Source organism: Mycobacterium sp. NGS33, assembly GCF_059812885.1.
Genome location: NZ_JCALDN010000004.1, coordinates 225,798 through 282,414, shown reverse-complemented (window position 1 = coordinate 282,414; position 56,617 = coordinate 225,798). Strand labels below are relative to the sequence as shown.

Annotated in this window: 52 protein-coding genes and 2 pseudogenes (2 of these 54 only partly in view); 28 read left to right on the top strand and 26 right to left on the bottom strand. The window is 67.6% G+C overall.

The window, feature by feature from the left end; all coding sequences use genetic code 11:
• The 6 genes in view from AC5Y5B_RS11580 to AC5Y5B_RS11555 are tightly spaced (at most 40 nt apart) and all read left to right on the top strand, a layout consistent with a single transcriptional unit that may run on beyond the window.
• A protein-coding gene (locus AC5Y5B_RS11580; protein WP_112633992.1) for a ferredoxin--NADP reductase crosses the window boundary here: on the top strand, positions 1 to 684 show its 3' portion. It extends 405 nt beyond the left edge of the window; 684 of the gene's 1,089 nt are visible here — the last part of the coding sequence; its start codon lies off the left edge, out of view; it ends in the stop codon at positions 682 to 684.
• Positions 685 to 718: 34 nt separating this feature from the next.
• Positions 719 to 1,462 (top strand): SDR family NAD(P)-dependent oxidoreductase, encoded by a 744-nt coding sequence (locus tag AC5Y5B_RS11575; RefSeq protein ID WP_112633993.1) that lies wholly within the window; start codon positions 719 to 721, stop codon positions 1,460 to 1,462.
• A gap of 13 nt (positions 1,463 to 1,475) precedes the next feature.
• Entirely contained in the window at positions 1,476 to 2,738 is a 1,263-nt protein-coding gene (locus AC5Y5B_RS11570) for an aromatic ring-hydroxylating oxygenase subunit alpha (protein ID WP_112633994.1), read from the top strand.
• Entirely contained in the window at positions 2,735 to 3,073 is a 339-nt protein-coding gene (locus AC5Y5B_RS11565; protein ID WP_165821828.1) for a hypothetical protein, read from the top strand. The genes AC5Y5B_RS11570 and AC5Y5B_RS11565 overlap by 4 nt, the downstream gene beginning before the upstream one ends.
• 40 nt (positions 3,074 to 3,113) lie before the next feature.
• A complete protein-coding gene (locus tag AC5Y5B_RS11560; RefSeq protein WP_112633995.1) occupies positions 3,114 to 3,959 on the top strand; it encodes a TauD/TfdA dioxygenase family protein in 846 nt (281 codons plus the stop codon).
• Between the two features lies 1 nt (position 3,960).
• Positions 3,961 to 4,512, top strand: coding sequence for a carboxymuconolactone decarboxylase family protein (locus AC5Y5B_RS11555; protein WP_112633996.1), 552 nt, complete (start codon positions 3,961 to 3,963; stop codon positions 4,510 to 4,512).
• 17 nt (positions 4,513 to 4,529) lie between these two features.
• On the opposite strand, the gene AC5Y5B_RS11550 is transcribed toward AC5Y5B_RS11555, so the two are convergent.
• On the bottom strand, positions 4,530 to 4,721 hold the full coding sequence (locus tag AC5Y5B_RS11550) for a ferredoxin (RefSeq protein ID WP_112633997.1): 192 nt from the start codon (positions 4,719 to 4,721) through the stop codon (positions 4,530 to 4,532).
• A gap of 173 nt (positions 4,722 to 4,894) precedes the next feature.
• On the opposite strand from AC5Y5B_RS11550, the gene eno reads away from it, so the two are divergent.
• Entirely contained in the window at positions 4,895 to 6,175 is a 1,281-nt protein-coding gene (gene eno / locus AC5Y5B_RS11545; RefSeq protein ID WP_112633998.1) for a phosphopyruvate hydratase, read from the top strand.
• Positions 6,176 to 6,180: 5 nt separating this feature from the next.
• On the opposite strand, the gene AC5Y5B_RS11540 is transcribed toward eno, so the two are convergent.
• From AC5Y5B_RS11540 to AC5Y5B_RS11505, 8 genes are all read right to left on the bottom strand, one after another.
• On the bottom strand, positions 6,181 to 9,063 hold the full coding sequence (locus AC5Y5B_RS11540) for an ATP-binding cassette domain-containing protein (protein ID WP_112633999.1): 2,883 nt from the start codon (positions 9,061 to 9,063) through the stop codon (positions 6,181 to 6,183).
• Positions 9,064 to 9,108: 45 nt separating this feature from the next.
• Positions 9,109 to 9,936 (bottom strand): mycofactocin-coupled SDR family oxidoreductase, encoded by an 828-nt coding sequence (locus AC5Y5B_RS11535; protein WP_112634000.1) that lies wholly within the window; start codon positions 9,934 to 9,936, stop codon positions 9,109 to 9,111.
• Positions 9,933 to 12,776, bottom strand: a complete 2,844-nt coding sequence (locus AC5Y5B_RS11530; protein WP_112634001.1) for an MMPL/RND family transporter — start codon at positions 12,774 to 12,776, stop codon at positions 9,933 to 9,935. Before AC5Y5B_RS11530 ends, AC5Y5B_RS11535 begins: the two co-directional genes overlap by 4 nt.
• Entirely contained in the window at positions 12,773 to 13,171 is a 399-nt protein-coding gene (locus tag AC5Y5B_RS11525; protein WP_165821830.1) for an MmpS family transport accessory protein, read from the bottom strand. Before AC5Y5B_RS11525 ends, AC5Y5B_RS11530 begins: the two co-directional genes overlap by 4 nt.
• Before the next feature lie 256 nt (positions 13,172 to 13,427).
• Complete coding sequence (locus tag AC5Y5B_RS11520) at positions 13,428 to 13,853, bottom strand: hypothetical protein (protein ID WP_112634003.1); 426 nt, start codon at positions 13,851 to 13,853, stop codon at positions 13,428 to 13,430.
• A gap of 86 nt (positions 13,854 to 13,939) precedes the next feature.
• The gene (locus AC5Y5B_RS11515) at positions 13,940 to 14,113 is read right to left on the bottom strand and encodes a hypothetical protein (RefSeq protein WP_165821829.1); all 174 of its coding nucleotides are present in this window, start codon (positions 14,111 to 14,113) and stop codon (positions 13,940 to 13,942) included.
• A gap of 32 nt (positions 14,114 to 14,145) precedes the next feature.
• The gene (locus AC5Y5B_RS11510; protein ID WP_112634004.1) at positions 14,146 to 15,636 is read right to left on the bottom strand and encodes a tetratricopeptide repeat protein; all 1,491 of its coding nucleotides are present in this window, start codon (positions 15,634 to 15,636) and stop codon (positions 14,146 to 14,148) included.
• A 135-nt stretch (positions 15,637 to 15,771) separates the two neighbouring features.
• The gene (locus tag AC5Y5B_RS11505; RefSeq protein ID WP_500005396.1) at positions 15,772 to 18,207 is read right to left on the bottom strand and encodes a glycogen/starch/alpha-glucan phosphorylase; all 2,436 of its coding nucleotides are present in this window, start codon (positions 18,205 to 18,207) and stop codon (positions 15,772 to 15,774) included.
• 293 nt (positions 18,208 to 18,500) lie between these two features.
• On the opposite strand from AC5Y5B_RS11505, the pseudogene AC5Y5B_RS11500 reads away from it, so the two are divergent.
• Positions 18,501 to 19,704 (top strand): annotated as a pseudogene (locus AC5Y5B_RS11500) (DHA2 family efflux MFS transporter permease subunit); the annotation flags it as partial.
• 11 nt (positions 19,705 to 19,715) lie between these two features.
• A pseudogene (locus AC5Y5B_RS11495) lies at positions 19,716 to 20,109 on the top strand (MFS transporter); the annotation flags it as partial.
• 52 nt (positions 20,110 to 20,161) lie between these two features.
• On the opposite strand, the gene AC5Y5B_RS11490 reads toward AC5Y5B_RS11495, so the two are convergent.
• Entirely contained in the window at positions 20,162 to 20,485 is a 324-nt protein-coding gene (locus AC5Y5B_RS11490; RefSeq protein WP_112634021.1) for a DMT family transporter, read from the bottom strand.
• Positions 20,486 to 20,551: 66 nt separating this feature from the next.
• Between AC5Y5B_RS11490 and AC5Y5B_RS11485 the strand changes: the two genes are divergently transcribed.
• The 3 genes from AC5Y5B_RS11485 to AC5Y5B_RS11475 are packed head-to-tail and all read left to right on the top strand — an operon-like array spanning position 20,552 to position 22,817.
• Positions 20,552 to 20,989 (top strand): DoxX family protein, encoded by a 438-nt coding sequence (locus tag AC5Y5B_RS11485; protein ID WP_500005373.1) that lies wholly within the window; start codon positions 20,552 to 20,554, stop codon positions 20,987 to 20,989.
• A gap of 60 nt (positions 20,990 to 21,049) precedes the next feature.
• On the top strand, positions 21,050 to 21,847 hold the full coding sequence (locus AC5Y5B_RS11480; RefSeq protein WP_112634006.1) for an SDR family NAD(P)-dependent oxidoreductase: 798 nt from the start codon (positions 21,050 to 21,052) through the stop codon (positions 21,845 to 21,847).
• Positions 21,848 to 21,851: 4 nt separating this feature from the next.
• A complete protein-coding gene (locus AC5Y5B_RS11475; protein WP_500005372.1) occupies positions 21,852 to 22,817 on the top strand; it encodes a phosphotransferase family protein in 966 nt (321 codons plus the stop codon).
• A gap of 8 nt (positions 22,818 to 22,825) precedes the next feature.
• Here AC5Y5B_RS11475 and AC5Y5B_RS11470 read toward each other — a convergent pair whose 3' ends face one another.
• Entirely contained in the window at positions 22,826 to 23,071 is a 246-nt protein-coding gene (locus AC5Y5B_RS11470; protein ID WP_112634008.1) for a hypothetical protein, read from the bottom strand.
• Positions 23,072 to 23,237: 166 nt separating this feature from the next.
• On the opposite strand from AC5Y5B_RS11470, the gene AC5Y5B_RS11465 reads away from it, so the two are divergent.
• The gene (locus AC5Y5B_RS11465; RefSeq protein ID WP_430919519.1) at positions 23,238 to 23,936 is read left to right on the top strand and encodes an MspA family porin; all 699 of its coding nucleotides are present in this window, start codon (positions 23,238 to 23,240) and stop codon (positions 23,934 to 23,936) included.
• Between the two features lie 13 nt (positions 23,937 to 23,949).
• On the opposite strand, the gene AC5Y5B_RS11460 is transcribed toward AC5Y5B_RS11465, so the two are convergent.
• The 4 genes from AC5Y5B_RS11460 to AC5Y5B_RS11445 are packed head-to-tail and all read right to left on the bottom strand — an operon-like array spanning position 23,950 to position 28,393.
• Positions 23,950 to 25,245 (bottom strand): acyl-CoA dehydrogenase family protein, encoded by a 1,296-nt coding sequence (locus AC5Y5B_RS11460; protein ID WP_112634009.1) that lies wholly within the window; start codon positions 25,243 to 25,245, stop codon positions 23,950 to 23,952.
• Between the two features lie 21 nt (positions 25,246 to 25,266).
• Positions 25,267 to 26,409, bottom strand: a complete 1,143-nt coding sequence (locus tag AC5Y5B_RS11455; protein ID WP_500005371.1) for a CaiB/BaiF CoA transferase family protein — start codon at positions 26,407 to 26,409, stop codon at positions 25,267 to 25,269.
• Entirely contained in the window at positions 26,406 to 27,182 is a 777-nt protein-coding gene (locus AC5Y5B_RS11450; protein WP_112634011.1) for an enoyl-CoA hydratase/isomerase family protein, read from the bottom strand. Before AC5Y5B_RS11450 ends, AC5Y5B_RS11455 begins: the two co-directional genes overlap by 4 nt.
• A gap of 2 nt (positions 27,183 to 27,184) precedes the next feature.
• A complete protein-coding gene (locus AC5Y5B_RS11445; protein ID WP_500005395.1) occupies positions 27,185 to 28,393 on the bottom strand; it encodes an acetyl-CoA C-acetyltransferase in 1,209 nt (402 codons plus the stop codon).
• A 306-nt stretch (positions 28,394 to 28,699) separates the two neighbouring features.
• Between AC5Y5B_RS11445 and AC5Y5B_RS11440 the strand changes: the two genes are divergently transcribed.
• The gene (locus AC5Y5B_RS11440; protein ID WP_500005370.1) at positions 28,700 to 29,656 is read left to right on the top strand and encodes an LLM class F420-dependent oxidoreductase; all 957 of its coding nucleotides are present in this window, start codon (positions 28,700 to 28,702) and stop codon (positions 29,654 to 29,656) included.
• Positions 29,657 to 29,659: 3 nt separating this feature from the next.
• Here AC5Y5B_RS11440 and AC5Y5B_RS11435 read toward each other — a convergent pair whose 3' ends face one another.
• Genes AC5Y5B_RS11435 through AC5Y5B_RS11415 form a run of 5 tightly spaced genes read right to left on the bottom strand, consistent with a single transcriptional unit; the run spans position 29,660 to position 36,578 of the window.
• Positions 29,660 to 30,487, bottom strand: coding sequence for an oxidoreductase (locus tag AC5Y5B_RS11435; RefSeq protein ID WP_112634013.1), 828 nt, complete (start codon positions 30,485 to 30,487; stop codon positions 29,660 to 29,662).
• Positions 30,488 to 30,495: 8 nt separating this feature from the next.
• Positions 30,496 to 31,167 (bottom strand): nitroreductase family protein, encoded by a 672-nt coding sequence (locus AC5Y5B_RS11430; RefSeq protein WP_112634014.1) that lies wholly within the window; start codon positions 31,165 to 31,167, stop codon positions 30,496 to 30,498.
• A 14-nt stretch (positions 31,168 to 31,181) separates the two neighbouring features.
• Positions 31,182 to 32,699 carry an Hsp70 family protein gene (locus AC5Y5B_RS11425; RefSeq protein ID WP_112634015.1) on the bottom strand — a complete coding sequence of 506 codons (1,518 nt, stop codon included), beginning with the start codon at positions 32,697 to 32,699 and terminating at the stop codon, positions 31,182 to 31,184.
• 9 nt (positions 32,700 to 32,708) lie between these two features.
• Positions 32,709 to 34,994 (bottom strand): carbon starvation CstA family protein, encoded by a 2,286-nt coding sequence (locus tag AC5Y5B_RS11420; protein WP_112634016.1) that lies wholly within the window; start codon positions 34,992 to 34,994, stop codon positions 32,709 to 32,711.
• A 54-nt stretch (positions 34,995 to 35,048) separates the two neighbouring features.
• Positions 35,049 to 36,578, bottom strand: a complete 1,530-nt coding sequence (locus AC5Y5B_RS11415; protein WP_289176504.1) for an ATP-dependent DNA ligase — start codon at positions 36,576 to 36,578, stop codon at positions 35,049 to 35,051.
• Positions 36,579 to 36,690: 112 nt separating this feature from the next.
• Between AC5Y5B_RS11415 and AC5Y5B_RS11410 the strand changes: the two genes are divergently transcribed.
• A complete protein-coding gene (locus AC5Y5B_RS11410) occupies positions 36,691 to 37,458 on the top strand; it encodes an SDR family NAD(P)-dependent oxidoreductase (RefSeq protein WP_066864782.1) in 768 nt (255 codons plus the stop codon).
• Positions 37,459 to 37,588: 130 nt separating this feature from the next.
• On the top strand, positions 37,589 to 39,754 hold the full coding sequence (locus tag AC5Y5B_RS11405; protein WP_112634656.1) for an acyl-CoA dehydrogenase family protein: 2,166 nt from the start codon (positions 37,589 to 37,591) through the stop codon (positions 39,752 to 39,754).
• Between the two features lie 3 nt (positions 39,755 to 39,757).
• Here the strand turns inward: AC5Y5B_RS11405 and AC5Y5B_RS11400 are convergent, their stop codons facing one another.
• The gene (locus AC5Y5B_RS11400) at positions 39,758 to 40,093 is read right to left on the bottom strand and encodes a Zn-ribbon domain-containing OB-fold protein (RefSeq protein WP_112634655.1); all 336 of its coding nucleotides are present in this window, start codon (positions 40,091 to 40,093) and stop codon (positions 39,758 to 39,760) included.
• Positions 40,094 to 40,149: 56 nt separating this feature from the next.
• Here AC5Y5B_RS11400 and AC5Y5B_RS11395 point away from each other — a divergent pair, with 56 nt between their 5' ends.
• From AC5Y5B_RS11395 to AC5Y5B_RS11385, 3 genes are all read left to right on the top strand, one after another.
• Positions 40,150 to 41,343, top strand: a complete 1,194-nt coding sequence (locus AC5Y5B_RS11395; RefSeq protein WP_112634654.1) for a thiolase family protein — start codon at positions 40,150 to 40,152, stop codon at positions 41,341 to 41,343.
• 22 nt (positions 41,344 to 41,365) lie between these two features.
• Positions 41,366 to 42,823: a FadR/GntR family transcriptional regulator gene (locus AC5Y5B_RS11390; RefSeq protein WP_112634653.1), complete on the top strand. Its 1,458-nt coding sequence runs from the start codon at positions 41,366 to 41,368 to the stop codon at positions 42,821 to 42,823.
• A 142-nt stretch (positions 42,824 to 42,965) separates the two neighbouring features.
• Positions 42,966 to 43,958: a sensor histidine kinase gene (locus AC5Y5B_RS11385; protein ID WP_112634652.1), complete on the top strand. Its 993-nt coding sequence runs from the start codon at positions 42,966 to 42,968 to the stop codon at positions 43,956 to 43,958.
• Between the two features lie 64 nt (positions 43,959 to 44,022).
• On the opposite strand, the gene AC5Y5B_RS11380 is transcribed toward AC5Y5B_RS11385, so the two are convergent.
• Together AC5Y5B_RS11380 and AC5Y5B_RS11375 are read right to left on the bottom strand one after the other, a co-directional pair.
• Positions 44,023 to 44,244, bottom strand: a complete 222-nt coding sequence (locus AC5Y5B_RS11380) for a hypothetical protein (protein WP_133259282.1) — start codon at positions 44,242 to 44,244, stop codon at positions 44,023 to 44,025.
• Between the two features lie 353 nt (positions 44,245 to 44,597).
• The gene (locus tag AC5Y5B_RS11375; protein ID WP_240631836.1) at positions 44,598 to 44,963 is read right to left on the bottom strand and encodes a hypothetical protein; all 366 of its coding nucleotides are present in this window, start codon (positions 44,961 to 44,963) and stop codon (positions 44,598 to 44,600) included.
• Between the two features lie 131 nt (positions 44,964 to 45,094).
• On the opposite strand from AC5Y5B_RS11375, the gene AC5Y5B_RS11370 reads away from it, so the two are divergent.
• Positions 45,095 to 45,601 (top strand): 2-isopropylmalate synthase, encoded by a 507-nt coding sequence (locus AC5Y5B_RS11370; protein WP_112634650.1) that lies wholly within the window; start codon positions 45,095 to 45,097, stop codon positions 45,599 to 45,601.
• A 70-nt stretch (positions 45,602 to 45,671) separates the two neighbouring features.
• On the opposite strand, the gene AC5Y5B_RS11365 is transcribed toward AC5Y5B_RS11370, so the two are convergent.
• Complete coding sequence (locus tag AC5Y5B_RS11365) at positions 45,672 to 47,150, bottom strand: cytochrome P450 (protein WP_112634649.1); 1,479 nt, start codon at positions 47,148 to 47,150, stop codon at positions 45,672 to 45,674.
• Between the two features lie 114 nt (positions 47,151 to 47,264).
• Between AC5Y5B_RS11365 and AC5Y5B_RS11360 the strand changes: the two genes are divergently transcribed.
• Complete coding sequence (locus AC5Y5B_RS11360) at positions 47,265 to 47,900, top strand: TetR/AcrR family transcriptional regulator (RefSeq protein ID WP_112634648.1); 636 nt, start codon at positions 47,265 to 47,267, stop codon at positions 47,898 to 47,900.
• A 29-nt stretch (positions 47,901 to 47,929) separates the two neighbouring features.
• On the top strand, positions 47,930 to 48,859 hold the full coding sequence (locus tag AC5Y5B_RS11355; RefSeq protein ID WP_500005369.1) for an SDR family oxidoreductase: 930 nt from the start codon (positions 47,930 to 47,932) through the stop codon (positions 48,857 to 48,859).
• Here the strand turns inward: AC5Y5B_RS11355 and AC5Y5B_RS11350 are convergent.
• Together AC5Y5B_RS11350 and AC5Y5B_RS11345 are read right to left on the bottom strand one after the other, a co-directional pair.
• On the bottom strand, positions 48,794 to 49,831 hold the full coding sequence (locus tag AC5Y5B_RS11350) for a DNA polymerase IV (RefSeq protein ID WP_500005368.1): 1,038 nt from the start codon (positions 49,829 to 49,831) through the stop codon (positions 48,794 to 48,796). The two genes, AC5Y5B_RS11355 and AC5Y5B_RS11350, sit on opposite strands and share 66 nt — an antisense overlap.
• Positions 49,828 to 50,436, bottom strand: a complete 609-nt coding sequence (locus tag AC5Y5B_RS11345; RefSeq protein ID WP_500005367.1) for a TetR/AcrR family transcriptional regulator — start codon at positions 50,434 to 50,436, stop codon at positions 49,828 to 49,830. The genes AC5Y5B_RS11350 and AC5Y5B_RS11345 overlap by 4 nt, the downstream gene beginning before the upstream one ends.
• A gap of 91 nt (positions 50,437 to 50,527) precedes the next feature.
• Here AC5Y5B_RS11345 and AC5Y5B_RS11340 point away from each other — a divergent pair, with 91 nt between their 5' ends.
• The 6 genes from AC5Y5B_RS11340 to AC5Y5B_RS11315 all read left to right on the top strand — a co-directional run.
• Positions 50,528 to 51,082: an NAD(P)H-dependent oxidoreductase gene (locus AC5Y5B_RS11340; RefSeq protein WP_500005366.1), complete on the top strand. Its 555-nt coding sequence runs from the start codon at positions 50,528 to 50,530 to the stop codon at positions 51,080 to 51,082.
• Between the two features lie 505 nt (positions 51,083 to 51,587).
• Entirely contained in the window at positions 51,588 to 51,827 is a 240-nt protein-coding gene (locus AC5Y5B_RS11335; protein ID WP_044484637.1) for a redoxin NrdH, read from the top strand.
• Between the two features lie 32 nt (positions 51,828 to 51,859).
• Positions 51,860 to 52,369 carry a class Ib ribonucleoside-diphosphate reductase assembly flavoprotein NrdI gene (gene nrdI / locus AC5Y5B_RS11330; protein ID WP_500005365.1) on the top strand — a complete coding sequence of 170 codons (510 nt, stop codon included), beginning with the start codon at positions 51,860 to 51,862 and terminating at the stop codon, positions 52,367 to 52,369.
• A complete protein-coding gene (gene nrdE / locus AC5Y5B_RS11325) occupies positions 52,339 to 54,504 on the top strand; it encodes a class 1b ribonucleoside-diphosphate reductase subunit alpha (RefSeq protein ID WP_500005364.1) in 2,166 nt (721 codons plus the stop codon). Before nrdI ends, nrdE begins: the two co-directional genes overlap by 31 nt.
• 61 nt (positions 54,505 to 54,565) lie before the next feature.
• Positions 54,566 to 55,303, top strand: coding sequence for a TetR/AcrR family transcriptional regulator (locus AC5Y5B_RS11320; RefSeq protein ID WP_500005363.1), 738 nt, complete (start codon positions 54,566 to 54,568; stop codon positions 55,301 to 55,303).
• A 147-nt stretch (positions 55,304 to 55,450) separates the two neighbouring features.
• Positions 55,451 to 56,617: the 5' portion of a flavin-containing monooxygenase gene (locus AC5Y5B_RS11315; protein ID WP_500005362.1), read on the top strand. It continues 375 nt past the right edge of the window; 1,167 of the gene's 1,542 nt are visible here — the first part of the coding sequence; its start codon is at positions 55,451 to 55,453; its stop codon lies off the right edge, out of view.

Genomic DNA, 56,617 nt, shown 5'->3' with positions numbered 1-56,617 from the left:
GATCGCGCGCTGGTCGCCTTCGCCGGCGGAAGCGGTATCACGCCGGTGTTTTCGCTGCTGCGCACGGCGTTGCAGTCCGGCACTCGCGCGACGCGGCTGTTCTACGCCAACCGCAGCCGCGACGCGGTGATCTTCGACCAGGCCTTGGCGTCGCTGAACGCGAGGCACCCGGACCGCTTCGTCCTGCACCATCATCTCGACGACACCAGCGGCTACATCACCTCGGCGGACGTGGAGGCGTTCGTCCGGGACGTCGGGGACGCCGACGTTTACCTGTGCGGGCCCAACGAGTTCATGGAGACCGTGCGAAATGCGCTGTGCGCGGCGGGCATTCCGGACGATCGGCTGCACGTCGAGCACTTCGACGTCAACGACGTCACCGCGGCGGCGCCAGCCGGCGCTGAGGTGGTCACCGACGAGGTCACCATCGTGCTGGACGGGGCCACGACCACCGCGCGGTATGACTCGGGCAACACGCTCCTGCAGACGGCGCGGATGGCCGGCCTGCGGGCGCCGTCCTCCTGTGAGATCGGTTCGTGCGGAACGTGTATGGCCCGCCTGACGCAGGGTAGCGCCCGAATGATCAACAACGACGCGCTCGACCCGGATGAGGTCGACGAGGGCTGGGTGTTGACGTGTCAGGCCCTGCCCACCAGTCCCACCGTGCGGGTGGTCTACGAGTGAGCCAGAGAAGGCGGTCGAACGTGGAGCGGAGCCGATGAACAGGGTTGCGGTGGTGACCGGCGGCGCCTCGGGCATGGGCGAGGCGACGTGCCATGAATTGGGCCGGCGCGGACTCAAGGTCGCGGTCCTGGATGTCAATGAGGGTGCGGCGCAACGTGTCACCGACGACCTGCGCACCGACGGAGTCACCGCGCTCGGGGTGGGCGCCGACGTGACCGATCGGTCCGCCGTGGAGCAGGCCTTCGCGAAGATCCGCAGCGAGCTGGGCCCGGTGACGGTCCTGGTGACCAGCGCAGGCATGTTCGACTTCTCGCCGTTCCTGGACATCACCGCCGAAACCTGGTCGCGGGTCATCGATGTCAATCTCACCGGCACCTTTCACTGTTGCCAGGTCGCACTGCCGGACATGGTGGAGGCGCACTGGGGACGGATCGTGATGATCTCGTCGTCGAGCGCCCAGCGCGGCTCGCCGTTCGCCGCCCACTATGCGGCATCCAAGGGGGCGGTGATCACTTTGACCAAGTCGCTGGCCCGCGAATACGCGCCGCACGGGATCACGGTGAACAACATTCCGCCCTCGGGCATCGAGACCCCGATGCAACACCAGGGGCAGGCCGCCGGGTATCTGCCGTCCAACGAGCAGATGGCCAGCAACATCCCCTTGGGCTACCTCGGTACCGGGGCCGATATCGCCGCGGCCGTGGGATTTCTGTGTTCGGAAGAGGCAAGGTATATCACCGGCCAGGTCTTGGGCGTCAACGGCGGGGCGGTGATGTGAAGGTGAGGATCCGATGACGAGACAAGGCAGGCCCCCGGAGGGCTCCTGGACCGAGCACTATCCCGAATTGGGCACGGGGCCCGTGTCTTTCAAGGACTCGACGTCGCGGGAGTTCTACGAACTCGAGCGCGAGGCGATCTTCAAACGGGCGTGGCTCAACCTCGCGCGGGTGGAGGAGTTGCCGCGGGTCGGCAGCTACCTGACCAAGGAGATCGAAGTCGTCGGCGTTTCGGTGATCCTGGTCAAGGGCAAGGATGAGCGCATCCGGGCGTTCTACAACGTGTGCCGTCACCGCGGAAACAAGCTGGTGTGGAACGATTTTCCCGGCGAGGAGACCCGCGGGACGTGTCGGCAGTTCACCTGCAAGTATCACGGCTGGCGCTATGACCTGCAGGGCGCGCTGAAGTTCGTCCAGCAGGAATCGGAGTTCTTCGATCTCGACCTCGCGCAGTACGGATTGCGTCCGGTGCACTGCGACGTATGGAACGGGTTTGTGTTCGTCAACTTCGACCCCGAACCGCGCCAAACCCTGCGGGAGTTCCTCGGTCCGATGATCACCGGCCTCGACGGTTATCCGTTCGAGAAGCTGACCGAACGCTACGACTGGGTGGCCCACAACAACAGCAACTGGAAGATCTTCGCCGACGCCTTCCAGGAGTACTACCACGTGCCCTCGCTGCATTCACAGCAAGTGCCCTCCGAGGTGCGCGACCCCAACGCCGGATTCACGTGCGGGCATTTCCAGCTCGACGGCCCGCACCGGCTGGTCTCTACGGCCGGGCGGCGCCGGTGGCTGCTGCCACCGGAATACATGTATCCGATCGAGCGGGCCACCCGCAGCGGACTGGTGGGACCGTGGCGAACCCCCGACATCGGCGAACTGCCGGCCGGACTCAACCCCGGGGGGATCGAGCCCTGGGGCATCAGCAATTTCCAGATCTTCCCCAACATCGAGATCCTGATCTATGGCGGGTGGTATCTGCTGTACCGGTACTGGCCCACCTCGCACAACACGCACCGATTCGAGGCGTACACCTACTTCCATCCGGCGCGCACGGTGCGGGAGCGCATCGAGCACGAGGTCGCCTCGGTGGTGCTCAAAGAGTTCGCGCTGCAAGACGCCGGAATGCTCGGCGGGACGCAGGCGGCGCTGGAATACGGCATCGTCGATGACTTTCCCCTCAACGACCAAGAGATCCTGGTGCGCCACCTGCACAAGGTCGCCGTCGATTGGGTGGACGCCTATCGCCGCGAACGGGATTCGGTGGGAGTGTGACCATGAACCCGATGCTGCCCAGCGCGTTCGCCGAGCTGGAGGACTATGCCGAAACCTGGTGCCTGGCAACCGAAACGGAACGCTGGAACGCCCGGGTCAACTCGTCGATGCCCGAACTGCGCGACTTTTACGACGCGTTCTTCCCCCGGCTCGAAGAGGCGATCGACTACTGCGACAAGTTTCCCCTCGATAACGTGCCCGACGATGCGCTGAACCTGTTGCACATGATCTATTCGCTGATCATGGTCGCGATGGCGGTGGAGATCATGCATCAACCCGCCCCGGTCGACGCCGCCGACGCGGTGATGATCCGCACCGGCGGCCCGGTGCCCTGACCTTTCCGCTACCAGACATCGCTTTTTCGAAAGGAGCACGATGAGTCTGCTCACCATCACCAAGCTCACCGAATCCGTCGGCGCCGAAGTCGCCGGACTGGACCCGGCCGCCCTCGCGGGCGACGACTCGGTAGGTGAAGCCGTCCTGGATGCGTTGGAGGACAACGGCGTCCTGGTCTTCCGCGGTCTGCAGCTCGACCCGGCGGCGCAGGTCGACTTCTGCCGGCGCCTCGGCGAGATCGACCACTCCTCCGACGGTCACCACCCGGTGCCCGGCATCTATCCGATCACCCTGGACAAGTCCAAGAACGCCTCGGCCGCCTTTTTGAAGGCCACCTTCGACTGGCACATCGACGGCTGCACGCCGCTGGGCGACGAATGCCCGCAGAAGGCCACCGTGTTGTCGGCGGTACAGGTCGCCGAATGGGGCGGCGAAACCGAATTCGCCAACTCTTACGCCGCCTACGACGCCCTGACCGACGACGAGAAGGAGCGGTTCGCCACGCTGCGCGTGGTGCACTCGCTGGAGGCGTCCCAGCGCCGCGTCTACCCCGACCCCTCCCCGGAACAGGTGCAGCGCTGGCGATCCCGGCGCACGCACGAACACCCGCTGGTGTGGACCCACCGCAGCGGCCGCAAGTCGCTGGTGCTGGGCGCCTCCGCGGATTACGTCGTCGGCATGGAGCTCGATGAGGGACGCGCCCTGCTGGACGGGCTGCTCGAGCGCGCCACGGTGCCCGACAAGGTCTACAGCCACAGCTGGTCGGTCGGCGACACCGTCATCTGGGACAACCGCGGGGTGCTGCACCGCGCGGCCCCGTACGATCCGGACTCACAGCGCGAGATGCTGCGCACCACCGTGCTCGGCGACGAACCGATCCAATAGCATGACCGCGTCCGACGGACATCCGCTTCGCCTGTCACCGTTGCCCGCCGACGAGTGGGACGAGGGCGCGCGTGCGGCGCTGGCGTCCCTGATTCCGGCCGGGCGGGCGAATCCCGTTGGCGCGGGCAATGTTTTGTCGACCATGGTCCGCCATCCCGAGCTGACCGCGGCCTACCTGCCGTTCAACGCCTACCTGCTGACCCGGTCGACCCTGTCACCCCGGGTGCGAGAAGTCGCGCTGCTGCGCGTGGTGCACCGCAGCAATTGCGGCTACCTGTGGTCACACCACATCCCGATCGCCCTGCGCGCCGGCCTGACCGAATCCGAGATCGACGACATCCGGGTCGGGCGCTGCGCCGATCAGACCGATCAGGCCGTGATCCGGGCCGTCGACGATCTCACCTCCGACAGCACGATCAGCCAAGCAAGCTGGGACCTGCTGGGCGAGTTGTTCACCCACCAGCAGTGCATGGACCTGACCTTCACCATCGGCGGCTACCTCTTGCTGGCCTTGGCGGTCAACACGTTCGGCGTCCAGGAGGAGCACGGGTAGACGCGCTCCGCGGTGCGCTAGTCCTCGCGGGATAGGGCGGCGCGCGGGCACTCGGCGATCGCTCGCTCGACCAGCGCCTCCTGCTCGACGGGCACCGGATCGGCGATGACCACCGCGTAGTCGTCATCGTCGAGCCGGAAGACATCTGGCGCGATGTTCACGCAGTAGGCATTGCCTTCGCACCGATCAAGATTCACTACCGGCCGCATGAAGATCCTCCTTCTCCGATCCCCCTGGCCGAGAGCCCGGAGTTTTTACAGTCCAGATTGTGTAAACGCTAGTTTAGAGCGCCCGGGCGGGAAACGACGCACTGGGCGCCACTTCTCAGTGACCTCTCAGTGCCACGGTCATACGCTGGAGCCCTGGGTCCTGGAGGTCGACGATGAAGATCGCATCCGTCATCGCCCGCCAGTTGCTGGACTGCAAAGCCCGGCCTCTTCTGGAAGTCGAAATCACCACGGACACGGGCATTGTTGCCCGCGGCGCGTCCCCGACCGGCAGCTCGGTGGGTTCGCACGAGGCGTACGTCCTGCGGGACGGGGACCCGACGCGATACAACGGCCTGAGCGTGCACCGCGCGATCGCCGCCGTGGACGACGAAATCGCTCCGGCCCTGATCGGCGCGGGGCTCGACGATCCGCGGTCCCTGGACCGGGTGCTGATCGCGCTCGACGGCACGCCGGACAAGCACCGGCTCGGCGGCAACGCGATCTACTCCACGTCGATCGCGCTGTGGCGCGCGGCCGCCGCCGCGGCGGGCACGCCCACCTACGCCTACGTCGGCGCGCTGCTCGGGCTCCAACCGCCCACCACCGTCCCGGTGCCCAGCTTCAACATGATCAATGGCGGGCACTACGGCGATGTCCGCCAGACGTTCAGCGAGTTCCTCGTCGTGCCGTACCGCGCGGACTCGATCGAAGCCGCGGTCGAAAAAGGGGTGAGCCTGTTCGAGACGCTCGGCGAGGTCCTCGCGCGGCGGCTGGGTCGCGCACCGATGCTAGCGTCCTCGTACGGATACATCGCGCCGTCCAGTGACCCGCACGCCGTCATGGAGGTGCTCGCCGAGGCCGTCGAGCGGGCCGGCTGCGCCGACATCATGGCGTTCGCGCTGGACTGCGCGTCCAGTGAGGTATACGACAGTGACTCTGCCACATACGCTTTCAACGGTGAGCGGGTGACCGCGGAGGAGCTGATCGACTACGCCCGCGGACTGTCGCAGGAGTTCCCGATGCTGTTCATCGAGGACCTGCTGGAGGGCGACGACTGGGCCGGATTCGCCAAGGCCGTGCAGACGGTGAACCGATCGATCATCCTGGGCGACGACCTGATCGTCACCAACCGGGCCCGCCTGCAGCGGGCGGTCGAAACGTCCGCCGTGGACGGTTTCGTCTTGAAGCCCAACCAGGTGGGAACCATCGCCGAGGCGCTGGACTGTTTCGAATACGCCACGCGCAACGCCGTTTTGGCGATACCTTCGGGCCGCTCGGGCGGCGTCGTCGACGATGTCGTGATGGACCTGGCGGTGGGCCTGGCGGCACCGTTTCAGAAGAACGGTGCACCGCGCTCCGGCGAGCGCGTCGCGAAGCTCAACTTCCTGCTGCGCGCGGCCGAAGGCATTCCGGACTGTGCGTTGGCGGACGTGCCGGCGCTGGCGAGGTTCTAAATGCGTCAGTGGCCGGCGACCAACGCGAGCTCGGCCGCCACCGCGCCACCACAGACCATCAATACGATCGAAAGCGCCAGCCAGTCGGCCGGTTTCGGCCGCGACGGCGCGGCCGAGATCTGGCCGGTGCCGCCGCGGGCGGTGATCGCATCGCCCATCTCGTCGGCGCGTCGCAGCGTCACCGTGATGACCGCGACGACAACGTCGATCACGTCCGCCGCCGGACGCCGCAGCCGGGCCCGGCGGGTCCGCGGGGGGCGCTTGGGCCGCAACCGGCGGGCGGCGAAGAGGACCCGGAATTCGTCGATGAGCATCGGGAAGGTGCGCAGCGCGAGCGCCAACGCCACAGACCAGTCGTCGACCGGGATCCGCAGTGGGCGCAGGAAACGGCCCAAAGTGGCCACCGCCGGGGCGACTTGGGCGACATTGGTCGTCCACGACACCAGCGCGCCCAGGCCGAGCAGCACCACCGACAGGACGGTGATGCGGAGAAAGTCCAGCAGGCCGCCGAGCCCGAGCGAGACGGCGCCCAGTCGGACGTACGGACTCCCGCCGGCGAATGTCGCGTTGGCGGCGACGATCACCAGCACGATCAACAGCCAGCGCGGCACGGACGGCAGCACCCCCCGTGGGATGCGGGCGAGCCAGATTCCCGTCACCGCCAGTGCGCCGGTGAGCCCGATCGCCACCCATCCCGGAAAGAACGTCAACAGCAACGAAACACCAAATACCACAAGCAGTTTCGTTCCGGCCCACAGCTCGTGAATGGGTGAGGTGCCCGGCACCGGCCGCAGCAGCACGAAGGGACGACGGCGGCGGGCCGGGCGCGTCGCCGGCGGGGCGGTGGCCACCGCACGGTGCGGGGCCGCGGCCGGTGGCGGTTCCAGCGAACCGTCACGCAGGTGCAGGGTGCGCGGGCACAGCTCCTGAAGCCCGGCGAAGTCATGCGAAATGACCACCACCGTCAGGCCGGTGTCACGGCGTCGCTGGGCCAGGAGCTGGACCAGGCCGCGCTGGCTGGCGGCGTCCAGCCCCGCCAGCGGCTCGTCGAGGATCAACACCCGCGGCGACCGCGCCAGCAGTCCGGCGAGGACCACGCGACGCATCTGGCCGCCGCTGAGCTGGTCGATGCGCCGCGTGGCCAGACCGGCGTCCAGGCCGACGGCGGCCAGCGCCGCGGTCACCCGCGCGCGATCGGCGGGCGAAAACCCTGCGGCCGAAGCCACTTCCAGGTCGACCCGGCTCCGCATCAGCTGCAGCCGGGCCGCTTGGAATTGGAGCGCGACCGCTCCGACCTGTTCGGCGGTCGGGCGCCCGTCGAGCAGGCAGGCGCCGGTGGCCGGCGCGGTCAGGCCGGCCATGATCCACGCCAGCGTCGACTTGCCGGAACCGTTGCCGCCGTGGATCAACAGCCCGTCGCCCTCGTGCACCGCGAAGCTGACATCGCGCAGCGCGGTCTGGGCCCAGGGGGTGCCGCTGGCGTATTCGTGTCCGACACCGACGAGTTCGAGCACCGGCGGGCTGGCGGGGCGTCCGTTCGTCACCGTCGGAGCCGGCGCGGTCGCGCTCCGTACCAGGTCGGCGTCCATCGATGTGTCGCCGAGATTGATTGCGCGGTCGGCGTATTCGGCCTCGTCGTTGTAGTGGGTGATGTGCACCAGGGCCGTTTGATGGCGCTCGGTGAGTCCGGACAGGACGGCGAGCAGTTGCTCCCGGCCCTGCCGGTCGACCATGCTGGTGACCTCGTCGGCGATCAGCAGCGCCGGCTCGCGCGCCAGCGCCGCGGCCACGGCTAGGCGCTGCAGCTCCCCGCCGGACAGGCTGCCCGTGTCGCGATCGGCCAGCGCGGCCAACCCGACCTCGCCGAGCAGCCGGGGGATGTCGGTGCTCTTGCCGGGCGGCAGGCCCCAGACCACGTCGTCGGCGACGCGCGTGCCCAGCACCTGGCTCTCCGGATGCTGCATGATGACGGCGGTGCCACCGAGTTCACCGAGCCCCACCGCGCCCGGACGCTCGACGATCCCCGACGTCGGCTCGCGCCCGGCCAGGATCAACATCAGGGTGGTTTTCCCGGAACCGTTGGCCCCGGTGACCGCGATGTGTTCGCCCGTCCGCACGTCCAGGCTGACCGCACGCAGGGCGTCGTGGTCGGCGTGCGCATAGCGCAGCCGCACCTGCTCGAGGCGTACCGGGACGGGCCGGATCGGACCGCTGCTCGCCGGCGCGTCCAGCTTGTGCACGTCGGGAATGCCGCGCAGTCGCTCCAGCACGCGGGACAGCGCCCACCAACCGACCAGCGACGCGCCCATGATGACGAACACGGCGTAACCGAGGACGAGCCACTGCCAGTAGTGCAGGGCCTCGGCGAAGAACGCCTTGAACTGTTGCGCCGGGGCGCGCAGCGGGCCGGCCCGCGATACGACCGTCACGGCGCCGTCCACGGTGGCGCTGGCGGCGTGGAAGGCGAGTTGGCGGAAGCGGGTCAGGACGGTCAGCGCGGCGACCATCCCGGCACCGACGACGACGCCCGCGCCAAACGAGACCGCGATCACGGTCGGTGTGCCGCGCCGGTGGCGCTTGACGGTTCCGGCCAGCCCACCGACATAGGCGCAGAGCGCGATCGCTCCCAGGCCGCTCAGTCCGACGACCAGGAATCCGATCACGCCGGCGGCGACCGTACAGGCGATCAGCACGCGGATTCGGTAGCGGTAGGCCAACAGTCCGGTCGGCACGCTGCCGAGCAGGCCCAGCCCCCCGCCGTGCGGAAGGACGACCGCGATGATGGCGATCGCCGCGCACAAGGCGCCCATCACCGATGCCTGCGCCAGCTCGCCGGGTCGCAGCGATCCGGCCCGCGTTTTCGGCATCGCAGCGCCGGGCGCCTTCACGACACGATTATGCCCGTCGCCGGCGGCCGGCCTTTTGCTCTCTTATCAGATCTTCAGGTAGCCCTTGTCGGCGGGAATTTGCGCGGCCGTCACGAGCGAGGAGGCGTCGCTGGCGAGCCACAACACGATGTCGGAGACCAGGTTCGGGTCGGCCAGCGCGTCGGTCGGTAGCGCGCCGGGAGAGAAGCTGTGGATGTAGGTCTGGTTGTCGGCGAAGAGCTGCCACATCGAGGGGTCGTTGCCCATGGGCGTGTCGGTGCCGTACGGGTGCACCGAGTTGACCCGGATGCCGTACCCGCCCAGCTCCACCGCGAGCGAGTTCGTCAGCCCGACCACACCGAACTTGCTGGCGCAGTAGTGCCCGCACCCGGGGACGGCCTTGATGCCCGCCGCCGAGCTGATGGTGATGATCGAGCCGCCGTTGCCCGCCTGAATCATCGCGGGCACAGTGGCTTTGATCGTGTTCCAGACCCCGGTCAGGTTGGTGTCGAGGACGTCTTGCCATTGCTGCGCCGAAATCTCCCAGAGCCGGCCCCAATTGAGCACGCCGGCGTTGGCGACGACGATGTCCAGGCGGCCGAATTGGGTGATCGCTTCGTCGACGAGCCGCTGTTGCCCCGCGGCGTCGCGGACATCGACCTGCGCGGCCAGCATTTTGCGACCTTCGCTTTCCACCAGGCTCGCCGTTTCGGCCAGGTCCTCCGGCGTCGATGCCGGATAGCCGTTGTTCGCCGCCACCGGGCCGCACACGTCGATGGCGACGACGTCGGCACCGGCCCGGGCCAGCCGCACGCAATGCGAGCGGCCCTGTCCGCGCGCGGCGCCGGTGACGAACGCGACCCGGCCGGCCAGGGGTTTGTCGTTGTCGCTCATACGATCTCGGCCTTCTGTGTCTGGGGCAGCGGGCGGGTACGCACCAGCGTGGGCCACCAGAACCACGGCCCGAGGATGCGCAGGATGCACGGCACGACGAACGAACGCACGATCAGCGTGTCCAGCAGCAGGCCGATGCACACCGTCGAACCCACCTGGCCGACGGTACGCAGATCGCTGGTCAGCATTGCCAGCATGGTGAAGGCGAACACCAAACCGGCCGACGTCACCACGCCGCCGGTGCTGCCGAGCGCGCGGATCAGCCCGGTATGGATTCCGGCGTGCAGCTCCTCTTTGACACGAAGGATCAACAACAGGTTGTAGTCCGAACCCACCGCCACCAGGATGATGAACGTCAGCGGCAACACCAACCAGTGCAACGGCAGGCCGATGAGGTGTTGCCATACGAGGATGGAGAGCCCGAACGCCCCGGCGTAGGAGAAGGCCACCGTGCCGGGGATGACAATCGCCGCCATCAGACTTCTGGTGAGGAACAACATGATCAAGAAGATCAGCACGAAGGCGGCGATCGCCACGATGAGCAGATCGGACGCCGCGTATTGCTTGATGTCCTTGTTGGTTGATCCCGAACCGCCGATGTAGACCTTCGAGCCGGCCAGCGAAGTCTCTTTGAGCGCAACGGTTATCGCCGTGGGGAACTGCTCAACGTGCTGCACGCCCTCGGGGCCGTTGGCGTCCCCCTCATGGGTGATGATGAGCCGGGCCGCCTTGCCGTCGGGCGACATCAGCAGTTGCATACCCGTTTTGACGTCGTCGTTGTCGAAACCCTCGTGTGGGATGTAAAAGAAGTCATCACTGCGGGATTGATCGAAGTCGAGCCCCACATTGATCTGGTCTTCGAATGTCTGGTCGGTCTGAGTGGACTGCAGAGAAGACTGGCCGTAGGTGCTGACCAAAAGAGAGGCCAAAGCCTCCGAGTCGTCGGCCGTGAGTTTGAGCTGCGTGATGATTTGCGGCAAGGTCTTGTCGATGACCTCGAGAGACGTTACGGCGTCCTTGATGTCGTCGGCCATCTTGTCGAGGCCGTCGATCGACTCGAACAGCGACCTGAACGCGTAGCAGATGGGAATGTCGAAACAGTGCTTCTCCCAATAGAAATAGCTGCGAATAGGCCGGAAGAAGTCTTCGAGGTTGGCAAGGTTCGACCGTAACTCGTCGGTGACCTTTTGCATGTCCTCCATGGTGAGGACCGTCTTGTGCATCTCATCCGACATCGTTTGGAAGAAGCCGATCTCTTTGCGCAAGACCGCGACCGTGTGCTGTGTGATCTGTGCCTGCTCGTTCGTATTGGCGTTCTGCTGCAAGGTGAACGGGAGCTGTTGACCGCTGCCGCTGCCTTGCGTGGTGAACAAGTAGGGGATGGTGGCATGTTCCAGCGCCCTGCCCATGGGCCTGGTGATGCTTTGCACCATCGCGACGCCGGGGAGGCGTTGCAGGGCCTTGGCTGCGCGGTCCAATGAGATGAAGTCACCCGAGTTTCGCATGTCGTGATCTGACTCGATCATCAGCATCTCGGAAAACAGCTTGCTCTTCGGGAAGTGCCGGTCGGCGGCCTGGAAACCCAGGTTGGCGGGCGAATCGTGCGGCTGGTACTGGCGGTCATCGTAGTTCTGCCGGTACGTCGGCACGAAGATCGCCCCGAGCAGAACGGCGGTGGCGCTGGCGAAGAGGATCGGCACCGGCCACCGGACCACGCTCGTCCCGAAGCGCCGATACAGATGCGCCTTGGCCTTGCTTCTCGGGTCGAAGAGCCCGAAAAGGCTGCCCACGGTCAGGAACGCCGGGCCGAGCGTCAGCGCTGCCGCGATGGTGAACAGCATGCTGATCGCGACGGCCGGCCCCATCGTGTGGAAGTAGTTGAGCCGCGCGAAAGTCAAGCAGTAACACGCCCCCGCGATCGTCAGCCCCGAGCCGAGGATGACGGGCGTGACGCTCTTGTACGCGGTGTAGAACGCCTCCTCCCGGCTCTCGCCGTCGTGTCGGGCCTCGTGATAGCGGCCCATCAAGAAGATGCCGTAGTCCGTCCCCGCCCCCAAGGTCAGCGCGACGACGATGTTCACGGCGAACGACGAGAGCTCGATGTACCCGAGATGCCCGAGGGTCGCGATAACCCCCTTCGCCACCAGCATCTCGAACAGAACTCCGGCCAACGGCACAAATAGGGTGACGATCGAGCGATACACCAGCAGCAACATCGCGATGATCAGGAAGATCGTCACGATCGTGATGTTGTTCAAGCTCGAATTCGCAATAGCCACAGTGTCTTTGGCGAGGGGGGCCGCGCCACTGACATAGACCCTGAGCCCGGGCGGTGGCGCGTCCTTGGCGACGATATCCCGAACGGCGGCCACGGATTCGTTCGCTTGCATCTGGCCGATATCGCCCGCGAGACGCAGCAGCACGTACGCGCACTTGCCGTCGAGGCTCTGCGCCCCCGCCGCGGTGATCGGCTTGCCCCACAGATCCATGGCGTACTGCACATGCTTGGGGTCCTGCTTGAACCTGCGCATCAGATCGTCGTAGTACCGATGATCCGCGTCGCCCAGCGGCCGGTTGGCTTCGAGCACGATCATGGCCAGGCTGGTCGAATCGGACTCGCGGAACTTCGCGCCGATGGAAAGCAACGACCGCTGCGACGGCGCGTAGTGCGGAACCAGCGGCCCCGCCAACTCTTCGGCGACCCTCTCTACCTGCGGCATGAAGGTGTTCGTCGACACGGCGAGCAGGCCCCAGAAGGCGATGATCGGTATCGCGAGGACGCGGACCATCCTGGGGAAGAACGGCCGCTTCGCCCGAGGCTGGGCCTGGTGCTCGCTCATGCGGATTTGACCAGGCAATAGACGTGTGCGTCCTGGTGGGCATCGGACTGTTCGGCGCGGACGATGCCGTTCACCCGCAGCCGGCATCCGACTTGACCGCCGTGAACCTGCGCCGAGATGCTGCCGGACACCACGGTGAGTGTCGTCGCCTCGGTGTGCGACCAGGGCAAGGTCGTGAGATCGACCTGATGTGGATGCCCGTTGATGTCCACCCAGACGAGCATCCCGCCATCACCGACCGAGCCGAACAACTCATAGGTGAGCCGTTTGATGCTGAACTCCGGAGGCGCTGCCGGTTCATTGACGGTGATGACGGGCGGGGGATTGGAGAACTCGTGCACCTTCACCATCGCCACCCCGCCCACGCCGACGGCGATGACCGCGACCAACGGCATCCAGACTCGCGCCAACACGGTCCTGCCGACCGAACGAGGGCTCACTGGATCACCCCTCGGAGTCCGGTCCCAGACATCGTCTTCACGCCCCTTGCTCTGCCTTCAGGCCACTGCAGATAGTAGACGGCCGTGTACTCAAAGGACAGCTGATCGTGCAAACGATAGCGGTAACGCCTCCAGCGCGCGACCAGAAGGGCCCGCGGGCATACCTGGCGGCGACACCGACAGCGCCAGATGCCTTAGGCTGCTGCGTCCGTCAGGAGATCTTCCGTAGTCGCCGTTTCAACCTGGCGCTCCGCAGGATCTGAACAGTGAGGTTCATAGCGGCCAACATGGGGAAGACCCCCAGAAATGTACGTTCGGAGGGCGTCGCTCCGTGCAGGTGGTAGAGGCTGCCGAACACGTAGAAACAGCCCAAACCGAACAACGTAGCGGGGAGGCATAACGCCAGCACGGAGCCACGACCCGCAAGGAGTTGTTTCGCATAATTCAACTCGTCCTGCGACATGGGTTGGCGTTTACGCACTTTGGTGACTACCGCCTTGGCGCTGCCCACCTCTTCACCGACCGGGGTGGTCGTTCGATCGCCCAAACGTTTAATGAAGACGGCGGCAATGGTCGCGAACACCAGCGCAAGCGCGAGGCCTATCACGGTCAGCAGGCCATACAAAAACGAACTCATGCTCCAGTCCTTGCTCCGCCGTGGGGTTTACGAAGGCTCGCGGTGAACGCTACCCCAACGAGTGCGGCCGGGCGTCAGCGTTTTCTTCAGTCGCGGTCCCTGATCACGTCGCGGACGATCAGTCCGAGCAGGGCGATCAGGCCGAGGGGTACGAGGAGCTTGAAGACGATCGAGGCGTGGCTGTAGAGCAAGCCGTACGCGAGCGTTCCGATCACCACCATGGTGAGCAGGATGGCGCGATTGATCTTGTCCGTACTCATTGCAGGCAACCTAACTTCCCGGCGGCGAGACCTCAAAACCCGAAGTCGCCACCACCGCCGGAATCGGAACCACCGCCGCCGAAGTCCGATCCGCCGCCGAAATCGGAGCCGCTGGAGTCCCAGCCGCCCCCGGAGTCCCAGCCGCCGCCGAAGCCCACGTCACCGCCGCCGGAGTAGGCGGCGTCGTTGCCGGCGAATCCGACGTCGGCGCCACCCGAGTCCTGGTAGCCGCCGGTGAACCCGACGTCGGCCGGCGCGCTGTCGTAACCGGCCGCCTGTCCGCCGTCGTCGCCGTAGCTGTTGGCATCCGCGAACGCGGAGTCGCGGCCGGCCTCGAAGCCCCGCTCGTAGCTGCCGCCCCAGTGGTCGTCGAGCAGCGCGTCCATCAGCAGCACGTCGGTCAGCGCCCATGTCCAGCCGGGCCCCCAGAACGCGTACGGGTAATAGCCGGGGTAGAAGAACATCCCGTTGTGGTAGCCGCCGCCGTAGTAGTACGGGTAACCCGGCTGGGCGGTGGTGCTGTAGTTATTGTTGTTGATCGTCACCGTTTCGCCCGTGTCAGGGTTCTTGGTGCGCACCGTGGCCTGCTTGCGGTCGTCGGCCGGGACCGACGTCACCGCCGCGACGTCCGGTTGCCGCGGGTCGAGCTTGCGGTTAGCCTTGGCAACCGTGGATTCCACCACCCGCAGGTGCGCCCGCGCGGAGCCGTAATCGCCTTTCTCATAGGCTTTTCGGGCGTCGTACAGGCTGGCGTTGGCTTTCAACGATTCGGCGCTGACGTCGACGCCGCCCGCGCTCAGTACCGCGTTGTCGAGGTCGCTGACGTTCGACGTGGCCGCGATCAGTTCCTGCTTGATCTCCTCGCGCGCCTCGGTGTCCTTGCGGTGCTTGCGATTTCGGCCGACGGCGAACCAGAACAGGCCGGCCATGGCCAGCGCGATGCCGGAGATGACCAGCGTCACCTTCAACCACGCCCACTCGTCGTGCTTTTGGTGGGCGACCGGTGAGGTGGTCGCGGGTCCGACGGGGGCCGCATTGGCGCTCGCCAGCCGGCCGACGAAGGCGCTGGTAGCGCCGTAGGGGTCGTTGCGGTGATCCCGTGCCGACTGATTCATGAATTGGTCGACGTTGTCCGCAATGGCCTTGGGCACGTTGTAGGCGCGCACGTGGTAGCCGCGAGCGTCGATGACGAGAATGACGCCGCTGAATCCGGCGTTGCGGGCCAGCATGGCGGTGTGTACGGCGTCGGCGGTGGTCACACCGCTCTGGGCGGGCGACACCGCCGCCACCCAGACCGGTGGGCCCGCGCTCCACCGCCACGAGCTGGTGAGGATCTGCTGGTTCAGCTTGTCGGGGTTCTGCAGCGGCGGTCTGGCACCCGGGTCGACCACCACATGCGTCTGGGCGTCGAACCTGCTCACCAGCTGGTCGGTGTAGGCGTCGGCCGAAGCGGTCGGCGCGAGCAGCACGGCCAGTATCACGGTCAACGGGACCAGGACAAGGCTGCGCAAGCGTACGGTCACATCTCTCCTGCCACGAGTCGTTGCGTGAGCGCCCACCCTAGTCCGTTTCGGACGGCTCTGCCGCGCGGCCGGCTTGCGCTGGTTACCGGGGCGGCCGGCCAACCGCGGGCGCGTGCCGGGGCTCCCCGGCGACCACTAGATCTTGACCGTCAGCGGCCAGACGTTCCAGATCTCGTCGCAATACTCGGTAATGGCGCGATCCGACGAGAACTTGCCGCTGCGCGCGGTATTGAGGATCGACATCTTGGTCCATGCCTCGCGGTCCTGCCACGCGGCGCTGACCCGCTCCTGACAGTCCACGTATGACGCGTAGTCGGCGCACACCAGAAAGGGGTCGTCATAACGCAGGTTATCCACGACGGGCTTGAACACCTCGGTGTCCCCGCGCGAAAACGTCCCTGACGCAATGAGATCCAGCACCACGCGCAGCTCGTCGTTGCCGTCGATGTAATCGTTCGGTCGATACCCGTCGGCCTTGACCGCCCCGACCTGCTGCTCGGTGAGTCCGAACAGGAAGAAGTTCTCGGGGCCCACCTCGTCGCGCATCTCGACGTTCGCCCCGTCCAGGGTGCCGATGGTCAGCGCCCCGTTGATCATGAACTTCATGTTCCCGGTCCCGGAGGCTTCCTTGCCCGCGGTGGAGATCTGTTCGGACAGATCGGCGGCCGGGTAGATCAGGTGGGCGTTTTGCACGTTGAAGTTCGGCACGAAGGCCACCTTGAGGAACCGGTTCACGTCGGGGTCGGCGTTGACGGTTTCGCCGACCGCGTTGATGAGCTTGATGATCCGCTTGGCCAGGAAGTATCCGGGCGCGGCCTTGCCGCCGAAGATGAAGGCCCGCGGCGGGATCGACAGGCCGGGGTTGCACTTCAGCCGGTGATACAGCGCAACGACGTGCAGGACGTTGAGGTGCTGCCGCTTGTACTCGTGGATGCGCTTGACCTGAACATCGAACAGCCAGTCCGGGTTCAGTTCCACACCGGCCACCGAGTGGATGTATCTGGCCAGGCGTGACTTGTTGGTGCGCTTGATGTCGCGCCACTCGCGCCGGAAGGCCGCGTCGTCGACGAACGGCTCGAGCCCGCGCAGGCGACCCAGGTCGGTCAACCAGCCGTCGCCGACAGTGCGGTCCAGTAGTTCGCGCAGCCCCGGGTTGGCCAGTGCGAGGAAGCGGCGCGGCGTCACCCCGTTCGTCTTGTTGCTGAACCGTTCCGGCCACATCTCGTAAAAGTCTTTCAGGACACTGCTTTTCAGCAACTCCGAATGGAGGGCGGCGACGCCGTTGATGGCATGGCTGCCGACGGTGGCCAAGTGCGCCATCCGGACGAACTTGCCGCCGTTCTCACCGATCAACGACATCCGGGCGACCCGGTCCTCGTCGCCGGGGAAGTGGGCGCGCACCTCGTCGAGGAACCGGCGGTTGATCTCGTAGATGATCTCGAGGTGGCGCGGCAGCGACTCGGCGAACATCTGCAGCGGCCAGGTTTCCAGCGCTTCGGGCAGCAGCGTGTGGTTGGTGTACCCGAACGTCGCGACGGTGATGTCCCACGCCGCGTCCCAATCCAGCTCGCGCTCGTCGACTAGCAGCCGCATCAACTCGGCGACCCCGATGGACGGGTGAGTGTCGTTGAGCTGCAGCGCAAACCGCTGAGGCAGTTCCTTGACGGAAACATCCGCGAGATCGTCCATGATGTGCAACACGTGCTGCAGCGAGCAGGACACGAAGAAGTACTGCTGCAGCAGGCGCAGCCGCTTGCCGGCCTCGGGCTCGTCGTTGGGGTAGAGCACCTTGGTGACGGTTTCGGACGTCACCTCGTCCTCGACGGCCTTGTAGTAGTCGCCGGTGTTGAAGGCCTCCAACGCAAATGACTTGACGGCGCGCGCGCTCCACAACGTCAGCACGTTGCAGGTGTTGACGCCGTAGCCCTGGATGGGTGTGTCGTAGGCGGTGCCTTTGAGCAACCGTCCCGGCACCCAGCGGACGCGATCGCGGCCGGACTCGTCGGTGTAGTGCTCGGCGTAGCCGCCCCACTTCACCAGGAAGCTGACGTCGGGTTTGGCGATCTCCCAAGGGTTTCCGTTGTCCAGCCAGTTGTCGGTCTGCTCGACCTGCCAGCCGTCGTGGATTTCCTGGTCGAAGATGCCGAATTCGTAGCGGATGCCGTAGCCGATCGCCGGTCGTTCCAGGGTGGCCAGCGAGTCCAAATAGCACGCGGCGAGCCTGCCCAGGCCCCCGTTGCCCAGCCCGGGTTCCTCCTCGCAGGCCAGCACGGTGTCGAGATTCTGGCCCATCGCCGCCAGCGCCTCGCGAGCCGCCCGCTCCATCTGGAGATTCAGCAGGTTGTTGCCCAATTGCGGGCCCATCAAAAACTCGGCCGACAGGTAGCAGGTCACCTTGCGGCCGAGGTCCAGCGAGGTCTGCGTTGAGGCCACCCGGCGATCCTGCATGCGATCCCGCACCGCCAGGGCGAGCGCGCGGTAGTAGTGCTCGGGGCGCAGGGCCGCCGCCGGACGCCCGATCGAGTAGCGCAGGTGGTCGTTGATCGCCCGCTGCAGCGCGGCCGCGCTCATCCCGGTGCGCGAGTGCTCGATCAGGTCGGCCCGGGTGGGGCTGCCGGGGTCGAGCCCATCGGAGGGCGTCTGATCGACATCGGTCATGGTGGGTCCTACTCGCTAGAGAGGGTGTCAGCACGGCGTGGCCTACCCAGCGGTGTGCAGGCCGTCAGTCTCGCACGGGCGTTTGCACACCAAGAGCGGAATGGACGTCTGTCATGTGAACGGAAGCTCACGTGCTCGCGACGAGAGAGCGTTGCTATCGGGGTCGGTGGTTGCGGCGGCGACCCCACAGCGCAGAATCCTCATCCGTGGGCCGGCCTGATGGCGGTGAATCGACGGAGCCACGTCAACTGCCGTTGGCGTCGGCCGGCGCGCGCTGGCTCATCGCCGCGGCTGTCCTCGGTTCGGGAATTGCGCTGCTTGACGCGACCGTGGTCGACGTCGCGCTGCCTACCATCGGCAGGCAGCTTGGTGGGGGTCTGACCGGGCAACAGTGGGTCCTCGATGGGTACCTGTTGACGCTGAGCGCCTTGCTCCTCTGCGGAGGCGCTGCAGGCGACCGGTACGGCCGGCGGCGCGTCTTTCTTGCGGGACTGGTGGTTTTCAGTGTGGCTTCTCTCGGCTGCGGTTTGGCGCCAACGATCGGATGGCTGATCGGAACTCGGCTGCTGCAGGGTGTCGGCGCGGCGGCGTTGGTCCCCGGCAGTCTTGCACTGATCGACGCCGGCATCACCGACAGCGACCGCGGCCGTGCCGTCGGTCTGTGGGCGGGCATGTCTGGCGTCACGACGGCGCTGGGTCCGTTCATCGGCGGCTGGCTGGTCGACGCGGCGTCGTGGCGCTGGGTTTTCCTCTTGAACCTTCCGTTGGCCGTCGTGGTGGCATGGATCGCGACGCGGCATATCTCGGAATCTCACGATCAAACCGCACGGGGCGGCCCCGACATACCCGGGACTGCCGCCGTCACGGTCGGCCTGGCGGGGGCGATCTTCGCGCTGATCGAGGCCCCTTCGCGCGGTTGGACATTCGTGACTGTCACCCCCGCATTTGTGGGGCTGACGGCGTTGGTCGCTTTTCCCCTGATTGAACGGCGCGCACGGTCACCGCTGTTGCCCCCGAAGCTTTTCCGCTCAACGCAATTCGTCGGCGCCAACCTCACCACCTTGGCTGTGTACACGGCGATCGGCGGTGCGTTGTTTCTGTTGACGCTGCAGCTGCAACAAAGCCTGCACTACTCTGCCCTCGCGGCCGGGCTGGCGACGTTGCCGATGACGATCATCATGATGATCGGCTCCCCGTTCGCCGGTGCGTTAGGGGAGCGGACCGGCCCCAGGCTGCCCATGACGGTCGGCCCGTTCGTCGCTGCGGGCGGTCTGACGTTGATGGCGCGTATCGTGCCCGGGGCAACGTACCTGGCTGTAGTCCTGCCCGCTGTGGTCATCTTCAGCGTCGGCCTGGCGATCACTGTGGCGCCTCTGACTGCAGCCGTTCTCTCCGCCGTTCCCGACAGCTATGCCGGGACTGGCTGTAGTCCTGCCCGCTGTGGTCATCTTCAGCGTCGGCCTGGCGATCACTGTGGCGCCTCTGACTGCAGCCGTTCTCTCCGCCGTTCCCGACAGCTATGCCGGGACGGCTTCGGGTGTCAACAACGCGGTTTCGAGGATCGCGAATCTTCTCGCAATCGCCGTGTTACCTGTCGCAGCCGGGATCGACGCGGCCCCCGGGACGCCGCTGGGCCCCGGCTTCTCGCTGGCGATGATCATCGCCGCGGCCGTGTGTGTGGTTGGCGGAAGCGTCGCGCTGGTGACCATTCGCACCGGCGCCGACATTGCGCATCAGTTGGTGCCGGGCATCAACCACGCCTGTCAAGATCCGTGCACCCGACGGCCGGGCAGCCGCGCGCCGGACGCAGCGTAGTTCTGCGACAGGAGGGCAAGGATTCGTTGCCACAGCGGACGAAGCCAGGCGGTCAGTGCGCGCCGGTCAGATTCAGCGTCACCACCCCGGCGATGATCAGCCCCACACCGACGACCTTCGACAGCGAGATCGGCGAGCCCAGGAACAGCACCGCGATCAACACGATCAGGGCCGTGCCGATGGCCGACCACAGCGCATAGGCGACGTCGGTCTGCATACCGCGCGAGATCGACACCGCCAGCAGCGCAAAGGAGACGGCATAGCCGATCAGGCACACGACGGTCGGCCACAGCCGGCTGAAGCCTTCGGTGCTCTTGAGCAAGCTGGTCGCTACCACCTCTGTGAAGATCGCGCCGAGGAGAAAGAGATAGGTCAAAACGCCTCCTTGCATACGGGTAGTACACGTACGTATTTACCGGACTGATTACGTAGCCTGGCCCTCGTGAGGAATGGTCTCGATGCTCGCCTGGCCCGTCACACCCCGGCCGTGCTCAGCCTGTTTCGCCTCGTCTACGGTTTACTCTTCGCCGCGTACGGTTCGAGAAGCCTGTTCAATTGGCCGGTCCGCTCGCCGGTGGCGGTTGAGTTCGGATCCTGGCCCGGCTGGTACGCCGGACTGATCGAGATCGTCGCGGGCCTGCTCGTCGCCGCCGGGCTGTGCACCCGCGCCGCCGCGTTCGTCGCGTCGGGGCAGATGGCGGTCGCCTACTTCTCGGTCCACCAGCCCCAGGCGCTGTGGCCGGTCGCCGATCCGCCGGCCGGCAACGGCGGCGCGCTGGCGATCCTCTTCTGCTTCGCGTTTTTCCTGCTGGTCTTCACCGGCGGCGGCAGCTACGCCCTGGACGCGCGACGCAGAATGCTTCCCGTCCGCCGGCGATAATGGCATTCTCTGATGCGGAGAAGCCATTTCCGCATGGCCGGGAGGCCGAGGAGGTCGACGATGAGCGCGCAGCGGTGCGACGGGACGGTGGCCCTCGTCACCGGCAGCAGCCGGGGCCTGGGCAGGGCGATCGCCATGCGGCTAGCTTCGGAAGGCGCCACGGTGGCCCTGACCGCCCGCACGATGGACCCCGATCCCAAGTACCAGGGGTCGCTGAGCCAGACGCGCGACGAGATCGTCGCCGCTGGCGGGAAAGCCGTTGCGGTCCAAGCTGATCTGTCCCAGTCCGACGACCGGGAGCGTCTTTTCGCCGAGGTGGTCAGCGCGGTCGGTGCACCCGACATCCTGGTCAACAATGCCGCGGTGACGTTCCTGCGGCCCCTCGACGGATTTCCCGAGCGGCGAGCGCGGCTGATGATGGAGATGCACGTGCTCGGGCCCCTGCACCTGTGTCAGCTGGCGATACCCGCGATGCGCGAGCGCGGCCGCGGCTGGATCCTGAACCTGACCTCGGTGGGCGGTGACCTGCCGCCCGGTCCGCCGTTCTCCGAGTTCGACCGGACCGCGGGCTTCGGCATCTACGGCACGGCCAAGGCCGCCCTCAACCGATTGACGAAAAGCCTTGCGGCCGAACTATATGACGACGGGATCGCGGTCAACGCCGCCGCCCCGTCCAATCCTGTGGCCACGCCCGGCGCCGGCACCCTCGATCTGGCCAAGACCGACACCGAGGACATCGCGCTGATCACCGAGACGGCGTTTCGGCTGTGCACCGGCGATCCGAAGACCCTGACCGGGCGCGTCGCACACACCCAGCCCTTCCTCGCCGAGGTCGGCTGGACCGCGCCGGCCCCCTGACCGGATGAGCAGCGCCGAGCTCGATCCCACCGCGCTGCGCCGCCGGCTCGCCGGCGCGGGCGTGGCCGACGTCGCCCCGCTTGCCGGCGGAGCCTCCAGCCTGACCTTCGCGGGCACCAGGGATGGCCGACGGGTCGTGGTCAAGGTGGCTCCGCCGGGCGTCGCACCCGTTGCGCACCGCGACGTGCTGCGCCAGGCCCGCGTCATCAAAGCGCTTGCCACGACCGGTGTTCCGGTGCCGGAGGTGCTGTGGGAGGACGCGGGGGATCCGCCCGGCACGCCACCGCTCTACGTGATGACGCACGTCGAAGGCGAGTGTGTGGAGCCGTTATTCGACGATTTCCCATCCGTGCGCGATCTGTGCGACCGGTACCGGAATGCGTGCCGCGTCATGGCCGTGCTGCACAGGCTGGCGCCGTCGGACCTCGGGCTGGGCGACGAACCGGTGGTCGATCCGGTCGCCGAAGTCCACCGGTGGTCGGCCACGCTGGCGACGGTCGACCCGGAGCTGGCCCCCGGCTGGCCGAGAGTGCGTGACGCGCTGCGTGATTGCGCGCCCAGCGCAATGGCGCCGAGCGTGGTGCACGGTGACTTCCGGCTGGGCAACCTGCTCGCGGCCGGATCGCGGGTCAACGCCGTCATCGACTGGGAGATCTGGTCGATAGGCGATCCGCGCATCGACGCGGGCTGGTTCTTGATCAACTGCGATCCCGGCACCTACCGGCGGGTTGCCGCGCCCGACGGCATGGTGCCGCCGATCGCCGAGATCGCCGAGCTGTACCGATCCGAGTTAGGTTGTGAGGTAAGCGATCTGGCGTGGTTCATGGCACTGGCGTGTTTCAAGTCGGCGGCGACCTGGTCGCTGATCGTCAAGCACAATCGCCGGCGGGCGGCGCCGCGCGCCGAATTGGAAGCCATGGCAGGGGTTTTGCCGAGACTGCTCGACCGCGCCGGGTCGGCGCTGGCTTAGCGACGGTATTACTGGCAGCGCACCAGGAGGTTTTCGCAGATCATTCCGACGTCACCCGTGTCGTTCACGGGCTGGCCCTCATTCGACGGGTTGGTCCAGGTGGTCGGGAACGGGCTCCACACGTCGTCGAGCCCCGGCGGCTGGGGGCGCGGATCGACGTTCGGGTCCGCATGCGCGATGCCGGCGCCGCTTGCAAGGGCGATGGCGGTTGTCACGCAGACCAGCAGTCCGCGAGCGCGCATGCGAAGCGTCATCGCCGCCTCCTCGGTTTCTGCCGGGATTGTTGGCTTTTCTTGGCTTTTCGAAGTCCAATTCTACCCGCGGCGCCATATCGCGTAACAGTCACAAACGCACAACAACTTCGGCCGACGGCCCAGCAAATTTCGCTACTCGAAATGCTGGGTGCGTACGGTGTCGCCCGTGAGGCCCATAGCCGCGGTCGTTCGTCGCGCCCTGGTGGCCGCCGCATGCCTGGCTGTTTCTTTGCCCACGGCGCCGACGACGGGCGCGGATCCCGACGCCGCCCCGCCCCCTCCGGAAGCGGCCCCGGTGGCCGACGGAGCGCTGCCCTCGAATCCCCCGGTGGTCCTCAACACCCCCGACGGTTGGACCCTTGGCGTGGGCGCCCGGGACGAGGCGCAGGTACCGGTGGCGCCGTTGACCACCGCGGTGTCGTCCCGCGAATACCTCGCCAGCGGGATATTCGTCGCCTCGTTGATGGGCCCGGGACGCCCCCAGGGGGTGCTCGAGGTGGGTTACGAGATCGGCTGTGGCATCGACATGAGCACGTCCGACGGCGTCACGATCGGCGGCACCGCTGGCATCACTCCGGGTGTGACGGGACCGGTGACCGGTGTGCCCGGGGACGTGCTGCCGTTGGTCGTTGCTCCGATCGCGGGTGTGCTCAACGTGGGGCTCAAGCCGGGCCTCGTGATCGTGGTGCCGGTGGTCAAGAAACAGTTCAGGGGCCCGAATCCCTGGGTGATGGTCAGCAACTTTCACGTCAAGATCGACGGGTGCGTGGGCGAGTCGTTCATCCGCTCCTACGCGGTGCTCAATCGGGTGACCGACGATTCCGACGTGGTCTTGTCCTACGTCGGCGTCACCAAGAAAGTCTGAGCGGGCCCGCCGCTCAGCCGCGGGGGATGCCAGCGAGCTTGTCGGCGAACTTGGCCTCGGCGGCCGCGCGCAACCGCAGCAGATGCTCGGAGGGAAACAGATCCGGTGCGGGCTCACGGTCTTTCAGCAACAGCCGCGCCAGCGTGACCTTGTGTACTTCGGTCGGGCCGTCGGCCAGTCCGAGCACGAATGACTCGACCAGATACTGCACGAACGGCATCTCGTGCGTCGTGCCCAGGGACCCGTGCACCTGAAGCGCCCGCGACGACACGTCGTGCAGGACCTTCTGCATCATCGCCTTGACCGCCGAGATGTCGGCCCGCACGGCCTTGTAGTCGTTGAATTGGTCGATCTTCCAGGCCGTTTGGAGGGTCAGCAGCCGAAACGCCTCGATCTCCATCCACGAGTCGGCGACCATCTCCTGCACGAGCTGCTTGTTGGCCAGCGCCTCGCCCTGGGTGTAGCGCGACACGGCCCGCTCGCAGATCATGTCGTAGATCCGGCGGACCAGGCCCACCGTGCGCATCGCATGGTGAATCCGCCCGCCGCCCAGGCGAGTCTGCGCGACCACGAACGCGCCGCCGCGCGGGCCCAACATGTGATCGGCCGGCACGCGGACGTTTTCGTAGCGGACATAGCCCTCACGGCCACCGCCGGTCGGCTGGTAACCCAGCCCGACGTCGCGCAGCACGTTGATCCCGGGGGTGTCGCCGGGAACGACGAACATCGAGTAGCGCTCATAGGGCGGCGCCTCGGGATCGGTCATCGCCATCACGATGAGGAACGACGCCATCGAGGCGAACGACGAAAACCACTTCTCCCCGTTGATGACCCAGTGATCGCCGTCGGCCACCGCGGTGGTGCGAAACACCTTCGGGTCGGCCCCACCCTGCGGCTCGGTCATCGAGAAGCACGAGATGATGCGGTTATCCAGCAGCGGCTCCAGATAGCGCTCCTTGAGCTCGGGGGTGCCGTAGTGTGCCAGGATTTCGCTGTTGCCCGAATCGGGTGCCTGCGAGCCAAACACGATCGGCGCGCATTCCGAGCGCCCCAGAATCTCGTTGAGCAGCGCCAATTTCACCTGCCCATAACCGGGACCGCCCAGGTGCGGGCCCAGGTGGGTCGCCCACAGCCCCCGCTTCTTCACGATGTCCTGCAGCGGCGGGATCAGCGCCTGACGCACCGGGTCGTTGAGGTCGTGGGATTCGGTGACAATCAGGTCGATCGGTTCGCACTCCTCGCGCACGAAGCCGTCGACCCACTGCAGTTGTTCGGCCCACTGTGGGTCGGTGGAGAAGTCCCACGACATGTGTCGTCCTCTCTAAGGTGGTCACTGAGGCTTGCTTTGGGCCACCACGCCGGCTTCCTCCAGCGCGGTGATGTCGTCGGGGACCATGCCCAGCTCACGCAGCACGGCGTGGGTGTGATCCCCCGGGAGCGACGGAGGCGCGGGCGTGCCGGGACGGGTCCGGGAGAAGCGTGGCGCGGGGGCGGGCTGGGTGATGCCGTCGAGCTCGAAGAACGTCTGCCGCGCGACGTTGTGCCGATGCCGCGGCGCTTCGATCAGCGAAAGAACCGGCGTCGCACAGCATCCCGGCGTATCCAGGAGCGACTCCCACTCGGCGCGGGTCTTCTCGGCGAAGCGCGCGGCCAGTGCGGCCCGGTGGGCGGCCCACGCCGTCGGATCGCCGTCGTCGTGGGGCACGTCGACGCCCAGCCGGTCGCACAGTTCGGCGTAGAACTTCGGTTCCATGGCGCCGACGGCGATGTGGCCCCCGTCGGCCGTGGCGTAGGTGCCGTAGAAGTGCGCGGCGCCGTCGAGCAGATTGTCCTGACGCCGGTCGCGCCACGTGCCGGCGGGCAGCATGCCGAAATACGGTGCCAGCAGCGCGGCGACGCCGTCGACCATCGCCACGTCGAGGACCTGACCCGCGCCCGACTCGCGGGCCTCCAGGATGGCGCTGAGCAGCCCCACCGCCAACAGCATTGCGCCGCCGCCGTAATCGCCGACAAGGTTCAGGGGCGGCACCGGTGACTCGGCCGTGCCGATGGCGTGCAGGGCGCCCGTGAGCGCAAGGTAATTGATGTCATGACCAGCGTGACCGGCCAAGGGCCCGTCCTGTCCGTAGCCGGTCATGCGGGCATAGACCAGCCGGGGGTTGCGCTCGCGCAGCGCATCTGGTCCGATGCCCAGGCGCTCGGCTACCCCCGGGCGGTAGACATCCACGAACGCGTCGGCGTCGGCGGCCAGCCGGTGGACGAGGTCGCGCCCGCGCGGGTCCTTCACGTCGGCGGCCAGGGAGCGCTGGCTGCGGCGGACCGTGTGGTCGACCGGTCGCGGGCCGTCGACACCCGCGAGAGCGTCGACGCGGATGACGTGAGCGCCCAAGTCTCCCAACAGCATTCCGCAAAACGGCGCTGGCCCCAGCCCGCCCATCATGACGATGCGCACGCCACGCAGGGGACCGGTCATGAAGACCACTTCTTGCGGCGGTCGGCCGCCTCGTCGGTCGCATGAGAGATCACCTGATTGCGGTTCTCCAGTTCCATCGCCGACGCCAGACTGACGGCGTCGGTGTTGACCTGAAGGGCGCGCTTGGTCAGCTGCGCGCCGAGCGGGGCGTGGCTTGCGATCAGCGACGCCAGCTCGACCGCGCGGTCGGCCAGCCGATCCGGCTCGACGACCTCACTGACCAGGCCGCGACGGTCGGCCTCGGTGGCCGATACGGTGCGGCCGGTCAGCATCCAGTCGGCGGCCACGCTGGTGCCGACGATGCGCGGCAGGTGATAGCTCATACCCATCTCGGCGCCCGAGAGCCCGAGCAGGATGGCGGCGTTACCGAAAGACGCTGCCGTCGAGCAGATTCGGATGTCGGCGGCCAGGCACAGCGCGAGCCCGGCGCCCACGCAGGGGCCGTTGACCGCGGCGATCACGGGCTGCGGCAGCGCGCGCACCGCTTCGGCGAGGGCGGCCATCCTTTCCTGAAAGCGCATCCGGTCCAACGCGGGGGCGCTCGCTTCGAGCATCGAGGGGCCGAAGTCGCGCATGTCGATGCCCGCACAGAATCCGCGTCCCGCGCCGGTCAGCACCGCGGCGTGTGCCGCCGGGTCGGCGGCCAGATCGCCGAGCACCTCGCGCAATTCGGCCTGCATCGTCTCGTTGATGGCGTTGAGTCGCTGCGGACGATTCAGGCGCACAATGGCGACCCCGTCGCGGGGCCGTTCGAGCGCCACGGTGTCCGGCATGTTCACACCCGCTCGATGATCGTCGCCGTGCCCATCCCGCCGCCGGTGCACATGGTGATCAGACCCGTTGTCAGGTCACGACGTTCGAGCTCGTCGAGGACCGTCCCGATCAGCATGGCGCCGGTGGCGCCGATGGGGTGCCCGAGCGCGATCGCCCCGCCGTTGACGTTGACCACCTCGGGGTCGATGTCGAGGTCGCGCATGGTCTTGAGCGGGACGGCGGCGAATGCCTCATTGATCTCCCACAAATCGATGTCGGCCACCGTCATGCCCGCGCGGTGGAGGCAACGCTGAGCCGCGGGGCCGGGGGCGGTGAGCATGATGATCGGTTCGCTGCCGAGCGCGGCGGTCGCCCTTATCTGCGCGCGCGGGGTGACCCGATGGGTGTGCATCCAGTTCGACGAGGCCAGCGCCACCGCCGCGGCGCCGTCGACGACGCCGGACGAGTTGCCGGCGTGGTGCACATGGTCGATGCGGTCGATGCCCGGATAGCGCTGCAGGCAGATCTCGTCGAAGGTGTGTCGCTCGCCGTCGGCGCACGCGGCGCCCATCGCGGCGAAGGCCGGTTTGAGCCTGGCCAGCGACTCGGTGGTGGTGCCGGGACGGGGATGTTCGTCGCGTTCGATGCGACCGTGCGGTGTCGGCACGTCGACCAGAGAACGCTCGAAACGGCCCTGATCGATGGCCGCGCTGGCGCGGCTCTGGCTTTGCGCGGCGTAGGCGTCGACGGTCTCGCGGTCGAATCCCTCCAGGGTCGCGATGAGGTCGGCCGAAATGCCCTGCGGGACAGTCGGATACAGCGCGCTAAGGTCCGGGTTGTTGCCGTCGATGGTCGGGACGCCCGCCGTGACATCCCAGCGCGACATCGATTCGACGCCGCCGGCGATCACCAGATCCTCGCTGCCCGCGGCGATGCCGGCGGCCGCCACGGTGACGGCCTGCTGGCCCGATCCGCAGAATCGGCTCAGCGTCATCCCGGGCACGCTCTGGGGCCAGCCGGCCAGCAGCACCGAGAGTCGGGCGATGTCATCGCCGTGGTCTCCGGACAGAATGCCGTTGCCGGCGATCACGTCGTCGACGTCCGCCGGGTCGAAGCCGACCCGCTCGGCCAGCGCGGTCAGGCACCGGGCGAACAGGGCCTGCGGGTGCACGCCGTGCAGCCCGCCGTCGGGGCGGCCGCGCCCGCGGGGCGTGCGGACCGCGTCGAGAATCCAGGCGTCGATGATGGACTCCGATCGTTGTTCGGGCTGGACCGGCACGGGTCACCAGCGATCGTAATCCGTCTCTCGGCAATGGAGAACTACCTTCTCCAAATTGGCGAAGCTGTTCTCGTTCGGTCAGGGGCGGGCCTCGGCGTGGCCACCCCACTGGTGCACGCGCCGGGCGCCGCACGGCCGAGCGCCGAAATCGGCCAGCGCAGGGCCGGTTTCGGTGTCCGGCACGCGGCCGTTGCCGGTGCGCGGCGGGTAAGCGGCGCAGGGGCGCATAACCGGGCGCTCGGCGGGTAGTCCGGCGCCATGACCAAGATCGGATACTTTCTCACCTGCGAGCAGTTCGGCCCGAAGGAACTCATCGACCAGGCCAAGCGGGCCGAGGACGCGGGGTTCGACGCCTTGTGGATCTCCGACCACTACCACCCCTGGAACGACGAGCAGGGTCAGAGCCCCTTCGTGTGGGGGGTGATCGGTGCGCTGTCGGAGGCGACGTCGCTGCCGGTCAGCACCGCCGTCACCTGCCCGACCATGCGGATCCACCCGGCGATCATCGCGCAGGCGGCGGCCACCGCGGCAGTGCAGCTCGACGGGCGCTTTGTGCTCGGGGTCGGCAGCGGTGAGGCCCTCAACGAACACATCCTGGGCGATCCCTGGCCGTCGGCCGGTGTGCGGCTCGAGATGCTGGAGGAGGCGATCGACGTCATTCGCAAGCTGCACAAGGGTGGCGAGGTGAGCCACCACGGTAAGCACTACGAGGTGCAGGAAGCGCAGGTCTACACCCGGCCCGAGCGGCCGGTGCCGATCTACGTCTCGGCGTTCGGCCCACAGGCCGTCGAGCTGGCCGCCCGCATCGGCGACGGCTACAGCATCGCCATGCCCGACGGCGACCTGGTCAAGCAGTTCCGTCAGGCCGGGGGCGGCGACAAGCCGGTGCAGGGCGGTACCAAGGTCTGCTGGGACGCCGACGCCGACGCCGCGCTGAAGACCGCGCACCGGTTGTGGGCCAACGAGGGGTTGCCCGGCCAGACGTCGCAAATCCTGCCCCGGCCCAAGGATTTCGCCGCCCTGCAGTCGCTGGTGCCGCCCGAGACGGTCGCCGAAAGCGTGGCCTGCGGTCCCGACCCCGACAAGCACATCGCACAGGTGCGCGAGTACATCGACGCCGACGTCGACGAGATCTACGTGCAGCAGATCGGTCCCGACATGGACGGGTTCTTCGCCGCGTGGCGGCGTGACGTGCTGCCCCAGTTGCGTGGGTAGGGCTCAGCCGAAATCGGTGCTGCTGGTGAGTTGTTCCCACTGCGAGATCTCGGCTGCCCGCGCGTCCGCCTTGTAGCGATAGGCGGCCAGCGCGTCGGGCCCGAGCAACAGAAACGCCGGCGGCTCGGGCGATTCGACGGCCGCGATGATCGCCTTGCCGGCCTTGGCGGGGTCGCCGGGCTGATTGCCGTGCATGGTGTCGTTCTCCTTGCGACGCTGCCCGGCGGTGGCGGCGTAGTCGTCGATGACGGTGGCCGACTGGATCAGCGATCGCCCGGCGAAGTCGGTGCGAAACGCGCCGGGCTCGACGACGGTCACCGAAATGCCCAGCGGGACAAGCTCACCGCGCAGGGCGCCGCTCATGCCCTCGATCGCGGCCTTGGCCGCCGCGTAGTACCCGGATCCCACCGGGGTCAGCTGGGCGCCGATCGAGGAGATGTTCACGATGGCGCCGCTGCGGCGCGCCCGCATGCCGGGGAGGACGGCCTTGATCATGGCGACGGTGCCGAAGAAGTGTGTCTCGAACAACGCGCGGACGTCGGCGTCGTCACCCTCCTCGACCGCGGCGCGATAGCCGTAGCCGGCGTTGTTGACCAGTACGTCGATGCGGTCGAACCGGTCCTGTGCGCGCCGCACGGCCGAGGCGACCTGGGCGGGGTCGGTGACATCGAGGGCGGCGGCGAGCACCCGCTCGGGTGCCGATTCGGCCAGCTGGGCGACCGCCGCGACGTCACGCGCGGTGACGACGGCGTTGTGGTCGGCGCCGATGACCGCCTCGGCCAGCGCGCGACCGAGCCCGGTCGAGCACCCGGTGATGAGCCATGTGGACATGGGAACGCTTACCCCTCACCGTCGAAAGCCGGGCCGTCGAATCGATCGCGAGTGATGAACTCCGCGACCGCCCGCCGGCGCAGCTTGGTCAACTGCCGCACCGGTTTTCCCAGCGGCACGACGGCCGCCACCGCATGCCGGTCGGGAATGTCCAGCAGTCGGCGGACCTGGTCTTCGGCCGCGATGGCCATCGTCGTGATGGTGCCGCCGTACCCCTCGCCGCGGGCGGCGAGCAAGATGTTCCAGATCAACGGGTAGACCGACGCGCCCCCGGCGATACCGACGCGGTCCAGGTCCTGATCGACGGCCGCGACGACGGTCAGGTCCACCGAAACGACAAGGACGACAGGCGCATTGGCGATCGGCGCCACAAACGTGTCAGGGATCTCGGTGGCGTCGATGACTTCTTGCGGCACGCCACTGGGATGCACTGAGTTCCATGGGTTTTCGCCGGCCTGCTGCTGGGCGAAGTAGCGGCGGGCGGCGGGCTTGCCGAGTTCGGCCAGCCGCCGGCGGGTCGCCTCGTCGCGCACCACGGTGATGTGGGCGCCTTGCCGGTTGCCACCGCTCGGGGCGAACCGGGCATGGTCGAAGATGCGGCCCAGCACCTCGTCGGGCAGCGGGTCGTCGGTGAATTCCCGTGCCGCGAACGTGGTTCGCATCACGTCGTATAGCTGCATGGTGGGATGGCTCGTCAACTCGCGGACGCGCGCCGCTCCAGCCGGAAGGTGCGCTCGAAGCCCGCCGGCCGCGTCGTCAGCGTCACTTCCACCGCACCGCTGGGGGCGATGACGTAGCGCTCCTCGACATCGGGTCCGTCCTTCCAGCGACCGACCGGCTGACGCCGGAGGTCGTCCCGGTCGTACAGGGCCGGGTCGAACGGAAACAGCACCGGGTCATACGGCGTGACGTCGCCGTCGGGCCGCCCGTTGACCAGGCGGCTGCACTCCACGAACCGGAAATGCCCGATGTTGTGCGCCGCTCGGTAGGTGCGCTTCACCACCAACGGGGACCGCCCGTCGGCCGGCAGCGAGACGTCCTTGCACACGATGGGGTCGAAGACGACCCCGGCGCCCGCCTCGGCCTCGCGGAACACCCCAAAATTCCTCGAAAAGCGTTCGGAGAGCGCAAAACCCGACTCCTTGTCGAGGAAGACGGCAAGCCCGATCGCCGTGGCCGCGAAGGGATGCGGTGAGCGTTTCACCCGCTTCTCGCCGAAGGTGCCGCGCAGCATGCGCGACACCAGTGGGAAACCGCCGGCCCCGCCGACGACGTAGATGCCCGCCACCTCCGACCAGTCCACGTCGGTGCGTCCGCGCGCCGGGTCGTGCAGGACCCGGCGCAGCAGCGTCATCGTCTGGTCGACCAGCGGCGCACACACCGCGTACACGTCGTCGATGGGGCAGGAGAAGGGGGGCCGATCGAGCGGGGACAGGTCCACCAGGAAGCGGCGGGTCTGCGGCCCGACGGCTTCCTTGCGCGCGGCGCACTCCTCGGCCAGCAGGTCGCGCTGGGCCGCGCTGAGTGCGGGCAGGCCGGCGCCGGACAACACGAGTTCGGCGATCGCGTCGTCGAAGTCGTCACCGCCGAGGCGTTGAATACCCTCGCTGATCACCACCTCGTTGGCGTGCCCGGTCATCTTCAGCAACGACGCGTCGAACGTGCCGCCGCCGAGGTCGTAGATGAGGACGTATTCGCGTTTGGCGGTGATGGTCGAGCGGTACCGGTGGGCGTATTCGAGGCTGGCGGCCGACGGCTCGTTGAGCAGCGCGACGACGCGGAACCCGGCGGCCACGTAGGCGTCCAGCGTGAGCAGGCGCTGGGCGCTCGAGGCGTTGGCCGGCACGCTGATGGCGGCCTCGATGGCTTCGCCGGGACCCGGGGTGGCGTTCGAGTTGCGCTGCAGGTCGGCCTTGAGCTGGGACAGGAAGCCGGTGAGCAGGTCGGCCAGGCGATAGTCGCGGCCGGCCAGGCTGATCTCGGTCTGCGGCCCGGCGTCGTTGAGCAAGCGTTTGAACGAGCGCAGCACCGACCATGCCGGGTCGTGCCGGACGGCGGCGGCGTCCGGGCCGAAGCGCAACTGGCCGGCGGCGTTGGCCGCGATGAGCGACGGCCACGCGTCCTCGCCCTCGAAGGAGACGACGGGATAGTTGCCGCGATCGACGGCCGCGACGACGGTGTGGGTGGTGCCGAAGTCGATACCGACTCTCATCGCGCAAGTTTAGGACCGCGGCGCGGGCTTGGGCACAACCTTTTTGCCCGGCGTGCCGTGCGCGTTCGGCAACTCGTCCCATCGCCGCTGCACCGCGCGCTCGGCGGCGGTGGGGATCAGACCCGAGGGCGCGAAGAACCGCGAGGGCACCGGCTCGTCCTCGGTCAGTGGCCGGCCGGGCCCGCGGATAGCCCCGAGCGCGACCACGGCGCCGGCGATCACGACGATGACGACGGCCGCCGCGAACAGGATGGACAGCGTGCCCTGGATGAAGGTGTTGCGGATGACGTCGTCGAGCTGGTGCGCGTTCTTGGCCGAACCGAACGCCGTCTTGCCCGCCTGCCTGGCCGCCAGGTACTTCGAGTGCTGCGTCCAGTAGCCGACGGCCGGGTCGGGCGAGAAGATCTTCTGCCACGACGCCGTCAGCGTGACCACGAGATCCCACAGCAACGGGATCCCGGGGATCCACACCCACTTCAGCAGGCCCTTTTTGATGACGATGACGGTGATGACGGTCAGCGCGATCGCGGCGAGCAGCTGGTTGGCGATGCCGAACAGCGGAAAGAGCGTGTTGATGCCGCCCAGCGGATCGGTCACCCCCATCAGCAGGATGCTGCCCCAGGCCGCGGCCACCGCCAGGCTGCACAGCCACACACCCGGACGCCAGCTCGGATTGCGCAGCTTGGTCAGGGGGCCGCCCAGGTTGCCGAGGGTGTCGGAGAGCATGAAGCGGGCGACGCGGGTGCCGGCGTCGACGGCGGTGAGGATGAACAGCGCCTCGAACATGATCGCGAAGTGGTACCAGAACGCCTTGAGGCTCGCACCGCCGAACACCCGGTAGAGCACCTCGGACATGCCGACCGCCAGCGTCGGCGCCCCGCCGGTGCGCGACACGATCGACTTCTCGCCCACGCCGGTGGCGGCAGCGGTCAACTGGTCGGCGGTCACGGGAGCGCCGCGCAGCCCGAGGCCGTTGACGTAGTGCGCGGCGGTGGCCGCGCTGCCGCCGGTCTGCGCGGCCGGCGCGTTGAGCGCGAAGTACACGTGCTGGTCCAGGATCGCCGCGCTGATCAGCGCCATGACCGCGACGAACGATTCGGTGAGCATGCCGCCGTAACCGATCAGCCGCATCTGGCTTTCCTTCTCCAGCAGCTTGGGCGTGGTGCCCGAGGAGATCAGCGCGTGGAATCCGGACAGCGCCCCGCAGGCGATGGTGATGAACAGGAACGGGAACAGCGCGCCGGGGAACACCGGCCCGTCGCCGCGGGCCGCGAACTGCGACACCGCGGGCGCCTGCATGACCGGGCGCGCGATGCAGATGCCGACCGCGAGCAGCGCGATGGCGCCCACCTTCATGAACGTCGACAGGTAGTCGCGCGGGGCCAGCAGCAACCAGACCGGCAGCACCGACGCGACGAACCCGTAGCCGATGATCAGCCAGGACACCGTGACCGCCGACAGGTTCAACCACGATGCGCCCCAAGGGGTTTCGCCGATCCAGGCGCCGGCGCCCACGGCCAGCAGCAGCAGCGCCACCCCGATGAGGGAGACCTCGGCGACGCGGCCGGGACGCAAAAACCGCAGGTAGCATCCCATGAACACGGCGATGGGAATCGTCATGGCGATGGAGAACACGCCCCAGGGACTCTGCGCCAGCCCACGCACCACCACCAGCGCGAGGACCGCGATGATGATCACCATGATGACGAACGCCCCGAGCAGCGCGGCCACCCCGCCGGCGGCGCCGAGTTCGTCGCGGGCCATCTGCCCCAGTGAGCGCCCGCGCCGCCGCGTGGAGATCCACAACACCAGGTAGTCCTGCACCGCGCCGGCGAACACCGCCCCGATGACGATCCAGATGCTGCACGGCAGGTAGCCCATCTGGGTGGCCAGCACCGGACCGACGAGCGGTCCGGCCCCCGCGATGGCGGCGAAGTGATGGCCGAACAGCACGCGGCGATCGGTCGGCACGTAATCGGTGCCGTCGTCGAGAACCTCGGCCGGCGTGGCGTGGTCGTCGCGCGGGCGGACGATCTTCATCTCGATCAGCCGGGCGTAGAACCGGAACCCGATGAGGTAGGTGCACATCGCCGCGACGACGAACCAGACCGCGTTGACCGTCTCGCCCCGCGTGAACGCGATGATCGCCCAGGCGACGGCGCCGAGCACCGCGACGACGGCGAACACGATCTTGTGCCGCACGGTGATGGCGGAGCGGTCGACGATGGCGACGGGTGGCAGGTCTGCGCCGCCGTGGATGTAGCTGATGTCGTCGTCGTGCTCCGTGACCGCCACGGACCGAAACCCTACGCGCGCAGCATGAACTGCGCCTGTCGGAGAGGGCGTCGTTCAGTACAGTGCGCGCACGGCGTCGATGGTGTCGGCCTCGGCGGGGCTCTTGTCGTCGCGATAGCGCACTACGCGGGCGAACCGCAGCGCCAGCCCGCCGGGGTAGCGCGACGACTTCTGCACGCCGTCCAGCGCGATCTCGACGACCTGCTCGGGCCGCACGCGTACGACGTAACCGTCCGTGCCGTCGATGGCCAGCTCGCTGAACCGTGCGGTCTGCCACGCCAGCATGGCGTCGGTCATGCCCTTGAAAGTCTTTCCCACCATGACGAATTCGCCGCTGGCCGGATCGCGGGCGCCCAAATGGATGTTGGAGAGTTTGCCGCGGCGGCGTCCCGATCCCCACTCCACCGCGAGCACCACCAGATCCAGCGTGTGCACCGGCTTGACCTTCAGCCAGCCCGCGCCACGGCGGCCGGCCTGATACGGCGCGTCGGGCGCCTTGGCCATCACGCCCTCGTGGCCGGCGGCCAGCGTCGCGTCCAGGAAGGCGCTCGCCGCCGCGGGATCGGCGGTGAGCAACCGGTCGACCCGCTGGGCCGGGGGCACCAGCGCGTCCAGGGCGGCCAGCCGGTCGGCGGTCGGGGCGTCGAGCAGGTCGACGCCGTCGCGATGCAAGATGTCGAAGAAAAACACCGAAAGTCGCTGCGCGGCAAGGGCTGCCGCGATGTCGACGGAGCGGCCGAAGCGTGAGGCCGTGACCTGGAAGCGCTGTGGCCGGTTGTCGGGCCGCAGCGCGATCGCCTCGCCGTCGGCGATCAGGTGATCGACGGGCAGCGCCAGCGTCGCCTCCACGACTTCGGGCAGCCGGGCGGTGACGTCGTCCAGGCTCCTGGTGTAGACGGTGACCTCGTCACCCGCGCGGTGGATCTGTACCCGCGCCCCGTCCAGCTTGGCTTCGAAAATCGCCTGCCCGCCGTGGCGTTCGATCGCGTCGGCCACGCCCGTCGCGGTCTGCGCCAGCATCGGGCCCACGGGGCTGCCGACCCGCAGGGTGAACGCGTCCAGCGCCGAGGGCGCACCGGACAACGCGGCCGCGGCCACCGCCGGCAGGTCGCCGCCCAGCATCGCGGCCCGCTGCACCGCGGCGGCCGGCATCCCGGCGGCCCTGGCCACGGCGTCGGTCATGATCCCGGCCAGCGCGCCCTGGCGCAGTTCGCCGCCGAGCAGCCGTAGCAGGAAGGCCTGCTCGGTGTCGGTGGCGGCCGCGAACAACGCGTTCAGCAGCGCGGCGCGGCGCGCCTGCGCGCCCTTGCCCGACACCGCGCCGATCTCGGCGAACGTGGCGTCGACCCCGCCGACGGTGAGCGAGGCGTGCGGGGCAGCGGGCGGGCGGGAGCGCAGCGCCGCCCAGCCCACGCCGATCTGGCGTTGCCGCAACTCACCGGACAGCCACGACACGATGACGGCCACCAGCGCGGCGTCCGGCGCGGCGCGGCGCAGCAGGTCGGCGATGTGGGCCACTTTGGTCAGCCGCGACGACGTGCCCGAGACGTCGGATGACGTCGTGGCCACGTCGAGAAGGAGCACGGTTGTCAGCTTGGCATGGCTCGGTGACAGGCCTGGAGTGCGGACACGCTAGCGTGCCTACGTAACGTTACAGATTGCACAGGATCTGACAACCCAAGAAGGAGACGTCCGGATGGAGATCAACGGGAAGAAGGTCGTCGTCATCGGCGGCGCATCGGGAATGGGACGTGCGAGCGCCGAGCTGCTGCATGAACGCGGCGCGGACGTCGCCATCCTCGATCGCGAGGGCTCCGACGGGAAGACGGTCGCCGAGGGCGTCGGCGGCACCTTCTATCCCGTCGACGTCACCGACTTCACCGGCACCGAGGAGACACTGCAGGCCGCCGTCGACAAGCTCGGCGGACTGCACGTCGTGATCACCACCGCGGGCGGCGGTATCGCCAAGCGCACCCTGACCAAGTCCGGCCCGCACGACCTCGAATCCTTCCAGTCCGTGATCGACCTCAACCTCATCGCCACGTTCAACATCAGCCGGCTGGCCGCCGCACACATGGCCAAAAACGAGCCCGAGGACCCCGACACCGGTGAGCGCGGCGTCATCATCAACACCGCTTCCATCGCGGCGTACGAGGGTCAGATCGGCCAGGTCGCCTACACCGCCGCCAAGGCGGGCATCGCCGGAATGTGCCTGACCATGGCGCGCGACCTGGGCTCGGTGGGCATCCGGGTGCTGGCCATCGCCCCGAGCCTGTTCGCGACCGGTCTGACGCAGGGCATTCCGGATGAGTTCGCCACCCAGCTGACCAAGGACGCGGCGTTCCCCAAGCGCCTCGGCCGCCCCGAGGAGTACGCGAAGCTGGCCGCCGCCATCGTGGACAACCCGATGCTCAACGGGCAGTGCCTGCGGCTGGACGCCGGGCAGCGGTTCGCACCCAAGTAGCCCCCCGTTAGGGCCCTCCCCGCATTAAGTACACTCTTTAGGCAGCCGCCCCGCTTCCCCTCGAAGCGGGGCAGGCCCCCAGCTTCTGGGCGATCACACCCGGCTGGCATGCGGCGCGAGGAGGGCCCTCATGGGTATCGCAATAACCGACGACCATCGTGAACTGGCCGGGGTGGCCCGCGGGTTCTTGACCTCGCAGAAGGCGCGGTGGGCGGCGCGGTCGCTGCTCGACGCCTCGGATGAGCCCAGGCCCGGGTTCTGGCAGAACCTGGTGGAGTTGGGGTGGCTCGGCCTGCACGTCGCCGAAGAGTACGGCGGCTCCGGCTTCGGGCTGCCCGAACTCGTCGTGGTGATCGAAGAACTCGGCCGTGCGGTGGCGCCTGGGCCTTTCGTGCCCACCGTGATCGCGTCCGCCGTGATCGCCAACGACGGTACCGCCGAACAGAAGTCGCGGCTGCTGACCGGTCTGATCGATGGGACCGTCACCGCGGGCATCGGGCTGGACAGCCAGGTGCGGGTCAACGACGGGGTGGCCGAGGGTGAGGCCGGAATCGTGTTGGGCGCCGGGCTGGCCGAGCTGTTGCTGATCGCCGCCGGCGACGACGTGCTGGTGCTCGAGCGTGACCGCGACGGTGTGGCGGTCGAGGTGCCGGAGAACTTCGATCCGACGCGGCGGTCCGGGCGCGTCCGCCTGCAGAACGTGCGCGTCTCCGCCGGTGACATCCTCACCGGCGCAAGGCAATCGGCGTTGGCCCGGGCCCGCACCCTGCTGGCCGCCGAGGCGGTCGGTGGGGCATCGGACTGCGTCGACGCCGCCGTCGACTATGCCAAGGTGCGCCAGCAATTCGGGCGCACCATCGCCACTTTCCAGGCGGTCAAGCATCACTGCGCCAACATGCTGGTCGGTGCGGAGTCCGGGATCGCCGCCGTCTGGGACGCCGCCCGCGCGGCAGCCGAGGACGAGGAGCAGTTCCGCCTGATCGCGGCGGTGGCCGCGACGCTGGCCTTCCCCGCCTACGTCCGCAACGCCGAACTCAACATTCAGGTGCACGGCGGCATCGGCTTCACCTGGGAGCACGACGCGCATCTGCATCTGCGCCGGGCGGTGGTGAGCGCGGCGCTGTTCGGTGGTGACGCACCGGCCGCCGACGTCTTCGAGCGCACCGCCGCCGGCGCCGTCCGGGAGAACAGCCTCGACCTGCCGCCCGAAGCCGAGGAACTGCGCGCCGGCATCCGCGCCGATGCCAGCGAGATCGCCGGGCTGGGCAAGGAGGCCCAGCGCGACAAGCTGATCGAGACCGGCTACGTGATGCCGCACTGGCCCAAGCCGTGGGGACGCGCGGCCGACGCGGTGGAGCAGCTGGTGATCGAGGAGGAGTTCCGCGCGGCCGGCATCAAACGACCCGACTACGGGATCACCGGCTGGGTGATCCTGACCCTCATCCAGCACGGAACGCCTTGGCAGATCGAAAGATTCGTGGAAAAGGCGCTGCGCAAGGACGAGATCTGGTGCCAGCTGTTCTCCGAGCCGGATGCCGGCTCGGACGCCGCGTCGATCAAGACGCGCGCCACCCGGGTGGACGGCGGCTGGAAGATCAACGGCCAAAAGGTGTGGACCAGCGGGGCGCACTACTGCGCGCGCGGCCTGGCCACGGTGCGCACCGATCCCGACGCCCCCAAGCACGCCGGCATCACCACGGTGATCGTGGACATGAAGGCGCCCGAGGTCGAGGTGCGGCCGCTGCGGCAGATCACCGGCGGCTCGGACTTCAACGAGGTCTTCTTCAACGACCTGTTCGTGCCCGACGAAGACGTCGTCGGGACGCCCAACTCCGGGTGGACCGTCGCGCGGGCGACGCTGGGCAACGAGCGGGTCAGCATCGGCGGCAGCGGATCGTTCTACGAGGGACTGGCCGACCAACTGGTGCAGCTCACCGAGCAGCGCCCGGACCGGTTGGCGGGCGGGCGAATTCGGGTCGGTTCCTATCTCGCCGAGGAAACCGCGCTGCGGCTGCTTAACCTGCGGCGCGCCGCGCGCAGCGTCGAGGGCGCGGGCCCGGGACCGGAAGGCAACGTCACCAAGTTGAAGCTGGCCGAGCACATGGTGGAAGGCGCCGCGATCATGGCGGCGCTGCTGGGACCCGAGGTCGCGCTGACCGACGGTCCCGGCGCCCTGGCCGGCCGGCTGATGATGGGAGCCCGCGGCATGGCGATCGCGGGCGGCACGTCGGAGGTGACCCGCAATCAGATCGCCGAGCGGATCCTCGGCATGCCGCGCGACCCGCTGATCAACTAGGGATCAGGCCGGCGCGAACTGCGCCGCGCCGCCGCTGCCGCGCTGTGGTCGTAGCTGCACGGCCATGCCGCAGGTCACCGAATCCGGTTCGCAGTCAACGATATTGGCGGCGACCCGCAGGCCGCTCTGCTCGGCGAGCTCGACGATGGCGATGACATAGGGGGTGGGGATCTCCGGGTTGTACGGATGATGGTTGACCGTGTAGGTGAACACGGTGCCCCGCCCGGAAACCGCTCGCGCCTCTAGCGAGCCCCCGCACTCGCGGCACACGCCGCTGGCCGGATGCACCCAGCGCGCGCACCCGTCGCAATACTCGATGAGCAACGGCCCGTCCGACACGACGAATACAGTACACTCTATTGATTCGATGCGGTGTGGTCTGACGGGCGGTGTGCATGACGCATTTCGAGAAAGACGCGATCCTGTCCGGCATCGGGATCTCCCGGATCGGCCGCCGCACCGGCATTGCGGGCCTGGAGTTGACCATGGAGGCGGTGCGCGCCGCCATCGAGGACGCCGGACTGGCCGCGACCGACATCGACGGCATCGCCACCCTGGGCGACACGCCCGCGGCGGACGTCAACGCCGCGCTGCGCATCGAGGCCGCCGACTGCGGGGCCGGCTTCGGCACCGGCGGGCTGCTCTCGCCGGTGATGTCGGCATGCCGTGCCGTCGCCGAACGCCGTGCGCGCCACGTCGTGGTATACCGGACGATACAAATGCTCGGCGGCACGGTGCCGGTCAAGCAGGACCAGAACGCCGCGCCCCCGCCGCTGGCGCGGATGTTCGAGACACCCGAGGGCGAGCCGAAACCGGCCGTCGGCGCGATGGACGACGTCAACGATCTGGTTGCGGCGCATGCCTATTCGGCCGCCAACTGGCTGGCGCTCAACTGCCGCCGTCACATGGAGCTGTACGGGACCACCAAAGAACAGCTGGGCTGGATAGCGCTCAACGGCAGGCGCAACGCCGCGTTGAATTCCCTTGCGGTGTACCGAGATCCGATGACAATGGCCGACTACCTGGGTGCGCGGCTGGTATCCACCCCGCTCGGGCTGCTGGACTGTGACGTTCCGATCGACGGCTCGATCGCGGTGGTAGTGTCGCACGCGCAGTACGCCGCCGACTGTCCGCACCGCGCCGTGAGGGTGGAGGCGATCGGCGGGTCCGACGGCGCCGGTGGCTGGTTTCACCGGGCGGACTACCCGAAGATGGCGATGTCGGATGCCGCGGCGCAGATGTGGTCGCGAACCGCGTTGAAGCCGGCCGACCTGCACGTCGCCGAGCTCTACGACGGGTTCACCTATCTCACGCTGGCCTGGCTGGAGGCGCTCGGGATCTGCGGCGACGGCGAGGCCGGCCCGTTCGTCGAGGGCGGGGCGCGGATCGCCCGTGACGGGCAGCTGCCGCTGAACACCTACGGCGGCCAACTGTCGGCCGGCCGTATGCATGGCTACTGGGCGCTGCACGAAGGGTGTCTGCAGTTGCGTGGCGACGCGGGGGAGCGGCAGGTATCGCGACGCCCCGAGGTCGGCGTGGTCTCCGTCGGTGGCGGGCCCGTCGCCGGGTGCATGCTGCTGACCTGTTGAGCGCGAGCGTGATCGAGCCCCGATGACCGAGGAACCCACGAGCGGGCAGGCGAACAAACTCGCTTCGATGGTGGCCCGCGACATCGAGGCCGAGATCGTCCGCCGGGGCTGGGCGGTCGGCGAATCGCTGGGGTCCGAACACGCCCTGCAACAGCGCTTCGGGGTGAGCCGGTCGGTGCTGCGCGAGGCCGTGCGGTTGGTCGAACACCATCAGGTCGCGCGGATGCGCCGCGGCCGGGGCGGCGGCCTGTACATCTGTGAGCCCGACGCCGGGCCCGCCACCCGCGCCGTCGTCATCTATCTCGAATACCTCGGCACGACGCTGGGCGACTTGCTCAACGCGCGCTTGGTGCTCGAGCCGCTGGCGGCCTCGCTGGCCGCCGAGCGCATCGACGAGGCCGGGATCGCGCGGCTGCGGGCGGTGTTGCATGCCGAGGAGCAGTGGAGGCCCGGCTTGCCGGCCCCGCGCGACGAGTTCCACATCGCGCTGGCCGAGCAATCCAAAAACCCGGTGCTGCAACTGTTCATCGACGTCCTGATGCGGCTCACCACCCGCTACGCCCTGGCGTCGCGAACGGATTCGGCAGCCGAGGCCATCGAGGCGGTCGACCACCTGCACGCCCACCACTCCGCGATCGTCGCCGCCGTCACGGCCGGCGATTCGGCGCGCGCCAAGACGCTGTCCGAGCGACACGTCGAGGCGGTGACCGGCTGGCTGCAGCGGCATCACGCCGGTGACGGCAGCCGGGGGCGTCGAACGCGCCGGCGGCTCGACTCCGAGGCGCCTCAGGGCAAACTGGCCGAGCTGCTCGCGGCCACCATCGGCGACGACATCGCCGCCAGCGGCTGGCAGGTGGGTGCGGTCTTCGGCACCGAGACGGCGCTGCTGGAGCGTTACCGGGTCAGCCGCGCGGTGCTGCGCGAAGCGGTGCGGCTGCTGGAGTACCACTCGATAGCCCACATGCGCCGCGGCCCCGGCGGCGGACTCGTCATCGCCGAGCCCGCGGCACAGGCCAGCATCGACACCATCGCCCTGTACCTGCAATACCGCGACCCAAGCCGCGAGGATCTGCGCTGCGTCCGCGACGCCATCGAGATCGACAACGTCACCAAGGTCGTCAAGCGCCTCGGCGAGTCCGACGTGGCGGCGTTTCTGGCCTCCCGTCGGCACGGGCTGCCGGAAAACTCCCGACAGACGGCGGACGACGTGCGGCGGGCGATCGCGGAGGAGTTCGACTTCCACGTCGGTCTCGCGCAACTCTCCGGCAACGCGCTGCTGGATCTGTTCCTGCGGATCATCGTCGAGTTGTTCCGCCGGCACTGGTCTAGCACCGGCCAGGCCATGCCGACCTGGTCAGACGTGCTCGCCGTGCGCCACGCTCACCTGCGGATCGTCGAGGCGCTCGAGGCCGCCGACGAGAGCGTCGCGTGCTATCGGCTCCGCCGTCATCTCGACGCCGCCGCCTCCTGGTGGCTGTAGGCGCGGCGGTCGCGGCCGTCGCGGCGGCACCGCCAATTGCCGCGTAGCCAAATGTGATCTGTTGCGCGGTATAGCGAAGGCCCGTCTTGGGTACTGACACGGGGGAAAGGCGACGAGCCGATCCATCAGGGGGTTGGCGCAAGTGATCGAAAGCGAGAGCGTTGAAGTGACGGCGGGTAACGAAACCAGACGATACGGTTTCGTCCACACCGCAGTGATTTATCACTCTCAGCAGGAGTTTGTGGATCTGGTAGGCCGGTTCGTCGGCGACGGTTTGGCGCTCGACGAGGCGGTGCTGCTCGCGGTGCCGCCCGAGATGATGGCGCTGCTGCACGACGCGCTGTACGGCGGGGGCGAGTTGCCCCCCGACGTGCGCATGGTCGACATCACCGAGGTGGCGCGCAACCCGAGCCGGTTCATGGCGATGGAGGGTGCGTTCGTCGACGAGTACCCGGAGCAGCGGGTGCGCATCGTCAGCCAGATCGCGTGGCCCGGCCGCACCGACAAGGAGTTCGTCGCCTGCACCGAGCACGAGGCTTTGGTCAACGAGGCGATGGACGCCTACCCGGCGACCAGCCTGTGCTTGTACGACGCGAGCCGGCTCGACACCGACGTCCTGGCGGACGCCCGGGCGACCCATCCGCTGCTGTGGGAATCCGGTGCGCTGCAGCGCAGCCCGGCGTATGCCCCCCGCGACGTTCTGGAACGCTGCAACCGGCCGCTGGCCGCCAGTCCCGGGGCCGTCACCTACATGGTCCGCAAGTCGGCGGACCTCAGGCCGGCCCGGTCCTTCGCCGTCGACTACGCGGGCTGGATGGGGTTGTCCCAGGAGTGCCTCGAAGATCTGCAACTGGTCGCCACCGAGTTGGCCACGAACAGCCTGATGTACACGGGGGGCGCCTGCCGGTTGGCCTTCTGGAAAGACGACGGGCACCTGGTCTGCGAGGCGCGCGACTCCGGACGATTCGACGATCCGCTGGTGGGCCGCCTGGACCCCGGCCCGGACGGTCCCGCGAGCCGCGGCCTGTACCTGGTCAACGCCATCTCCGATTTGGTGCGCACCCACACCGCCCGAACCGGGACGACGATCCAGGCATACCTGCGGTTCGAGCCCGCCGCAGGACCGGCCGGCTAGGTCGGTCGAGCTGAAACAGCGACCCGCCGCGACGTCAGGTCCCGGCGGGTCGCTTGTCTTTGGGTCAGAGGCCGCCGAGCGCCCCGGTGATGCCGCCCACCACGCCGCCGATCGTGCCTCCGACGGTGCCGCCGACCGTCCCGCCGGTGGTGCCGCCCAGCGTGCCGCCGGTGGTGGCACCGGTCGTCCCCGTCACCAGGCATCCGGTCGGTGCGAACAACACCACGACAAATCCCGCGGCGGCCGCGGCGACTTTAAGGGCCTTCTTGGTCCCCGTTGAATTCATCATCACATCCTTTCGTGGAGGGGCATAGCCCGGCGGTAAAGCGGCCAACTCATCGGATGTTATAACGGCTATTCGACACACGTAAAGAGGTGATGAACATTTAATTTCTTGCTGGTCCGCGCTTCCTCGTTCGCGTCAAACACGCGCTCTGGCAACATCATTGGCAAGGTTCGGCTGGCCCGGAAAAGGGCGCGCCAAAGCCGCGGCGCGCGACGAATCATCGGGCGAAAAGCGGCATCGATAAAGCATTCATCGACGCGCGGAATTACGATTACCAACCCGGTCGAACGGGGTCAGTGAGGAAATAGCGCCCCGCCGAGAACAAAGGTCCCGGCGGGACGCTTGCTATCGGACTAGAGGCCGAGGCTGCCCAAGACGCCACCAATGGTGCCGACGCCGCCACCGCTGCCGCCGATGAGGCCCGAGCCTCCGGCGCCCCCGGTGAGCGTCGTCGCGCAGCCCGGCACTGCTAACACCGCGGTCACCCCGAGAGCCGCGACGGCAGCTTTGAGGGTTTTCTTGGTGCTCTTCGCCTTCATGATCGTGCCTTCCATGTGAGGGGTAGTTGAACAGCCGTCTAATTGACTGCTGATCGGCGACATACCCCCTGTTAAACACGCGTAAACCAAACTTTTAGGATTATTTTCAATATTTTTTTGTACGGTTCGTTTGTTGTCGGGCGGGAGTTGCAGCTGCGGCGCGCGCAGGTCTAATGTCAACGCTCGTGCGTCTTTTCGAGCGTTTCGTAGTAGCCAGCACCCGCAGCGGGGTCTGATCCAGACCGACCCCCCGCTGTGGGTCGGAAGCTACTGCCGTCGGTCGCTCCAGCTGACCAGAGAAGACCGGCACGATGACTTTTCCCGAGCGCAATCAGCTCCACCATTTCCATCCCGCCACCGCGTGGTTCGGCGAACGCTTCGGCCTGGCGTTGCCCCGCGGTCTGCGCGAAGAGGCCGACGTCATGTCCTGGGAGGGCTTCGTCGCGACCTACGGACCCACGGCCGGTCCGCTGCGGCTGGGCCACTGGGAGTGCACCGACGCGGGCCGCGCCGCGACCCGACTGGGACCGCAGGCCCGCGACTTCCGGGCGGTGATCGCCATGGGCGATCGCATCTGCACCGCCAGCGCGGCCGCCGGCGGGCCGATCGCGGCGTTGACCGCGATGCTGCATGCGCGCGGGATCACGGTCGAGATCGTCGAGTTTCATCAGATGCGATCGGCCACCGGCATCGCCACCTTCATCCGGGGCAGCGACGGGGCGCGCGCCGAGTGGGCGATGGGCTGGTCCGACGATGCGACGCAGTCGGGCCTGCGCGCGGTGATCGCCTGCGCCAACCGGCTTTTCACCGTCGAGTGACGCGGCCGCTCCCGGCGGTCAACTCGGTCCCCACCCCGACGGCGGCGACCAAGGCCGCCGCGTGGACGCTCTACAGTGGGCGCAGCACAATCGGCATGCCGTCCATCGGGATCGGCATGCCGCCATAGTCCCAGTGCGGCTGGTAGCCCGGCCGGGCCAGCTCCACGCGGTAGCGGCGCAGCAGCCGGTGCACGACGGTCTTGACCTCCAGCTGGCCGAACACCATGCCGATGCACTTGTGCGCGCCACCGCCGAACGGGGCGAACGCATACCGGTGATTCTTGTGCTCCGAGCGCGGTTCGGCAAACCGTTCCGGGTCGAATTTGTCTGGCTCCGTCCACAATTCGGACAGCCGGTGGTTCATGCCTGGCCAGATGGTGATGTTGGTCCCCGCCGGGATGTAGTGGCCCAGCAGCTCGGTGTCGCGCACCGCCATCCGCATGTTGAACGGCAGCGGCGTCACCATGCGCAGCGACTCGTTCATGATGAGTTCGAGCGTCTCCAGCTTCTCCAGCGACTCGATGTCCAGCGGCCCGTCGCCGAGGCGGGCCGACTCCTCGCGCGCCCGCTCCTGCCACTCGGGGTTGGCCGCCATGTTGTAGACCATCGTGGTGGTCGTCGAGGTGGACGTGTCGTGGGCGGCCATCATCAAGAAGATCATGTGGTTGACGATGTCGGAGTCGGTGAAGCTGTTGCCGTCGTCGTCCTCGGTGTGACACAGCACGGTCAGCATGTCGTTGCCGGTGGCGTTGCGGCGGTCCCTGACCCGCTCGGCGAAGTAGTCCTCGAGCAACTTGCGGGCCTTCAGTCCGCGCCACCACTTGAACGGGGGGATCGGCTGGCGGATGATCGCACCGCCGGCCCGCGTCGTCGTCGTGAACGCCTGATTGACCTTCGTAACCAAGTCGTGGTCGGACCCGGGCTCGTGTCCCATGAACACCAGCGACGCGATGTCCAGGGTGAGTTCCTTCATCGCCGGGTGGAACAGGAAACGCGCGTCGTTGGTCGGCCAGTTGGCGACGATGTCGGTCGCCACCCGGTCGATGTGCTCGACATATCCGGTCAGCCGGCTGCGGGTGAAGGCCTCCTGCATGATCCGGCGGTGGTACATGTGCTCGTCGAAGTCGAGCATCATCAGGCCCCGGTTGAAGAACGGCCCGATCACCGGGTGCCAGCCCTTCTGCGAAAAGTCCTTGTTTCGGTTGGAGAAGACGGCCTGGGTGGCGTCGGGTCCCAGCGCGGTGACCGCCGGCATGATCGGCGAATCCAGATAAATCAGTGGGCCGTGGTTGCGGTAGAGGTGCAGCGCATAGTCCGGGCCGCCGCGGAACAGCTCGATGATGTGGCCGAGAATCGGCAGCCCGGCGTCGCCCAGCACGGGCTTGAGGTCGCTGCCCGGCGGCGGGTCCGCCAGGACCTTGGTCTGCCACTCGTGGGCCAGCAGGCGCTTCTCGATCGCTCCCATCCCCGGGATCGTCTGCAGGGTCGGGGTGAACCGGCGCCGCGCCTGATCCAGCAGGTACTGCGGGGTGCTGATGGTGGCGGTCATTAAACGCTCCTTTGCGTGCCCTCCCGGTGACGGCCGTCACTGATTCATACCTTCGCTGAAAAACTTGACGGCTGTCAAGTTTGCTTTTTGGTCGGCGTGGTGCAAGGTCAGGGAATGACCAGCGAAGCCGCCACTCCCGAGCCGGGTGCACGGCGGCGCGGCGACAAGCAACGCCAGGCGATCGTGCAGGCGGTGCGTGAATTGCTGCAGGAAAAGCCTTTTGCCGAGCTGTCGGTGAGCACCATCAGCCTGCGGGCCGGGGTGGCGCGGTCCGGCTTCTACTTCTATTTCGACTCCAAGTACGCGGTGCTGGCGCAGCTGATGGCCGAGGCCGCCGAGGAGCTGGAGGAACTCACCGAGTACTTCGCCCCCCGCCAGGCCGGCGAGTCGCCCGAGGAGTTCGCCAAGCGGATGGTCGGCAGCGCCGCGGCGGTCTACGCGCACAACGACCCGGTCGTGACCGCCTGCAACGAGGCCCGCAACACCGACGTTGAGATCCGCGATCTGCTGGATCAGCAGTTCGAGGTGGTGCTGGGTCAGATCGTCGGGATCGTCGAGGCCGAGATGAAGGCCGGGACGGCCACGCCGATCAGTGACGACCTGCCGACGCTGATCCGCACCCTGGCCGGCACCACCGCGCTGGTGCTGACCGGCGACCCGATCCTGACCGGCCGCGACAGCGATCGGGACCGACGGGTGCGCGTGCTCGAGCGGCTGTGGTTGCACGCGCTGTGGGCGGGCCGTCCCTAGGGCGCGGTACCGCCGGTATCGTCACGGCCATGGCGCAGAGAGGATCCGGGCGGTCTTTCGCGGGGAAGCGGTGCCTCGTCACCGGTGCGGCCAGCGGCATCGGGCGTGCCACGGCATTACGGCTGGCCGCCGACGGCGCCGAACTCTATCTGACCGACCGCGACCGCGACGGCCTGGAACAGACCGTGGCCGACGCGCGCGCGCTGGGCGCGCAGGTCCCCGAGCACCGGGCCCTGGACATCGCCGACTACGACCAGGTTGCGGCGTTCGCCGCCGACGTCCACGCCGCGCATCCGAGCATGGACGTCGTGCTGAACATCGCCGGCGTCTCGGCGTGGGGCACCGTCGACCGGCTTACCCACGAGCAGTGGGCCAAGATGATCGCCATCAACCTGATGGGTCCGATCCACGTCATCGAGACGTTCGTCCCGCCGATGGTGGCGGCCAAGCGCGGCGGGCATCTGGTCAACGTGTCCTCGGCGGCCGGGCTGGTGGCCCTGCCGTGGCATGCGGCCTACAGCGCCAGCAAGTTCGGGTTGCGCGGCCTGTCGGAAGTGCTGCGCTTCGACCTGGCCCGCCACCGGATAGGCGTGTCGGTCGTGGTGCCGGGCGCGGTGAACACCCCGCTGGTGAACACCGTGGAGATCGCGGGCGTGGACCGCGAAGACCCCAATGTCGCGCGGTGGGTGCGGCGGTTCGCCGGCCACGCCGTGTCGCCGGAGAAGGCGGCCGACAAGATTTTGGCCGGGGTGGCCAAGAACCGATACCTGATCTACACCTCGGCCGACATCCGCGCGTTGTACGCGTTCAAAAGGGTTGCGTGGTGGCCCTATAGCGTGGCGATGCGCCAGGTGAACGTGATCTTCACCCGGGCGCTGCGGCCCGGTCCGCCGCTAGCCCGGCATGACCAGCTCGAGACGCACCCCCAGCAATCGGACCGGCCGGTCGAGCTCGAATAGGTCGAGGACCCGAAGGGCCGCGGCCACGATGACATCGCGGTCGGTGCTGGGCGCGTCGAGCTTGCGGATCTTGGTGCGCGTGTAGAAGGTCGCGGTGCGTACGGTGACCGCGACCCGGGTCACGACCCGGCCCGCCGCCACCACGTCCGTCAGCGCCCGCTCGGCTAAATCGGTTACGGCCGTGTCCATTTCGGAGCGATCGGTGAGATCTCGCGGGAACGTGACGACGTGGCTGCGCGAGCGCGGCACCCATGGCTCGGCGCTGACTCCGCTGTCGCCACCGCCCTTGGCCAACAGCAGCAGCCACAGCCCGGTGCGCGGGCCGAACGTCGCCGTCAGCAGCTCGGCGTCGCAATGGGCCAGTTGCCAGACCGTCGTAATATCAAGTTCGGCAAGCTTTTTCGCTGTCTTGGGGCCCACGCCCCAGAGTGCGTCGACGGGGCGCTCGGCCATCACCGGCATCCAGTTGGCATCGGTCAGCGCAAAAATGCCGCCCGGTTTGGCGAATCCGGTGGCGACCTTGGCGCGCTGCTTGTTGTCGCTGATGCCGACCGAGCAGGACAGCCCGGTTTCCGAGGAGATGACGCGGCGGATCTGCTCGGCGACCTCGCCGGGGTCCTGGGCCGTCACCGCGACGTAGGCCTCGTCCCAGCCCCACACTTCGACCGGATGGCCCAGGTCGCGCAGCGCCCCCATCACCTCATCGGATGCCGCGTCGTAGGCGGCCGGATCCGAGGGCAGGAAGGTGGCCTCGGGGCAGCGGCGGGCGGCGGCGCGCAGCGGCATGCCCGCCCGCACACCGAACTCCCGGGCCTCGTAGGAGGCGCAGGTGACGACCTTGCGTGGTTCGTTCGGGTCGCCGCTGCCGCCGACAATGACTGGCAGCCCGGCCAATTCGGGATGGCGGCGCAACTCGACCGAGGCCAGGAATTGATCGAGGTCGACGTGCAGGACCCAATTCGTGGCGTTCACCGCCCGCACAGCTTGCGCGCCACGCTTTCCCACGCGTCACCCAACGTCTGCAGGGTGTGGCCGCGTTCGTTGAGCTGGTGCTCGACATAGTTCACGTGGAGGAGGGCCAGCAGGGCATCGGTCTGAGCGTCGAGGTCGCCGGAGGTGTGCGCCGCCTGCAGTAACACCCGGATATGGGTGTGGTGCACGAGGACGGGCGCGCTGTAGCGGGTCTGCGGATCGCGGTGGGCCTCCGACAGCAGTTCGTGGTGGGTGTGGGCGAAACAGATGCGTTCCCGGCCGAAGGCCACCAGCCGGTCGATCGGCGGGGCGTCGGGCCCCAGCGGAGGGGGGCCGAACAGGAAGGCCTGCTGGCTGGCTTGCTCGTCCTCGTCGAGCAGCACCATCATCAGGCCGGCCCGGCTGCCGAAGCGGCGGAACAGCGTGCCCTTGCCGACCCCGGCGGCCGCGGCGATGTCGTCGGTGGTGACGGCGTCGGCGCCGCGCTCGGCGACCAGGTTTCGGGCGGCCTGGAGGAGCAGCGCGCGGTTGCGTGCCGCATCGCCCCGTTCCTGGGGAATCACCTCGGGCGCGAACACGTGCAACTCACCGGAACGCTCGCTCACTCCTGCACTTTAACGCCGCCGGAATAAAACGGACTATAGTCCGGTTACGGCGTGCAAGGATGGGACAACGACCGAAGGGAACGTGCGAATAGTGGCAATCAAAATCTTGGCGTTAGTGGGAAGCCTGCGGGGCGCGTCGATCAACCGCCAGATCGCCGAGTTGGCGGCGGCGGTCGCCGCCGACGACGTGGCCGTCACGATCTTCGAAGGGCTCGGTGAGCTGCCGTTCTATAACGAGGAGATCGACGACGCGATGAACGCCGGCGCGCCGCGGCTGGCGCCGGTGGCCGCGGTGCGCGCCGCGGCGGCCGACGCCGACGCCGCCCTGGTGGTCACCCCGGAGTACAACGGCAGCTACCCGGCCGTCATCAAGAACGCGATCGACTGGCTGTCCCGCCCGTTCGGCGACGGCGCGCTGAAGGGCAAACCACTGGCGGTCATCGGCGGGTCCTTCGGCCGGTACGGCGGGGTATGGGCGCACGACGACACCCGCAAGTCCTTCGGCATCGCCGGCGCGCGGGTGGTCGAGGCGATCAAACTGTCGGTGCCGTTCACGACGTTGGAGGGCAAGGCCCCCGCCGAGGACGCCGAGCTGTCCGCCAACGTGCGCGACGTGGTGGGCAAGCTGGCCGCCGAGGTCGGCTGATTGGCAGAAGTCAACAAGCCGGCCGCCGGGCGACCAGCGCGGTTGGCACCCCCGGATAGCAGAAGCCGCCAGCTGCGCCTGGCGGCTTTGCTAGCTGTGCGCCGTCCCGTCGCCGTCGGCGGTGCTGTCGGTGGTCGCTGCTATACCAATCCCTAGCGGCGCCTCCGCCCCGGCGTGTGATCTGCGACACGCCGAGCGGGTGTCCAGATTTTTTCGCGACAGGGCTCACGACCAGGGAATTTCAAAATTGTTATTCAGAACATCTTGTATCTCGACATCTTGTCAGCCACTAGGTGTAGTGTTTCGAGCACCGGCAGATCCCAGGACCGCCAAGCCAGCCAGGCTCGGCGAACCCCCCGAAATCGGCACCCACAGGTCGTTCGACCTCGGCCGCCGCGCGACGGGAATCAGGGGGCCTGACGGATCGCTGAACCTAGCAAAGACGCAGTCCAAAAGTAGTTGCCAGTCCGTTGGGTCCCCCTCTTCCGCAAAGGAGCGGCATTCTATGAGCATCACCGTGTACACCAAGCCGGCATGTGTGCAGTGCAGCGCCACCTACAAGGCGCTGGACAAGCAGGGTCTCGCCTACGAGAAGGTCGACATCTCGCTGGACGCCGAGGCGCGTGACTACGTGATGGCCCTGGGATACCTGCAGGCTCCCGTGGTGGTGGCGGGCAACGACCACTGGTCCGGTTTCCGGCCCGACCGCATCAAGGCGCTGTCCGCGGCGGAACTCAGCGCGTAAGGCAAGACGTCAGGTAAGGAGGTTGCGGTGCCATGGATAGCACGCAGCGCAACCAAGGTTGGACGAGTGGCGACCCGCTTCGCGCGGCGGCGCCGCGCTTGCGATCGCCACTGGTCTATTTCTCCTCGGTGTCGGAGAACACCCACCGCTTCGTGGAGAAGCTGGGGATCCCCGCCACGCGGATACCCCTGCATGGCCGCATCGAGGTGGACCAGCCCTACGTCCTCGTTCTGCCCACCTACGGCGGTGGGCATGCGACTCCCGACCTGAACGCCGGTGGTTACGTCCCCAAGCAGGTCATCGCCTTCTTGAACAACAAGCACAACCGGTCGTTGATCCGCGGCGTCATCGCCGCGGGCAACAACAACTTCGGCGCCGAATTCGCCTACGCGGGCAACGTGATCTCGCGTAAGTGCGGCGTCCCCTATCTCTACCGCTTCGAACTCATGGGAACCCAGGACGACGTGGACGCCGTCCGTGCGGGCTTAGCCAATTTCTGGAAGGAACAGACGTGCCACCAACCGTCGCTGCAGAGCCTGTAACCACCGGAGCCCACGCGTTGCCGGGGGAGACGGATTACCACGCGCTCAACGCGATGCTGAATCTCTACGACGCGGACGGCAAGATTCAGTTCGACAAGGACCGCGAGGCCGCGCACCAGTACTTCCTGCAGCACGTCAACCAGAACACGGTGTTCTTCCACAATCAGGACGAGAAGCTCGACTACCTGATCAAGGAGAACTATTACGAGCGCGAGGTTCTCGATCAGTACAGCCGCAACTTCGTCAAGACGCTGCTGGACCGCGCGTACGCCAAGAAGTTCCGGTTCCCGACGTTCCTCGGCGCGTTCAAGTACTACACCTCCTACACGCTGAAGACCTTCGACGGGAAGCGTTACCTGGAGCGCTTCGAGGACCGCGTCGTCATGGTCGCGCTGACGCTGGCCGCCGGCGACACCGTCCTGGCCGAAAAGCTGGTCGACGAGATCATCGACGGGCGATTCCAGCCGGCCACGCCGACGTTTTTGAACTCGGGCAAGAAGCAGCGCGGCGAACCGGTGAGCTGCTTTCTGCTGCGCATCGAGGACAACATGGAGTCGATCGGGCGATCGATCAACTCCGCGCTGCAGCTGTCCAAGCGCGGCGGGGGAGTTGCCTTGCTGCTGAGCAACATTCGCGAGCACGGTGCGCCGATCAAGAACATCGAGAACCAGTCCTCGGGCGTCATCCCGATCATGAAGCTGCTCGAGGACTCCTTCTCCTACGCCAACCAGCTCGGCGCGCGACAGGGCGCCGGCGCGGTGTACCTGCACGCGCATCACCCGGACATCTACCGCTTCCTGGACACCAAGCGCGAGAACGCCGACGAGAAGATCCGCATCAAGACGCTGAGCCTGGGCGTGGTGATTCCCGACATCACCTTCGAGCTGGCCAAGAAGAACGAGGACATGTACCTGTTCTCGCCGTACGACGTCGAGCGGGTCTACGGTCTTCCGTTCGCCGACATCTCGGTCACCGAAAAGTATTACGAGATGGTCGACGACGCCCGCATCCGCAAGACCAAGATCAAGGCGCGCGAGTTCTTCCAGACGCTGGCCGAGCTGCAGTTCGAATCCGGCTACCCCTACATCATGTTCGAGGACACGGTGAACCGGGCCAACCCGATCGACGGAAAGATCACCCACTCGAATCTGTGCTCGGAGATCCTGCAGGTCTCCACGCCGTCGGTGTTCAACGACGACTTGTCCTACGCCAAGGTGGGCAAGGACATTTCGTGCAACCTGGGGTCGCTGAACATCGCGAAGACGATGGACTCGCCCGACTTCGCCCAGACCATCGAGGTCGCGATCCGCGCGTTGACGGCCGTGAGCGATCAGACCCACATCACCTCGGTGCCCTCAATCGAGCAAGGCAACAACGAGTCCCACGCGATCGGACTCGGCCAGATGAACCTGCACGGCTACCTGGCCCGCGAGCGCATCCACTATGGCTCCGAAGAAGGCGTCGACTTCACCAACATCTACTTCTACACCGTGCTCTACCACGCGCTGCGCGCGTCGAACCGCATTGCGATCGAGCGGGGCAGCAAGTTCGGCGGCTTCGAGAAGTCGAAGTACGCCTCGGGTGAGTTCTTCGACAAGTACACCGAGCGGGTGTGGGAGCCGGTCACCCCGCGGGTGCGGGAGATCTTCGCCGAGGCGGGCATTCGCATTCCGACGCAGGAGGATTGGCAGCGGCTCAAGGAGTCGGTGCAGCAGCACGGCATCTACAACCAGAACCTGCAGGCCGTCCCCCCGACCGGATCGATCAGCTACATCAACCACTCGACCAGCTCGATCCACCCGGTGGCGAGCAAGATCGAGATCCGCAAGGAAGGCAAGATCGGCCGCGTCTATTACCCGGCGCCGTATCTGACCAACGACAACCTGGAGTACTACCAGGACGCGTACGAGATCGGCTACGAGAAGATCATCGACACCTACGCCGCGGCCACCCAGCACGTGGACCAGGGGCTGTCGCTGACGCTGTTCTTCAAGGACACCGCCACCACCCGCGACGTCAACAAGGCGCAGATCTACGCCTGGCGCAAGGGAATCAAGACGCTGTACTACATCCGCCTGCGCCAGATGGCCTTGGAGGGAACAGAGGTCGAGGGCTGCGTGTCCTGCATGCTGTAAAACCTCGCCCGATCGGGCAGTCTGCCCAGGTCAGAAGCCGCGACGGGGTAAGGTGCTTGACGTGGTGAGAATTCCTCGACCTCCTATGCCCCACCCGGCTGTCAAGCCTGGGGCCAAGGTCGATGCGCGCAGTGAGCGCTGGCGCGAACACCGCAAAAAGGTGCGCAGCGAAATCGTCGACGCGGCGTTCCGCGCCATCGACCGCCTGGGGCCCGAACTGTCCGTGCGTGAAATCGCCGAGGAGGCCGGCACCGCGAAGCCGAAGATCTACCGGCACTTCCACGACAAGTCCGACCTGTTCCAGGCGATCGGGGAGCGGCTGCGCGACATGCTGTGGGCGGCGATCTTCCCGTCCATCAACCTGAAAACCGACTCGGCCCGCGAGGTGATCCGGCGCAGCGTCGAGGAGTACGTGGTCCTGGTCGACAAGCATCCCAACGTGTTGCGGGTGTTCATCCAGGGCCGGTCGGCGGCCGCCCCCCAGATCCTCGACGAGGGACGCGGCATCACGCTGGCCGTGGCCGACATGTTCGACAACGAGCTGCGCGAGATGGAGCTCGACCACGCGGCGGTCGAACTGGCCGGGCACGCGGCGTTCGGCTGCGCCGCGTCGGCCACGGAGTGGTGGCTGGGGCCCGAGCCGGAGAGCCCGCGGCTGATGTCGCGCGAGCAGTTCGTCGCGCACTTGACCACCATCATGATGGGGGTCATCGTCGGCACCGCCGAGGCGCTGGGCATCACGATGGATCCCGACCTGCCGATCCACGACATGGTGACCGTCAAGCCGGCTGCGGGCTGAGCGCAATTCTGCGTTGACAACCGCGGCGGCCATCGATAACACTCGTCCAAACCGATACCCTGGGTACTGGGTATCTGCGTCAGCCGGGGGCCGCCGCCGACGCCGGCTAACGCCCACCCGCGACATGGATAGAAGGACCGATCGACCGTGACCGACGTCGTGACACAGACCGAGACGACTCCGGCGGCCACCGCCCACAAGCCCGTGCACACGCGCGCCGTCATCATCGGGACCGGGTTCTCCGGCCTGGGGATGGCGATCGCGCTGCAAAAGCAGGGGGTCGGCTTCGTCATCCTGGAAAAGGCCGGCGACATCGGCGGCACCTGGCGCGACAACAGCTACCCCGGATGCGCCTGCGACATCCCGTCGCACCTGTATTCGTTCTCGTTCGAACCCAAGCCGGACTGGAAGAACCCGTTCTCCTTCCAGCCCGAGATCTGGGACTACCTCAAGGGCGTCACCGAGAAGTACGGGCTGCGCCGCTATATCGAGTTCGACTCGCTGGTGGACCGTGCCCACTGGGACGACGACGAGAACCGCTGGCATGTTTTCACTGCCGACGGCCGCGAATACGTCGCCCAGTTCCTGATCTCGGGTGCGGGCGCGCTGCACATCCCGTCCATGCCCGACATCGAGGGCCGCGACGAATTCGTGAATGCTGGTGGCGCCGCTTTCCATTCCGCGCAGTGGGACCACAGCGTCGACCTGACCGGCAAGCGGGTGGCGGTGATCGGCACCGGTGCGAGCGCGATCCAGATCGTGCCGGAGATCGTCGGGCAGGTCGCCGAACTCGCGCTCTACCAACGCACTCCGCCGTGGGTGGTGCCGCGCTCCAACCCCGAGATCCCGCCGGCGGTGCGCCGGGCCATGGCGAACGTGCCCGGTCTGCGCGCGCTGGTCCGCCTGGCGATCTACTGGGGGCAGGAGGCGCTGGCTTTCGGCATGACCAAGCGGCCGAACCTGCTCAAGTTCATCGAGGCCTACTGCAAATACAACATTCGCCGAGCGGTCAAGGACAAGGAGTTGCGACGCAAGCTGATCCCGAACTACCGCATCGGCTGCAAGCGAATCCTGAACTCCTCCACCTATTACGGCGCGGTCGCCGACCCGAAGACCGAACTGGTCACCGACCACATCGCGCGGATCACCGCCGACGGCATCGTCACCGCCGACGGCACCCATCGGCCCGCCGACGTGATCGTGTACGCCACCGGCTTTCACGTCACCGACTCCTACACCTACGTCCAGATCAAGGGGTTGCACGGCGAGGACCTGGTGGACCGGTGGAACCGCGAGGGCATCGGAGCGCACCGG

Excerpts from the sequence above, each read along its gene's own strand:
- AC5Y5B_RS11470 (WP_112634008.1), bottom strand. The coding sequence starts at position 23,071 with ATGACGCTTCGCATGCGCGCTCGCGGACTGCTGGTCTGCGTGACAACC.
- AC5Y5B_RS11570 (WP_112633994.1), top strand. The coding sequence starts at position 1,476 with ATGACGAGACAAGGCAGGCCCCCGGAGGGCTCCTGGACCGAGCACTAT.
- AC5Y5B_RS11530 (WP_112634001.1), bottom strand. The coding sequence starts at position 12,776 with ATGAGCGAGCACCAGGCCCAGCCTCGGGCGAAGCGGCCGTTCTTCCCC.
- AC5Y5B_RS11370 (WP_112634650.1), top strand. The coding sequence starts at position 45,095 with ATGACTTTTCCCGAGCGCAATCAGCTCCACCATTTCCATCCCGCCACC.
- AC5Y5B_RS11455 (WP_500005371.1), bottom strand. The coding sequence starts at position 26,409 with ATGACCGGTCCCCTGCGTGGCGTGCGCATCGTCATGATGGGCGGGCTG.
- AC5Y5B_RS11390 (WP_112634653.1), top strand. The coding sequence starts at position 41,366 with ATGACCGAGGAACCCACGAGCGGGCAGGCGAACAAACTCGCTTCGATG.
- AC5Y5B_RS11575 (WP_112633993.1), top strand. The coding sequence starts at position 719 with ATGAACAGGGTTGCGGTGGTGACCGGCGGCGCCTCGGGCATGGGCGAG.
- AC5Y5B_RS11355 (WP_500005369.1), top strand. The coding sequence starts at position 47,930 with ATGGCGCAGAGAGGATCCGGGCGGTCTTTCGCGGGGAAGCGGTGCCTC.
- nrdI (WP_500005365.1), top strand. The coding sequence starts at position 51,860 with ATGGATAGCACGCAGCGCAACCAAGGTTGGACGAGTGGCGACCCGCTT.
- AC5Y5B_RS11365 (WP_112634649.1), bottom strand. The coding sequence starts at position 47,150 with ATGACCGCCACCATCAGCACCCCGCAGTACCTGCTGGATCAGGCGCGG.
- AC5Y5B_RS11555 (WP_112633996.1), top strand. The coding sequence starts at position 3,961 with ATGACCGCGTCCGACGGACATCCGCTTCGCCTGTCACCGTTGCCCGCC.
- AC5Y5B_RS11525 (WP_165821830.1), bottom strand. The coding sequence starts at position 13,171 with ATGCCGTTGGTCGCGGTCATCGCCGTCGGCGTGGGCGGGGTGGCGATG.
- AC5Y5B_RS11535 (WP_112634000.1), bottom strand. The coding sequence starts at position 9,936 with ATGAGCGACAACGACAAACCCCTGGCCGGCCGGGTCGCGTTCGTCACC.
- AC5Y5B_RS11515 (WP_165821829.1), bottom strand. The coding sequence starts at position 14,113 with ATGAGTACGGACAAGATCAATCGCGCCATCCTGCTCACCATGGTGGTG.
- AC5Y5B_RS11360 (WP_112634648.1), top strand. The coding sequence starts at position 47,265 with ATGACCAGCGAAGCCGCCACTCCCGAGCCGGGTGCACGGCGGCGCGGC.
- AC5Y5B_RS11450 (WP_112634011.1), bottom strand. The coding sequence starts at position 27,182 with ATGCCGGACACCGTGGCGCTCGAACGGCCCCGCGACGGGGTCGCCATT.
- AC5Y5B_RS11430 (WP_112634014.1), bottom strand. The coding sequence starts at position 31,167 with ATGCAGCTATACGACGTGATGCGAACCACGTTCGCGGCACGGGAATTC.
- AC5Y5B_RS11435 (WP_112634013.1), bottom strand. The coding sequence starts at position 30,487 with ATGTCCACATGGCTCATCACCGGGTGCTCGACCGGGCTCGGTCGCGCG.
- AC5Y5B_RS11560 (WP_112633995.1), top strand. The coding sequence starts at position 3,114 with ATGAGTCTGCTCACCATCACCAAGCTCACCGAATCCGTCGGCGCCGAA.
- AC5Y5B_RS11480 (WP_112634006.1), top strand. The coding sequence starts at position 21,050 with ATGAGCGCGCAGCGGTGCGACGGGACGGTGGCCCTCGTCACCGGCAGC.
- AC5Y5B_RS11440 (WP_500005370.1), top strand. The coding sequence starts at position 28,700 with ATGACCAAGATCGGATACTTTCTCACCTGCGAGCAGTTCGGCCCGAAG.
- AC5Y5B_RS11505 (WP_500005396.1), bottom strand. The coding sequence starts at position 18,207 with ATGAGCGCGGCCGCGCTGCAGCGGGCGATCAACGACCACCTGCGCTAC.
- AC5Y5B_RS11405 (WP_112634656.1), top strand. The coding sequence starts at position 37,589 with ATGGGTATCGCAATAACCGACGACCATCGTGAACTGGCCGGGGTGGCC.
- AC5Y5B_RS11410 (WP_066864782.1), top strand. The coding sequence starts at position 36,691 with ATGGAGATCAACGGGAAGAAGGTCGTCGTCATCGGCGGCGCATCGGGA.
- AC5Y5B_RS11335 (WP_044484637.1), top strand. The coding sequence starts at position 51,588 with ATGAGCATCACCGTGTACACCAAGCCGGCATGTGTGCAGTGCAGCGCC.
- AC5Y5B_RS11550 (WP_112633997.1), bottom strand. The coding sequence starts at position 4,721 with ATGCGGCCGGTAGTGAATCTTGATCGGTGCGAAGGCAATGCCTACTGC.
- AC5Y5B_RS11395 (WP_112634654.1), top strand. The coding sequence starts at position 40,150 with ATGACGCATTTCGAGAAAGACGCGATCCTGTCCGGCATCGGGATCTCC.
- AC5Y5B_RS11475 (WP_500005372.1), top strand. The coding sequence starts at position 21,852 with ATGAGCAGCGCCGAGCTCGATCCCACCGCGCTGCGCCGCCGGCTCGCC.
- eno (WP_112633998.1), top strand. The coding sequence starts at position 4,895 with ATGAAGATCGCATCCGTCATCGCCCGCCAGTTGCTGGACTGCAAAGCC.
- AC5Y5B_RS11520 (WP_112634003.1), bottom strand. The coding sequence starts at position 13,853 with ATGAGTTCGTTTTTGTATGGCCTGCTGACCGTGATAGGCCTCGCGCTT.
- AC5Y5B_RS11425 (WP_112634015.1), bottom strand. The coding sequence starts at position 32,699 with ATGAGAGTCGGTATCGACTTCGGCACCACCCACACCGTCGTCGCGGCC.
- AC5Y5B_RS11460 (WP_112634009.1), bottom strand. The coding sequence starts at position 25,245 with ATGTCGTGGGACTTCTCCACCGACCCACAGTGGGCCGAACAACTGCAG.
- AC5Y5B_RS11380 (WP_133259282.1), bottom strand. The coding sequence starts at position 44,244 with ATGAATTCAACGGGGACCAAGAAGGCCCTTAAAGTCGCCGCGGCCGCC.